This window comes from Pseudomonas sp. MWU13-3659 (assembly GCF_023757525.1).
GTDB classification, from domain to species: domain Bacteria; phylum Pseudomonadota; class Gammaproteobacteria; order Pseudomonadales; family Pseudomonadaceae; genus Aquipseudomonas; species Aquipseudomonas entomophila_E.
Window position 1 is genome coordinate 383371 of the sequence record NZ_JAMSHW010000002.1, and the last position, 54458, is coordinate 437828.

General features: G+C 63.7%; 56 protein-coding genes and 1 tRNA gene (1 of these 57 running past the window's edge). 32 read left to right on the forward strand and 25 right to left on the reverse strand.

Translation table 11 applies throughout. The features are described from left to right. Positions 1-437 precede the first annotated feature (437 nt). From NGM28_RS04420 to NGM28_RS04430, 3 genes are all read left to right on the forward strand, one after another. Positions 438-647, forward strand: coding sequence for a hypothetical protein (locus NGM28_RS04420; protein ID WP_252088824.1), 210 nt, complete (start codon positions 438-440; stop codon positions 645-647). A gap of 230 nt (positions 648-877) precedes the next feature. Then, positions 878-1459, forward strand: a complete 582-nt coding sequence (locus tag NGM28_RS04425) for a hypothetical protein (RefSeq protein ID WP_252088825.1) — start codon at positions 878-880, stop codon at positions 1457-1459. A 197-nt stretch (positions 1460-1656) separates the two neighbouring features. After that, on the forward strand, positions 1657-2853 hold the full coding sequence (locus tag NGM28_RS04430; RefSeq protein WP_252088826.1) for an IS256 family transposase: 1197 nt from the start codon (positions 1657-1659) through the stop codon (positions 2851-2853). Positions 2854-3221: 368 nt separating this feature from the next. Here NGM28_RS04430 and NGM28_RS04435 read toward each other — a convergent pair whose 3' ends face one another. Then, positions 3222-3875 (reverse strand): Arc family DNA-binding protein, encoded by a 654-nt coding sequence (locus NGM28_RS04435; RefSeq protein ID WP_252088827.1) that lies wholly within the window; start codon positions 3873-3875, stop codon positions 3222-3224. A gap of 82 nt (positions 3876-3957) precedes the next feature. Then, positions 3958-4620, reverse strand: a complete 663-nt coding sequence (locus tag NGM28_RS04440; RefSeq protein ID WP_252088920.1) for an SOS response-associated peptidase — start codon at positions 4618-4620, stop codon at positions 3958-3960. A gap of 396 nt (positions 4621-5016) precedes the next feature. Between NGM28_RS04440 and NGM28_RS04445 the strand changes: the two genes are divergently transcribed. Next, on the forward strand, positions 5017-5205 hold the full coding sequence (locus tag NGM28_RS04445; protein WP_240063502.1) for a hypothetical protein: 189 nt from the start codon (positions 5017-5019) through the stop codon (positions 5203-5205). A gap of 27 nt (positions 5206-5232) precedes the next feature. On the opposite strand, the gene NGM28_RS04450 is transcribed toward NGM28_RS04445, so the two are convergent. The 3 genes from NGM28_RS04450 to NGM28_RS04460 form a co-directional block, all read right to left on the reverse strand. Further along, positions 5233-5646, reverse strand: coding sequence for a DoxX family protein (locus NGM28_RS04450; RefSeq protein WP_252088828.1), 414 nt, complete (start codon positions 5644-5646; stop codon positions 5233-5235). A gap of 101 nt (positions 5647-5747) precedes the next feature. Next, positions 5748-5832, reverse strand: a tRNA-Leu gene (locus tag NGM28_RS04455). A 92-nt stretch (positions 5833-5924) separates the two neighbouring features. Then, positions 5925-6137: a hypothetical protein gene (locus tag NGM28_RS04460; RefSeq protein WP_240063504.1), complete on the reverse strand. Its 213-nt coding sequence runs from the start codon at positions 6135-6137 to the stop codon at positions 5925-5927. Positions 6138-6240: 103 nt separating this feature from the next. Between NGM28_RS04460 and NGM28_RS04465 the strand changes: the two genes are divergently transcribed. The 4 genes from NGM28_RS04465 (at position 6241) to NGM28_RS04480 (ending at position 9598) form a co-directional block, all read left to right on the forward strand. After that, positions 6241-6531, forward strand: coding sequence for a hypothetical protein (locus NGM28_RS04465; RefSeq protein WP_252088829.1), 291 nt, complete (start codon positions 6241-6243; stop codon positions 6529-6531). A gap of 79 nt (positions 6532-6610) precedes the next feature. After that, positions 6611-7771, forward strand: a complete 1161-nt coding sequence (locus tag NGM28_RS04470) for a two-component system sensor histidine kinase NtrB (protein ID WP_502943822.1) — start codon at positions 6611-6613, stop codon at positions 7769-7771. A gap of 6 nt (positions 7772-7777) precedes the next feature. Then, a complete protein-coding gene (locus NGM28_RS04475; protein WP_252088830.1) occupies positions 7778-9223 on the forward strand; it encodes an ATPase domain-containing protein in 1446 nt (481 codons plus the stop codon). A gap of 12 nt (positions 9224-9235) precedes the next feature. Further along, positions 9236-9598: a response regulator gene (locus NGM28_RS04480; protein ID WP_252088831.1), complete on the forward strand. Its 363-nt coding sequence runs from the start codon at positions 9236-9238 to the stop codon at positions 9596-9598. Between the two features lie 74 nt (positions 9599-9672). Here the strand turns inward: NGM28_RS04480 and csrA are convergent, their stop codons facing one another. The 8 genes from csrA to NGM28_RS04520 form a co-directional block, all read right to left on the reverse strand. After that, positions 9673-9870: a carbon storage regulator CsrA gene (gene csrA / locus NGM28_RS04485; protein ID WP_011533497.1), complete on the reverse strand. Its 198-nt coding sequence runs from the start codon at positions 9868-9870 to the stop codon at positions 9673-9675. 263 nt (positions 9871-10133) lie between these two features. Next, positions 10134-11144, reverse strand: a complete 1011-nt coding sequence (locus tag NGM28_RS04490; protein WP_252088832.1) for a DNA topoisomerase IB — start codon at positions 11142-11144, stop codon at positions 10134-10136. 56 nt (positions 11145-11200) lie between these two features. Then, positions 11201-12292 (reverse strand): molybdenum ABC transporter ATP-binding protein, encoded by a 1092-nt coding sequence (modC, locus tag NGM28_RS04495; protein ID WP_240063509.1) that lies wholly within the window; start codon positions 12290-12292, stop codon positions 11201-11203. A gap of 1 nt (position 12293) precedes the next feature. Beyond that, on the reverse strand, positions 12294-12974 hold the full coding sequence (gene modB, locus NGM28_RS04500; protein ID WP_252088833.1) for a molybdate ABC transporter permease subunit: 681 nt from the start codon (positions 12972-12974) through the stop codon (positions 12294-12296). Then, complete coding sequence (gene modA / locus NGM28_RS04505; RefSeq protein ID WP_240063510.1) at positions 12974-13732, reverse strand: molybdate ABC transporter substrate-binding protein; 759 nt, start codon at positions 13730-13732, stop codon at positions 12974-12976. The genes modB and modA overlap by 1 nt, the downstream gene beginning before the upstream one ends. Positions 13733-13828: 96 nt before the next feature. Continuing rightward, positions 13829-14902, reverse strand: a complete 1074-nt coding sequence (locus tag NGM28_RS04510; protein WP_252088834.1) for an NAD(P)H-dependent flavin oxidoreductase — start codon at positions 14900-14902, stop codon at positions 13829-13831. A 35-nt stretch (positions 14903-14937) separates the two neighbouring features. After that, complete coding sequence (locus NGM28_RS04515; protein ID WP_011533503.1) at positions 14938-15108, reverse strand: hypothetical protein; 171 nt, start codon at positions 15106-15108, stop codon at positions 14938-14940. Between the two features lie 6 nt (positions 15109-15114). Continuing rightward, positions 15115-15417 (reverse strand): DUF1883 domain-containing protein, encoded by a 303-nt coding sequence (locus NGM28_RS04520; RefSeq protein ID WP_008090281.1) that lies wholly within the window; start codon positions 15415-15417, stop codon positions 15115-15117. 162 nt (positions 15418-15579) lie between these two features. On the opposite strand from NGM28_RS04520, the gene NGM28_RS04525 reads away from it, so the two are divergent. From NGM28_RS04525 to NGM28_RS04560, 8 genes are all read left to right on the forward strand, one after another. Further along, positions 15580-15939, forward strand: a complete 360-nt coding sequence (locus NGM28_RS04525; protein WP_252088835.1) for a hypothetical protein — start codon at positions 15580-15582, stop codon at positions 15937-15939. 145 nt (positions 15940-16084) lie between these two features. After that, positions 16085-16735 (forward strand): c-type cytochrome, encoded by a 651-nt coding sequence (locus NGM28_RS04530; RefSeq protein WP_252088836.1) that lies wholly within the window; start codon positions 16085-16087, stop codon positions 16733-16735. Beyond that, entirely contained in the window at positions 16732-17646 is a 915-nt protein-coding gene (locus tag NGM28_RS04535) for a c-type cytochrome (protein WP_240063514.1), read from the forward strand. Before NGM28_RS04530 ends, NGM28_RS04535 begins: the two co-directional genes overlap by 4 nt. Positions 17647-17886: 240 nt before the next feature. After that, complete coding sequence (galU, locus tag NGM28_RS04540; RefSeq protein WP_240063515.1) at positions 17887-18726, forward strand: UTP--glucose-1-phosphate uridylyltransferase GalU; 840 nt, start codon at positions 17887-17889, stop codon at positions 18724-18726. A gap of 98 nt (positions 18727-18824) precedes the next feature. Next, positions 18825-20180 carry a glutathione-disulfide reductase gene (gene gorA / locus NGM28_RS04545; protein WP_252088837.1) on the forward strand — a complete coding sequence of 452 codons (1356 nt, stop codon included), beginning with the start codon at positions 18825-18827 and terminating at the stop codon, positions 20178-20180. Between the two features lie 310 nt (positions 20181-20490). Then, positions 20491-21054 carry an alkyl hydroperoxide reductase subunit C gene (ahpC, locus tag NGM28_RS04550; protein ID WP_011533509.1) on the forward strand — a complete coding sequence of 188 codons (564 nt, stop codon included), beginning with the start codon at positions 20491-20493 and terminating at the stop codon, positions 21052-21054. 124 nt (positions 21055-21178) lie between these two features. Continuing rightward, complete coding sequence (gene ahpF, locus NGM28_RS04555; protein ID WP_252088838.1) at positions 21179-22741, forward strand: alkyl hydroperoxide reductase subunit F; 1563 nt, start codon at positions 21179-21181, stop codon at positions 22739-22741. A gap of 201 nt (positions 22742-22942) precedes the next feature. Continuing rightward, positions 22943-23134, forward strand: coding sequence for a hypothetical protein (locus NGM28_RS04560; protein ID WP_252088839.1), 192 nt, complete (start codon positions 22943-22945; stop codon positions 23132-23134). Position 23135: 1 nt separating this feature from the next. Here NGM28_RS04560 and NGM28_RS04565 read toward each other — a convergent pair whose 3' ends face one another. The 3 genes from NGM28_RS04565 to NGM28_RS04575 form a co-directional block, all read right to left on the reverse strand. Next, positions 23136-23783, reverse strand: coding sequence for a YceH family protein (locus NGM28_RS04565; RefSeq protein WP_252088840.1), 648 nt, complete (start codon positions 23781-23783; stop codon positions 23136-23138). Positions 23784-23911: 128 nt separating this feature from the next. After that, positions 23912-25123 carry a serine/threonine transporter SstT gene (gene sstT / locus NGM28_RS04570; protein WP_240063520.1) on the reverse strand — a complete coding sequence of 404 codons (1212 nt, stop codon included), beginning with the start codon at positions 25121-25123 and terminating at the stop codon, positions 23912-23914. A 93-nt stretch (positions 25124-25216) separates the two neighbouring features. Next, on the reverse strand, positions 25217-26524 hold the full coding sequence (locus NGM28_RS04575) for a hypothetical protein (RefSeq protein ID WP_240063521.1): 1308 nt from the start codon (positions 26522-26524) through the stop codon (positions 25217-25219). Between the two features lie 223 nt (positions 26525-26747). On the opposite strand from NGM28_RS04575, the gene NGM28_RS04580 reads away from it, so the two are divergent. Next, positions 26748-27962 (forward strand): sugar transporter, encoded by a 1215-nt coding sequence (locus NGM28_RS04580; RefSeq protein ID WP_252088841.1) that lies wholly within the window; start codon positions 26748-26750, stop codon positions 27960-27962. A gap of 113 nt (positions 27963-28075) precedes the next feature. Here NGM28_RS04580 and NGM28_RS04585 read toward each other — a convergent pair whose 3' ends face one another. Next, positions 28076-28660 (reverse strand): LysE family translocator, encoded by a 585-nt coding sequence (locus tag NGM28_RS04585; protein WP_240063523.1) that lies wholly within the window; start codon positions 28658-28660, stop codon positions 28076-28078. 49 nt (positions 28661-28709) lie between these two features. Next, positions 28710-29540: an AraC family transcriptional regulator gene (locus NGM28_RS04590; protein ID WP_252088842.1), complete on the reverse strand. Its 831-nt coding sequence runs from the start codon at positions 29538-29540 to the stop codon at positions 28710-28712. A gap of 182 nt (positions 29541-29722) precedes the next feature. Here NGM28_RS04590 and NGM28_RS04595 point away from each other — a divergent pair, with 182 nt between their 5' ends. Next, positions 29723-30175 (forward strand): hypothetical protein, encoded by a 453-nt coding sequence (locus NGM28_RS04595; RefSeq protein ID WP_252088843.1) that lies wholly within the window; start codon positions 29723-29725, stop codon positions 30173-30175. A gap of 65 nt (positions 30176-30240) precedes the next feature. On the opposite strand, the gene NGM28_RS04600 is transcribed toward NGM28_RS04595, so the two are convergent. The 3 genes from NGM28_RS04600 to NGM28_RS04610 form a co-directional block, all read right to left on the reverse strand. Continuing rightward, positions 30241-32808 carry an HD domain-containing protein gene (locus tag NGM28_RS04600; protein ID WP_252088844.1) on the reverse strand — a complete coding sequence of 856 codons (2568 nt, stop codon included), beginning with the start codon at positions 32806-32808 and terminating at the stop codon, positions 30241-30243. A gap of 90 nt (positions 32809-32898) precedes the next feature. Beyond that, positions 32899-33513: a LysE family translocator gene (locus tag NGM28_RS04605; RefSeq protein ID WP_252088845.1), complete on the reverse strand. Its 615-nt coding sequence runs from the start codon at positions 33511-33513 to the stop codon at positions 32899-32901. Between the two features lie 34 nt (positions 33514-33547). Further along, a complete protein-coding gene (locus NGM28_RS04610) occupies positions 33548-34468 on the reverse strand; it encodes a LysR family transcriptional regulator (RefSeq protein WP_252088846.1) in 921 nt (306 codons plus the stop codon). A 104-nt stretch (positions 34469-34572) separates the two neighbouring features. On the opposite strand from NGM28_RS04610, the gene nfsB reads away from it, so the two are divergent. The 3 genes from nfsB (at position 34573) to NGM28_RS04625 (ending at position 38225) form a co-directional block, all read left to right on the forward strand. Then, on the forward strand, positions 34573-35226 hold the full coding sequence (gene nfsB, locus NGM28_RS04615; RefSeq protein WP_240063529.1) for an oxygen-insensitive NAD(P)H nitroreductase: 654 nt from the start codon (positions 34573-34575) through the stop codon (positions 35224-35226). A 256-nt stretch (positions 35227-35482) separates the two neighbouring features. Next, positions 35483-35983 (forward strand): GNAT family N-acetyltransferase, encoded by a 501-nt coding sequence (locus NGM28_RS04620; RefSeq protein ID WP_240063530.1) that lies wholly within the window; start codon positions 35483-35485, stop codon positions 35981-35983. A gap of 130 nt (positions 35984-36113) precedes the next feature. Then, positions 36114-38225, forward strand: coding sequence for a sensor domain-containing protein (locus tag NGM28_RS04625; protein WP_252088847.1), 2112 nt, complete (start codon positions 36114-36116; stop codon positions 38223-38225). 148 nt (positions 38226-38373) lie between these two features. Here the strand turns inward: NGM28_RS04625 and NGM28_RS04630 are convergent, their stop codons facing one another. From NGM28_RS04630 to mexE, 3 genes are read right to left on the reverse strand one after another with little or no spacing between them, the layout of a single operon-like run. Next, positions 38374-39789, reverse strand: a complete 1416-nt coding sequence (locus NGM28_RS04630; protein ID WP_240063532.1) for an efflux transporter outer membrane subunit — start codon at positions 39787-39789, stop codon at positions 38374-38376. Further along, positions 39786-42965: an efflux RND transporter permease subunit gene (locus tag NGM28_RS04635; protein WP_252088848.1), complete on the reverse strand. Its 3180-nt coding sequence runs from the start codon at positions 42963-42965 to the stop codon at positions 39786-39788. Before NGM28_RS04635 ends, NGM28_RS04630 begins: the two co-directional genes overlap by 4 nt. 12 nt (positions 42966-42977) lie before the next feature. Next, positions 42978-44219: a multidrug efflux RND transporter periplasmic adaptor subunit MexE gene (gene mexE, locus NGM28_RS04640; protein WP_252088849.1), complete on the reverse strand. Its 1242-nt coding sequence runs from the start codon at positions 44217-44219 to the stop codon at positions 42978-42980. 585 nt (positions 44220-44804) lie between these two features. Between mexE and NGM28_RS04645 the strand changes: the two genes are divergently transcribed. The 4 genes from NGM28_RS04645 (at position 44805) to NGM28_RS04660 (ending at position 46679) form a co-directional block, all read left to right on the forward strand. Further along, positions 44805-45101, forward strand: coding sequence for a DUF6881 domain-containing protein (locus NGM28_RS04645; protein WP_240063535.1), 297 nt, complete (start codon positions 44805-44807; stop codon positions 45099-45101). 85 nt (positions 45102-45186) lie between these two features. Further along, entirely contained in the window at positions 45187-45774 is a 588-nt protein-coding gene (locus tag NGM28_RS04650; protein WP_252088850.1) for a hypothetical protein, read from the forward strand. Positions 45775-45803: 29 nt separating this feature from the next. After that, the gene (locus tag NGM28_RS04655) at positions 45804-46157 is read left to right on the forward strand and encodes a DUF7716 domain-containing protein (RefSeq protein ID WP_252088851.1); all 354 of its coding nucleotides are present in this window, start codon (positions 45804-45806) and stop codon (positions 46155-46157) included. Between the two features lie 12 nt (positions 46158-46169). Beyond that, on the forward strand, positions 46170-46679 hold the full coding sequence (locus tag NGM28_RS04660; RefSeq protein WP_252088852.1) for a hypothetical protein: 510 nt from the start codon (positions 46170-46172) through the stop codon (positions 46677-46679). Between the two features lie 219 nt (positions 46680-46898). Here the strand turns inward: NGM28_RS04660 and gspI are convergent, their stop codons facing one another. Continuing rightward, positions 46899-47264 (reverse strand): type II secretion system minor pseudopilin GspI, encoded by a 366-nt coding sequence (gspI, locus tag NGM28_RS04665; protein ID WP_252088853.1) that lies wholly within the window; start codon positions 47262-47264, stop codon positions 46899-46901. A gap of 147 nt (positions 47265-47411) precedes the next feature. On the opposite strand from gspI, the gene gspG reads away from it, so the two are divergent. The 7 genes in view from gspG to gspF are tightly spaced (at most 6 nt apart) and all read left to right on the forward strand, a layout consistent with a single transcriptional unit that may run on beyond the window. Continuing rightward, positions 47412-47858, forward strand: coding sequence for a type II secretion system major pseudopilin GspG (gene gspG, locus NGM28_RS04670; protein ID WP_240063540.1), 447 nt, complete (start codon positions 47412-47414; stop codon positions 47856-47858). A 6-nt stretch (positions 47859-47864) separates the two neighbouring features. Further along, entirely contained in the window at positions 47865-48815 is a 951-nt protein-coding gene (gene gspK / locus NGM28_RS04675; RefSeq protein ID WP_252088854.1) for a type II secretion system minor pseudopilin GspK, read from the forward strand. Continuing rightward, positions 48812-49750: a type II secretion system protein GspL gene (gspL, locus tag NGM28_RS04680; protein WP_252088855.1), complete on the forward strand. Its 939-nt coding sequence runs from the start codon at positions 48812-48814 to the stop codon at positions 49748-49750. Before gspK ends, gspL begins: the two co-directional genes overlap by 4 nt. Beyond that, a complete protein-coding gene (locus NGM28_RS04685; RefSeq protein WP_252088856.1) occupies positions 49740-50246 on the forward strand; it encodes a type II secretion system protein M in 507 nt (168 codons plus the stop codon). The genes gspL and NGM28_RS04685 overlap by 11 nt, the downstream gene beginning before the upstream one ends. Beyond that, positions 50243-52606, forward strand: coding sequence for a type II secretion system secretin GspD (gspD, locus tag NGM28_RS04690; protein ID WP_252088857.1), 2364 nt, complete (start codon positions 50243-50245; stop codon positions 52604-52606). The genes NGM28_RS04685 and gspD overlap by 4 nt, the downstream gene beginning before the upstream one ends. Beyond that, the gene (gene gspE, locus NGM28_RS04695; protein ID WP_252088858.1) at positions 52603-54024 is read left to right on the forward strand and encodes a type II secretion system ATPase GspE; all 1422 of its coding nucleotides are present in this window, start codon (positions 52603-52605) and stop codon (positions 54022-54024) included. Before gspD ends, gspE begins: the two co-directional genes overlap by 4 nt. Next, positions 54024-54458: the 5' portion of a type II secretion system inner membrane protein GspF gene (gspF, locus tag NGM28_RS04700; RefSeq protein ID WP_252088859.1), read on the forward strand. Its footprint extends 771 nt past the window's final position; the window shows 435 of its 1206 coding nt (coding positions 1-435); its start codon is at positions 54024-54026; its stop codon lies beyond the right edge, outside the window. The genes gspE and gspF overlap by 1 nt, the downstream gene beginning before the upstream one ends.

Here is a 54458-nt window from a genome sequence, read left to right on the forward strand (position 1 = left end):
AAATCAGTTCCAAAACTTGAATGGCGACCCTTGTAGAATGCGGCTTGCAGCTGGCCAATTTTTATTTTGTTTTGGAACTGATATTGTTGTGCAGGCCGCATTGGCGGGCAATTCCTAGATCGGATTGCAAATCCGTCTACGCCGGTTCGATTCCGACCTCGGCCTCCACCATTCGAAAGCCCCGCAGATCTAGGTCTGCGGGGTTTTTCTTTGTGGGTCAGAAAAGCCGATCATTTCCGCATAATCAGGCATCGTTTCCGCATCAGCGCATTACTTGGTGGGGCTGACCACTTCACCCACCCGGCGATAGACGCGCTTCGTGATGTCCTCCTTCGAGTGTCCAAGCAGCCGGCTGGCTACGTTTGGGACAAATCTGGGACAGCGACGCGAATTGCGCGACCGACAAACGGTCGGCAGAATCCGCAGCATGGCTACTTTTGAGTAGCGCCCAGGCGGCGCATGGCGGGCAAAAATCCGCCGCAAGGGACACCCGCGAGGAAGCGCTGGTCGCCGCCAGGGAAGAGCTGGAGCCAACCGAGCGCAGCGAACTGGAGGCAGAGTCCGCTGGTGCACTGCCGAACGTGCGCGACGTACGCACCGAGCTGGCAGGCGTGCAGCGCATCCTGGATGATCTGGACAGTACCTAGCCGAGAGATCGGCGCGCGAAGAGATCGACCGGCTGATTGCCGATCACGACGCAACGCTTCCGCCGCCACCGCGTGCCAAACCTCAACTGAAGACCGAAACAGTTCAGCCGAAACCTGCATCGCAACCAGCGAAAAGCGGATCAAATCCGGCAGAAACTTCATCGGGGCAAACGAAAGTCGAATCGACCAAGGGCAAACCGAAGGTCAGCCAGGACCCGCAAGAGCTTCAAATGCTGCGTGATGCAGTGGCGCGGAATCCGGAAGCGGTGGTGAATACCGGCTATGATGCCGACGGCAAACCAACAACTGCCCGCGCTTATGAGGTTCTGGCCGAGATCGAAGCCGAGCACCAGGTTGGGACAAAGGATGCGCAGTCGTTCATAGCTGCGGTTACATGCATGCCGAGGGGTAAAGCGATGATTGTCCGTTTCTTCTGGCGCCGCTGGCGCCCACCTGAACTGGCTCCTGAGCAACGACTTAACGTATCTCTCAATGTCGCTGAAAATGGTGTCGCCTATTACGTTTTGAGGTTCCTTTGCATTCCTACAGAAAGAAACCGCAAGGAAGGTATTGGATGGCAGCAGTTCTTTGATTACTGGGGCTCCGGTATCGGCATGGCTCTATTTTCACTCATAGGGCTGGCAATAGCAGCGGCAGACTTGCGCAACGAGCTTATCAACGTAGTTGGGCTTTGTGGGGGGCTCATGATCCCTACGACTGTGGTTTATTTCTTAAGTGTGCTTGTTGTTGCTTTCAGATATTCCGCCTGGCTGAAAGCCCTTCGCCAGCTGAGTGTCCCTACCGCTAAATAATCGGGAAACCGTCTATCCCCAAGCCATAGGCTTGCTCCATTCCCCAAGGAGCAAGCCCATGCGACCCGAATGCATCAGGGAGGTCGAGCAGGCCATCGGCCGCCCCGTTCAAGAAGTCCGAGGCCCAGGCCATCGAGGACAAGATCAGCTTCCACATCCGTGACCTCGCCCGCACTGACCCGACCCGGTTCAGCTCGATGACCAAGCCCACTATCGCACTGACCGAGTTGGTTGAGAAAGGGGCAGACGCTGATCTGCTCAAGCAAATGATCCAGTTTGTTGCCCAGCGCATGATGGAGTTCGATGTCGAAGGCCTGTGCGGCGCGGGCTTCGATGTCAAAAGCCCCGACCGGATGAACAGCCGTAACGGCTACCGGGATCGCCTCTGGCAAACTCGCGCTGGCGACGTTGAATTGAAGATCCCGAAGCTGCGCCAAGGCAGCTACTTTCCTGGCTTTCTCGAGCCTCGACGGACCGCCGAGAAGGCGATGGCAGCGGTGATCCAGGAAGCCTACATCCAAGGCGTTTCAACGCGTTCGGTGGACGATCTGGTCAAAGCCATGGGCATGACCGGCATCTCCAAAAGCCAAATGTCACGGCTGGCTGGTGAGGTCGATGAGCGCGTTCACGCCTTCCTTGACCGACCGCTTGAAGGCGACTGGCCCTATCTCTGGATAGATGCCACCTACGTCAAAGTGCGGGAGGCCGGGCGCATCGTCTCGGTCGCCGTCATAATCGCTGTGGCCGTGAACACCGACGGTGGCCGTGAAGTCCTGGGCATGCGGGTTGGCTCGTCAGAAGCCGAGCCGTTCTGGACGGACTTCCTGCGAAGCCTGATGCGACGTGGTTTGCGTGGAGTGAAGTTGGTCATATCCGATGCCCACGAAGGCCTCAAGGCAGCAGTTTCCAAGGTCTTCAACGCGACCTGGCAGCGCTGCCGCGTGCATTTCATGCGTAACGCCATGGCCCATGTCGGCAAGGGCCAGCGCACCATGGTGGCGGCGCTCCTGCGCACGGTTTTCGCCCAGGACAGCCGCACCGAATGCCACCAACAGTGGCGCCTGGTTGCCGATCAGCTGCGCGAGAAGTACCCCAAGATCGCAACGCTCATGGACGGCTGCGAGGATGAAGTGCTGGCGCACATGGCGTTTCCCAAGGCGCACCGACAGCAGTTGCACAGCACCAATCCGCTGGAACGGCTCAACGCCGAAATCAAACGTCGCACCGATGTCTTGGGCATCTTTCCCAACGATCCTGCCATCACACGGCTGGTAGGCGCGATGCTGTTGGAGCAGAACGACGAGTGGTGCCTGCAACGACGCTATATGCAGTTGGAGGCATTCGAGGCGGTCAGCGATAATCCACAGGCCAAGCTGTCGGCCGTGATCAACTAAACGGCAAACTCAGTGGCCAGAGCCATGATGAGTTACACCACTTCCTGGGACACGATCCTTGGCCGAGCTCTAGATAGACACTGGAGCAGGAGGACGCAGTCCAAGAAGCATCTCATCGTGCGTTTCCCTTGTGGCTGAGTACAACATGAATTGCTCAAGTAGGATTTTCTTCATGCTCCTAAATGAGGCAAGGTGCCTAGGGTCGACCGATATTGTCACGGTCCTACCGCTCTGAGTGTCATGCACTTCCAAGTGGTAACGACGAATCAACCCGTCGTCTCGCTTGGTGACTTCGAGGCATTTGAAAGTGAGGGTGGGCTCTAGCACTTTATGCTCCGAGGATAGCTACGGCACAGGCTGCCTTTTGTTCAACGACCTGATTTGCTGAAATATTCATTGAGCTGTTCATCGGTGAAATCAATAGGCTTCTCAAGGAATAGGTTCAGGAAACGCGTAATAGTGGCTCGAGTCAGTACCTCACGTGGTTGATCTGCGAGATACGACACAGCCTCATTTGGCGCCCACTTCGATGTTTTCTTTACCTTCTGAGTGATGAAGGATGTGGCTCCTTCGAGAAGCCCGATCCTATCAAGATTCTCAATGAGATCTTCGACTTCGACTTCGCGCGCACGACGTTCAATAGTGAGGAGAGTGTGGTCCGCAAGCAGCATAAATCCATCTATATGCAGCACGACGGTCAGCGCTGACCGGTTGTATTCGCCATTTCTCACAGCAAGCCAAACCTCAGAGATCCGGCCGGAATTTCGAATCAGATAGAGGAGGTCCTTGAGTGCTCCGTAAGTACTGCTTTCATCGCGGATGCGGTGAGGGCTCTGGATGCCAAGGATGGGCAAAGCTGTGTTCAGGCAAAGGCTTTTATAGGCTAAAGGCGTGGGGTTGTCTTCCAGGCGGGCAAGGATTTCAGCCGTAGCGGATCGCTTGTTCTCGTTCGCTGCCGCAACAATTTTGTCCTTTAGGGCTTCGGGAAGACGGAGATTGAACTGCGGGTCGGTACGACTCATTCGGCGTTTCTCGAGGGTGTCTGCATGTGTATCACAAATATATACCGGTGATATATCTGTGAGCAATCACCCGCATGTCCTGCTAGATCGGCCTGATCAGTTCGCTTCCCTGGTTCCTCGCATTCCCGATGGCCGCTGCCACCCGATACCATTCGAACGTTTCGGCAGGCTCTCCGAGTTCGAGCACCAGTTGCTCGGCCTGCTCACTGGGTGTTGCTGGAGTCAGCCAATCACGGGCTAGGGCCGGAGCCAGCACCACGGGGCGTCGGTCGTGCACATCGACCATGCCGCCCAGTGCGTCGGCGGTGATGATCACGAAGCCGTCATGTTCAGTGCCGGTGAATTGGCCGATTGAGGCACACAGGGCAGGGTGTCCGTCCCGGCGTCTGATGAAATAAGGCTGTTTTCTGGGGGCGCCCTCATCAACCCATTCGAACCACCCGTCCACGGGGGTGATTGCACGGTGCGGCCAGATCGCCCGAAAGAACGGGCCGTGCGCGACTTTTTCGGCCCTGGCGTTGATCGGCGGTGCACGGTCGGTTGCCCAATGGGGGCGCCATCCCCATCTGACCAGGTCCGCCCTGGGGCCTGCGTGGTCCAGCCGAAGCACGGCCACCGGTGTCGAAGGGGCAATGTTGTAGCGCTCTAGCGGCAGGTTACCGACCGTGTTTCGCCAGGCGCCTTCCATGTTCAAGGTGTCGGCGAACTCATGCAGGCCGCGGTACTGTGAAAGTCTTCCGCACATGGGGCTTACCTCCGCACCTTGAGCATAGTTGCCGGTGCGGTAGTCAGTTGCTGGCCTGCAAGCACTGCCCCAAAAAAGAAAACCCGCCGAAAGGGCGGGTTGAACAGAACGTATCGAAGCCAAGTCAGTCTGCCTTCACGAATGTCAGTGTTTCGTGAAAACCTGTTGGCACGGGCTCCGGTAACCGTTACTGAATTTTTCATCGATCATGTGTATAGCGCCGCAGCGGCGGAAACACACAAGAAAAAAGCCCGCCATCGAGGGCGGGCAAGAACGTTTCTGAAGGGAGAGCCACTAACCTGCGCCATGCCGGTTAAGCCAGGGTTAAGCCCGCCGAGGATTGACCGGGTGATGTGCTCGGCTTATACAGGCGTGCTGTTGTTACCGGAGACTGTGATGCACGACGAAGACGATTTGCCCGAACCCGAGCACGACCACCTGCTCGATCCTGAATTCCACGATGATTTCGACCCTGAGGCCGACGCCTATGGCGCGTTGGACGAGGTAGAGGAGGACGAAGAAGTGCTGGATGACTTCGACGACGAGGAAGACCACCCAGCCTGGCATGACGACTGCGACGATTGACGCCGCAGTCGCCGCGCAACGACCTGCTCAGCGCTTATCGAGTGAGAAGCGGCCAGGGCCGCTGACGGCAAGCACAAGCAGGCCACCGATGATGCTCAGGTTCTTCAGGAACTGGGTCATGTTGGCGCTGCGCTCAGGGTCGACCATGTTCCAGAACGGATGGCCGAGCAGTGCGGTGCCGAGTACGAACAAGGCGAGCAACAGAGCCAGAGGCCGGGTGTAGAACCCCAGGATCAGCAGGATACCGACCAGGAATTCCATGATGACCGCGATCGCTGCAGCCAGCATGGGGGCGGGCGCGCCCAGTGACGTCATATAGGCGACTGTCCCTTCGAACCCGGTGAGCTTGCTCCATCCGGAGAGCACGAACAAGATCACCAGCAGGAGGCGGGCTAGTAGCAGGATGAAGTCGCGTTGACCGTCGAGCAGTGTGTAGCGCATGGCAGCATTCCAGTGGCCGGGGACAAGTTCCACTGTAGCAGGCGGGTGGTTATTGGGCGGGTATGAAAAAGGCGCCGCAAGGGCGCCTTTTCGAAAGAAGATGGTGCGAGTGGCGGGACTCGAACCCGCAAGGCTCACGCCGACAGATTTTAAGTCTGCTGTGTATACCAATTCCACCACACTCGCACGCTTGACTGTCGCGCTTCATAAGCAGAAGGGCCTGACAATCAAGGGCGCTTTATAACCCATTGTTATAGAAGCGTCAACCAGCGCGAGGTTCAGGCGTCGATGGCGTTGGCGATTTCGCGCATCTCGCACGCCGTGTCACGCAGGCCCTCCACATGCCCGTTCATGGCCTGTGCATCAGCCCTGTGGATCGAGTGGCGAAGGAACAGGGCGTGGCCATCCAGTGCCTCGCACAGCTCGTCAAGTTCCGTGGCCGTGCGCATCAGGTCATCCTGCAGGCCTTGCATGCGAAGGTTCGAATTCATGTCGCTTCCTTGTCGGTTCGAGGCGGGCGCAACTATAGGTCAATTGACAGGATGCTTCCATTGCGCCACCTTTTGCTCATTGGATCCAATAGAGCGTACCGCCATGCCTTCGTCTTCCTCCGACCCCAGTACTGTGCGTGGGCGCATCGTGCGTCCACGCCTGTTCTGGCGTCTGCTGTTCATTCAGGTCTGTCTGCTGGGGGCTTTTCTATATGTCGGCCTCATGTGCCTGGGCGGTTACCTGGTGATGCTGGCGATCGACGAACAGCACCCTGATCCACAGCGGTTCATGGCCTTGTGCGGTGGGGCGCTGATTCTCCTGGTGGGTTTGTGGCTGCTGAAAGTGGCGATGCCGAGGCGCCTGGTGCCGTCGATGTTCGAGCGCGAGGGTTGACGATCGTCGCATGCGGCCCGGTGCCTGCGGGACTTTTGACTACGCTCAATATGTCCTTTCGCGGTCTTGTGGAGCTCGCATGGTTTCAGTGGACCAGCCCGGCCAATCCAACATGCCCGAAGCGCGCTATGAACAGTTGGTTCAGGCGGTGGTCGACTATGCCATCTACATGCTCGACCCGTCGGGCCATGTGGTGTCATGGAATGCAGGGGCACAGCGGATCAAGGGTTACCGTGCGGACGAAGTGATCGGCAAGCATTTTTCCCTGTTCTTCACCCTCCAGGATTGCGCCGATGGGCGCCCTGAGCGTTTGTTGCGCCAGGCGCTGGAGCAGGGGGTGGCGCAGGATGAAGGCTGGCGGGTGCGCAAGGATGGCACGCAGTTCTGGGCCCTTGCCGCGCTGGATGTAATCCGCGACGATCAAGGGCAAGTCATCGGCCTGGCCAAGATTACCCGGGATATCACCGACCGCCGCGATTCGGCCTTGCAGCTGGATGCAATGCGCGCACAACTGTTCCAGGCGCAGAAGCTCGAGGCGCTTGGACAATTGACCGGGGGATTGGCACACGACTTCAACAATCTGCTGACCATCATTCTCAGCTCGGCGCGTCTGGCGGTGAACAGTCAGGACCCAGCCCGTACCCGGCGCCTGCTCGATCATATCCTCGATGCCGGACAGCGGGGCACGCAACTGACCCAGCAATTGCTCAGTTTTGCCCGTCATCGTCAACTGAGCGTGACGTTTATCGCGCCAGCCGACGTGGTGCAGGCAACGCGTGGCCTGTTGGAGCACGCCTTGCCACGGGATATCGAGTTGCGCGAGCAGGTCGAGCCCGGTTTGCCTTTGATCGAGGTCGATGCAGGGCAGTTGCAGATGGTCCTGCTCAACTTGATGTTCAACGCTCGTGACGCTATCCAGGGGGCGGGAACAATTCGCCTGGTGGTGGAATGTGTACAGTTGGCCGGTGAAGTCGAGGCGTTGCAGGGGCGCTTCGTGCGCTTCGCCATATACGATGATGGCCAGGGAATCGAGCCAGGCGTATTACCGCGGATCTTCGAACCCTTCTTCACCACCAAGGCCTTCGGCAAGGGCACGGGTCTCGGACTCAGCCAGGTCTATGGTTTCGCGAAGCAGAGCAATGGCGCGATCAGCGTGGACAGTCGCCCAGGCGAGGGGACTTGCATGAGTCTTTACTTACCGGCCATCCCATTGGCCGATGATCTCGAGCCTGACAGGTAGATAGCCATGGTAGAACAACTCAAGCGCCTGCCCACCGATATCCCCGGGCTCGACGCCTTGCTCAAGGGCGGGTTGGTGGCTGGCGCCTCGTACATCGTCCAGGGTCATCCGGGCTCGGGCAAGACCATCCTTGCCAACCAGCTCGCCTGCAATCATGTCCGCGCCGGTGGTCGGGTACTGGTGGCCACCTTGCTCAGCGAGTCCCACGAGCGGTTGTTCCAGTACCTGTCGACGCTGGCCTTCTTCGATCCCTCCCAGGTCGGCGACGCCATTCAGTTCGTCAGTGCCTTCGATACGTTGGAACAGGACGGCCTGGACGCGGTGGTGCGGTTGTTGCGTCAGGAAATCGCCCGGCAGCAGGCCAGTCTCCTGATCGTCGATGGCCTGCTCAATGCCCGTTCGCGAGCGGAGACCAGCCTGGACACCAAGAAATTCGTTTCCGAATTGCAGGGGCATGCCGCATTCGCCGGCTGCACCGTGTTGCTGCTCACCAGTGCGCGCCTGGAGGAGGGCAGCCCCGAGCACACCATGGTCGACGGCGTGATCGAGCTCGGTGAGCACTTGGTCGGCAGCACTGCCGTGCGCCATGTCCAACTGCGCAAGACCCGTGGCAGCGGGGCATTGTCCGGACGTCATGAGTGCCTGATCGACGAGGATGGCCTGCAGATCTACCCGAGGCTGGAATCGCTCTACAGCCATCCCGGCGGGGAAGGTGGGCATACCGTGAACCAGGTGAGCACAGGCGTCCATGACCTGGACAGGATGCTTGGCGGTGGTCTTGCCGAAGGCTCCGTGAGCCTGCTGATGGGGCCGTCCGGTGTCGGCAAGACAGCCTTGGGTGTCGCCTTTCTCGCTGCATCGAGCAAGGCGTCGCCTGGGCTGCATTTCGGGTTTTACGAAACGCCGACGCGTCTGCGCCTGAAAGCTGCGGCGCTGGGTTATGAGTTGGCCGGGCTGGAGCGCGACGAAGCGGTGCGGTTGAGCTGGCAGCCGACAACCGAAGGGCTGCTCGACCAGGTCGGTGAGCGTTTGTTGCGGCAAACCCGGGAGATGGGCGCGCGGCGCGTTGTGATCGACAGCCTTGGCGCCTTTGGACGCCTGGCACTGGACCCGGCACGCCTGAATGCTTTTTTCCGTGCCTTGACCGGTGAACTGCGCTCACGTGGTATCACCGTACTGCTGACCTGGGAGATGAGGGATATCTTCGGTTCGGAGATCACCGCCCCGGCCCCGGACCTGTCCAGCATCGTCGACAACCTGATGCTGCTGCGCTTCGCCGAGCTTGAGGCCCGCCTGCACCGCGTCCTGTCGATCGTCAAGGTGCGCGACAGCGACCATGACCCGGCCCTGCAGGCGCTGCACCTGGGCCCCCATGGCATCAGCCTGGGGCGGGTGTTCGACGGTGCCAGCGGTGTGCTCAGTGGTACGGCGATCCCTCAGGGAGATCGCTGATGGGATAGCGCGATGAACACCATCCTGATCGTCGACGACGAGTACCTGATAGCCGATATCCTGGGCTTTGCCCTGGAAGACGAAGGTTTTCTGGTGGAAAAGGCCAGTAACGGGCGCAAGGCCCTGGATGCGCTGAAGGAGAAACGGGTAGACCTGGTCATCACCGACTACATGATGCCGGTGCAAAATGGCCTGGAACTGGCGCAGGCAATTCGCGAAGAACTGCAACTGCCAGACCTGCCGGTGATTCTCATGAGCGGCGCCCAGGCCAGCCTGGGGCGCGATTGCCCGAAGAAGCTGTTCGCGGCGGTATTCGACAAGCCATTCGACATGGACAGGATGATCGCCAAGGTGCGCGAACTGCTGGGCACCTGAGGCGCGAGGTGGGCTCCCCCGCGTGGGCGGGCAGTCGATCAGACGCGTCCGTGCGGCTTGATACCTGGGTATTGTCAGTGGTGCTCGTCACCTTTCTCCGGGGCTGGGCTACCGGCCTGGATACGCTTGAAAATCTCTTCACGGTGCACTTGGACATCTTTGGGTGCATCGATGCCGATCCTCACTTGCATCCCCTTGACGCCCAGAATGGTGACTTTGATGTCATCGTTGATGACGATACTTTCGCCAACCTTGCGGGTGAGTATCAGCATGTAGTTCTCCTTGGTGGTGTAGAAAACCGCGGGGCCTGTGCCCAACGGGTGGGAGCTTGTCCCTCTTCCTTCTCATTAAAGACGCTTTCGGCGGATAGTAATTCCCTGGCAGACAAATTCTGTTGCCAGTCTTCAGGTGCAGGGGCCGATGAAAATCGTGTGACCCTCATCGGCGAAGGTGCTCGGTGGCAAGGATAGGGTGCTTGGCTCCATATGGGAAATTTCTGTGTTCGATGGGTTAAATAGCCAGCGTCAATCATCGTTTAGGTTTCCAGGCCCTGAAGGAAGCGCAACAGGACCACTTCCTCCCTCTCCAGGCCCTTGCGCTGGCGCACCCGAGGCAGCTTGGCCAGGTGCCCGAGCTGAAAATGCTCCAGCACGGCAGGGTGGATGTAGCAGCGCCGGCAGACTGCCGGGGTGTTTCCCAAGCGGGCGGCCACCTGGCGGACAATTGCGGCCACCTGACGCCTGGCCTCGCTGATCGGTTCCCATGCCAGCGGTTTCAACAGGTCGAGGGCCAGGCTACTGCCCGCCCAGGTGCGGTAGTCCTTGGCTGTGAAGTCGGCCCCGGTGAGTTGCTGGATGAACTGGTTGACCTCGGTCGAGCCCACGCAGTGGCGTTGCCCTTGTTCGTCGAGGTATTGGAACAATGCCTGGCCGGGGAGTTCGATGCAGCGCTTGAGTAATTCGGCCAGGCGCCTGTCCCGCAACGTGACGTCATGCTCGACCCCACGCTTGCCACGGAACTGGAAGCGCATGGTACTGCCCCGCACCCTGACGTGGCGCGTCGCCAGGGTGGTCAGCCCGTAGGAGCGATTGTCACGCAGATACTGACGGTTGCCGATGCGTATCAGCGTATTGTCGAGCAGGCTGATCACCAGCGCCATGACCTTCTCCCGCCCCAGGCCCGGGCTCGCAAGGTGTCGATCCAGCTGCTTGCGCAGGTTCGGCAGGGCTTCGGCGAAGGCCAGCATGCGTTCGTACTTGTGCTGGTCGCGCAGTTCGCGCCAGAGGGTGTGATAGCGATACTGCTTGCGCCCACGGGCGTCGCGTCCGGTGGCCTGAAGATGCCCTTGCGGATCGGCGCAGATCCAAACGTCGGTGTAGGCGGGAGGGATCACCAGTGCGGCGATGCGAGCGAGTGTTTCAGTGTCGCGAATGCGCTGGCCTTGCCTGTCGAAGTAATGAAAGCGGTCGCGCCAACGGCGCCGCGTCAGGCCGGGCTGGGTGTCATCGACATAGTGCAGTGAGGCGGGCAGCGGGCAGTCAGGCATCCTGGCGATCCTGGCGTGGGTCATGCTGCAATGGACAACCGCAGCATGGGCATTGCTCAACCCAGCAAAGCCACCGACTTGATCTGCGCCCACAATACTTGGCCGGCCTGGACGCCCAATTGCTCGGCTGAGTAGCGGGTGATCCGTGCCAGCAGCGGGTTGCCGGTGGCATCCAGGCTGACCAGCACATGGGCCGGATTGTCGGCGGGGCGGCATTCGCGTACGCGGACCGGCAAGCGGTTGAGGATGCTCGAGGCAGCGTCGGCGTTCAGCGCCAGGCTCACGTCGCGCGCCTGTACCTTGAGCCGCAGGGTGCTGCCGACATGCAGGTCGGGATGGGCGATACGCAGCAGTTGCCCATCGCTGCCGGGCAGGCGCAGGTCGAACAATCCGTAATGCGGATCATGGCCGACCACCACGCCTTCGAGCACGACGCCGGCGTCCTCGCCCTGGGCCAGCGACAGGTCGAGGCGGGCCAGGGTCTGGCCGATGGGGCCACTGGCCACGGCCTTGCCCTGTTCCAGCAGCACCAGGTGGTCGGCCAGGCGCGCCACTTCGTCCTGGGCATGACTGACGTAGATCAGCGGGATGTCCAGCTCGTCGTGAAGGCGTTCGAGGTAGGGCAGGATCTCGCGTTTGCGCGCGCTGTCCAGGGCCGCCAGGGGTTCGTCCATCAGCAGCAGGCGAGGGCTGCTGAGCAGCGCCCGGGCAATGCCGACACGCTGGGCCTCGCCACCGGACAGCGTTGCCGGCTTGCGTTCGAGCAAGTGACCGATACCGAGCAGTTGGCAGGCCTGCGCCTGGTTGATCTTGCGCTCGGCGGGGGCGATGCGGCGCCAGCCGAATTCCAGGTTGGCGCGTACCGACAGGTGCGGGAACAGGCTGGCTTCCTGGAATACATAGCCCACTGGGCGTTTGTGCGGGGCGAGGAAAAGACCGCGTGCGCTGTCTTCCCAGACCTCGCCGTTGACCTCGATGTAGGCGCTGGCGGCACGTTCGAGCCCGGCCAGGCAGCGCAGGCAGGAGGTCTTGCCCGAGCCCGAGTGGCCGAAGAGGGCGCTGATGCCACGGCCAGGCAGGCGCAGGTCGACATCCAGGGTGAAATCGTTGCGGGCCAGTTTCAGGCGCGCCTGTATCGCTTTCGTCATTTCAGCTCCAGCCCGCCTTGCCGCGGCGGCCAGCATAGAGCATCAGCAGCACCAGGAAGGAGAACACCAGCATGGCCCCTGCCAGCCAGTGGGCCTGGGCGTATTCCATGGCCTCGACATGATCGAAGATCTGCACCGAGACCACGCGGGTCTTGTCGGGGATGTTGCCACCGATCATCAGCACCACGCCGAATTCGCCCACGGTGTGGGCGAAGCCGAGGATGCTGGCGGTGATGAAGCCAGGCCGGGCCAGCGGCAGCACCACGTGGACGAAGGTGTCCCAGGGGCTGGCGCGCAGTGTCGCAGCCACCTCCAGCGGACGCTGGCCGATGGCGCCGAAGGCGTTCTGCAGGGGTTGCACCACGAATGGCATGGAGTACACCACCGAGCCGATCACCAGCCCGGTGAAGCTGAACACCACACTACCCAGGCCCAGGGCCTGGGTAGTCTGGCCAATCCAGCCGCGGGGGCCGAGGGCCAGCAGCAGATAGAAACCGATCACTGTCGGTGGCAGCACCAAGGGCAGGGCCACCACCGCGCCGATCGGCCCGCGCAGCCAGGAGCGGGTGCGGGCCAGCCACCAGGCGATGGGCGTGCCCACCACCAGGAGGATGGCCGTGGTCAGGCTGGCCAGCTTGATGGTCAGCCAGATCGCCCCCAGGTCACTGGCGTCGAGCGGCATCAGATTTCATAGCCGTAGGATTTGATCACCGCGGCGGCTTTCGGGCCCTTGAGGTAGTCGACCAGTGCCTTGGCGGCCGGGTTGTCCTTGCCCTTGTTGAGGATGACCGCGTCCTGACGGATCGGGTCATGCAGTTCGGACGGGACGATCCAGGCCGAGCCATTCTCGATCTTGCCGTCCTTGTAGACCTGCGACAGGGCGACGAAGCCCAGTTCGGCGTTGCCGGTGGAGACGAACTGGAAGGCTTGGGTGATGTTCTGGCCTTCGACAATCTTGGCCTTGGTGGCCTCGGTCAGTTTGAGCTTGTCCAGCACCTGGGTGGCGGCCAGGCCATAGGGGGCCGCCTTGGGGTTGGCGATGGACAGGTGCTTGAATTCGTTCTTCTTCAGAACTTCGCCTTTGGCATCGACGTAGCCCGGCTTGGCCGACCACAGTGCCAGGGTGCCGACGGCGTAGGTGAAGCGCGAACCCTCGACGATCTCCTTCTCCTGCTCGAGTTTGGCGGGGGTGGTGTCGTCGGCGGCGAGGAATACCTCGAACGGCGCGCCGTTCTTGATCTGTGCGTAGAACTGGCCGGTGGCGCCATAGGCGGCGACCAGCTTGTGGCCGGTGTCTTTCTCGAAGTCCTTGGCGATGGCCTGGATCGGCGCGGTGAAGTTGGCCGCCACGGCGACCTGCACTTCATCGGCCAGGGCGTTGTTGACGGAAACCAGGGTGGCCAGGGCACTGATGGCCAGGTGGGACAGGCGAATACGCATGCAGACGGCTCCTAATGGACGACGGATTATCGTTATGTCGTGGAATATATAGCGATAAACCATCCGTCGGGAAGAGGGCGGCACTTAAAAACTTGATCAGAAAGTCAGTTTTTTCAATGCGTTGTCCGCGATGTCCCGGGTCAGCTCGCCTGCTGGCATGTGCCGCCCAAGGCGCAGGGCCTGGCCGGACCACAGGTTGCTGAAGTCGGCATTGCCCTGCGCATCGGTGATTGCCCGCAATGGCATCAGCGCGCCGCCTGCCAGGGGGAAGCGTGGGGCGAGGGTGTTCATTGGCCCCAGTTCGCGCATGAGGCGGTTGTTGATGCCCCGCGCGGGGCGTCCGGTAAACAGGTTGGTCAGCGCTGTATCGCTGGCGGGAGCCGTGTCCAGGGCACGACGGTGGGCCGCGGAGACTTTCGCTTCCGGGCAGAACAGGTAGGCGGTGCCGATCTGCACGGCCGAGGCCCCCAGTGCGAGGGCGGCGACCAGGCCGCGGTGGTCGCCGATCCCGCCAGCGGCGATCACGGGCACCTGCACGGCATCGACGATCTGCGGCACCAGGGCGAAGGTGCCGATCTGGCTGGTGATGTCTTCGCTGAGGAACATGCCGCGATGGCCGCCGGCTTCATAGCCCATGGCGATGATCGCGTCGCATCCCTGCTGCTCCAGCCAGCGGGCTTCCTCGACCGTGGTGGCGCTGGACAGTACCTTGGCGCCCGTGGCCTTGACCCGTTGCAGCAGGTCGGCCGAAGGCAGGCCAAAGTGAAAGCTGACCACTTCCGGGCGCGTCACCTCGATCAACTGGCAGCTCCGTTCGTCGAAGGGCGCCCGGTTGGACACCGGTGTCGGCGCCTCGAAGTCTGCCCCGAGCTCTTGGTAATAGGGCTTGAGTGCCTGTTTCCAGCGCGCGTCGCGTTCAGGGTCGGGCACAGGTGGCTGGTGGCAGAAGAAGTTCAGGTTGAGGGGCCCCTGGCAGGCGGCGCGGAACGCCTCGATCTCGCCATGCACCTGTTCGATCGTGAGCATGGCGCACGGCAGGGCGCCCAGGCCGCCGGCTTTGCCCACGGCGATGGCCATGGCAGCGCCACTGGCGCCGGCCATGGGCGCCTGGAGGATGGGCACCTCGATGCCCAGCAGGTCGAGGATGCGGCGGTCTTGCCAGGTGCTCATGGGCGACTCCTTTCGTGCGGCGGGATCGGACGTGGTTACAGCGCCTTGCTCACCTGGATGTCGCTGATCTTGTCGGCATCGTCGCCGTGGATCTTGCGCAGGGCTTCCCGGGCTTGCTCGAGGGAAGCATCCGGCATCTGGGCGAAGTCCCAACGGCGCTCGCCGTCGAGTTTGTACTTGATCACATACTTGATGGTCTGGGTCATGCGGTCTTATCCGAGTTTCGACGACGAGCGGCGAATGATCTTGATCTTGTGGGTGAGCGTCGGCTTGCGTGTTACCGAGATCGGCCGCGTGGTCACGGTGTCGATGGTGATGTTCCAGAAACCGGTGCTGGGTACGGTGATCTTGGCTGGGAAGCGTTCGAAGTGGCCGCCGTGGTAAGTGTGCCGGCCGCCGTTCTTGAAGCTACGGAAGTTGGCGTCGTTCATCAGGCGGATGTTGCAGCGCTGGGAGCACTCGATGACGACGATGTCGTCCTCGTTCAGGTGCTCGCGCTGGTGTACGAATTTCATGGGGTGCTCCGCAAGGATTGGTTCAGCAAAGGCGAACAATATCACGATGTGAGGGTACACTTGCGCCCGGGCCGGCCGGGCCAGGGAGATTTCTGCCAGAGCAGGGAGCAAATCCGCCCGGATGTGGTCAGAGGATGACTTTCGATGGTGGAGATGGCGTGGATGAAGTGGATGGTAGCGGCAGCGGCGCTGGCGTTGGGTGGTTGTGTCAGCGTGGCGGAACTGGAGCAGTCGCACGCGACCCTGGATGTGATCTCCGGCAAGACGCCGCGCGAGTATGCCGATTGCGTCAAGCACAAGCTTGCGGATACGCGGGACCCGCTGCAGGAAGAGAGGACCGGCGATTCGCTGCGTCTGCTCGTGCCGCAGAAAGTGTCTGCGGGGGTCGGCCCTGCCGCACTGGTGGATATCGACAAGCGGGGTAGTGGTAGCGCCATCAAGGTCTATGAGCGCTTGAACAACTTCCCGCTGCGCCTGGGTGATGTGCGCACGGCAACGACCGAGTGCATCTCGGGTTCTTGATCCAGCTCAGCAAATGAGCGATTAACCAGCGGATTGTCCGTTTCCTGCCCGGCGACGCGTTGTCGCATGCCGGGGAATAGGCCTAGTATTTCTGGGCTTATATCGAATAAGCCTAAGCTTATAACAAGGAAATGGAGCCTCCGTGATGAAACCCTTGAGCCGTGTCGTGATCAGCAGTCTGCTGGTCCTGGCCTGGCCCTCGGCGCATGCTGCCGATGGCCAGAAAATCTTCAATCAGGGCGGACAGAACCCCGCCGCCATGGCCTGCCTGGGTTGCCATGGCGCCGACGGCAAGGGTATTGCCGCCGCTGGTTTTCCCCGACTCGCCGGCTTGCCTGCCGGCTATCTCGCCAAGCAACTGCACGATTTTCGCAACGCCAGCCGCAAGCAGGCGGTGATGGAGCCGTTGGCCAAGGCGCTGGATGATGCCGAAATCGAAGCGGTGAGCGCTTACCTGAGCTCGCTCCCGGCTGACGCAGCCCCCGATCAGCGCCGCCAGCAGATCGCTACCGATCCGGTCACACGCTTGGCCCTGTACGGCGACTGGAGCCGCCAGATCCCCGGTTGCGTGCAGTGCCACGGGCCTGGTGGCAGTGGTGTCGGCGAGCACTTTCCACCCTTGGCCGGGCAGCCGGCCGGTTACCTGGTGGCGCAGCTCAATGCCTGGCGCGACGGCAGCCGCAGCAACGACCCCAACCAGTTGATGGTCAACGTCGCCAAGGCGATGACCGACGCCGAGGTCAAGGCGGTCGCCGAGTACTTCGCCCATCCCGCCGGCCAGGAGGCCAAGCCATGAAAGCCGTGATTCCAGCCCTGCTGTTGTTGGCCGTGGGTGGTACCCAGGCGGCGCCGATCGCCATGGAAGACCAATCCCAGCTCAAGGTGCCTGGCGCCCAGGCCGCGCCGCAGTTCGTGCCACCAAGCGAAGACGCGATCCCGGACAATGCCTTCGGCAAGATGGTCCGCCAGGGGCACGCGCTGTTCGTCGATACCCGGCGCCTGATGCCCGAGGCCGTGGGCAATGGCCTGAACTGCAGCAATTGCCACCTCGATCAAGGGCGTTTGCCCCATTCTGCGCCGCTGTGGGGCGCCTATCCGATGTATCCGGCGTATCGCAAGAAGAACGACAAGGTCAATACGTTCGCCGAACGTATCCAGGGCTGCTTCCAGTTCAGCATGAACGGCAAGCCGCCGGCGGCCGACAGCCCGCAGATGACCGCGCTCAGTGTCTACGCCTATTGGCTTTCGACCCAGGCGCCGACCGGGGTGGAGATTGCTGGCCGGGGCTACCCCGAGGTGCCCAGGCCTGAAGGCGGGTATGACTTCAAGCGTGGCCAGCAGGTCTTCCAGGCGCAATGCGCGATCTGCCATGGCAGCAATGGTGAAGGCCAGAAGGTCGCCGGCGAGTACGTGATGCCGCCGCTGTGGGGCAAGGACTCCTATAACTGGGGGGCCGGCATGCACCGGATCAACACTTCCGCTTCCTACATCAAGTACAACATGCCCCTGGGCAAGCCCGGCAGCCTGAGCGACCAGCAGGCCTGGGACGTGGCGGCCTGGATCAATCGCCACGAGCGGCCGCAGGATCCGCGGTTGGTGGAGGGCTCGATCGAGAAGACCCGGCTGAAGTTCCATGCCAACGATGGGGTCAACCTTTATGGGCAGACGGTCGATGGGGTGCTGATCGGGCAGGGGACCGGGGGCTGACAGCAGGTTGCCTGTGATGAAAATGTAATCGCTGGGAGCGGGTAAACCCGCTCCCACGGAACCCGGCGATGCGCCTGCGCAACCGTTCGGCGCAGGCAATATTTACGATCCCCCGGAACTATCTACACTTGGATATCTCTATCATGGCATCGGCCAAGCGCGGGTGGGGCATTGTAAGGTGACCGCCGCCTGATTAGACTGCGCCGAATTTCGTACGCAAAGCCCTTGTTAAGGACGTTTATGATCAAAAAATGCTTGTTCCCGGCAGCCGGTTACGGCACTCGTTTCCTGCCCGCTACCAAAGCCATGCCCAAGGAAATGCTGCCGGTGGTCAACAAGCCACTGATCCAGTATGGCGTTGAAGAGGCACTGGACGCCGGTCTGAACGAGATCTCCATCGTCACTGGCCGTGGCAAGCGTGCCCTGGAAGACCACTTCGACATCAGCTACGAGCTGGAAAACCAGATCAAAGGCACCGACAAGGAAAAATACCTGGTCGGCATTCGTCGCCTGCTGAATGAGTGCTCGTTCGCCTACACCCGCCAGACCGAGATGAAGGGCCTGGGCCATGCCATCCTCACCGGCCGCCCGCTGATCGGCGACGAGCCGTTCGCCGTGGTGCTGGCGGATGACCTGTGTGTCAACCTCGAAGGTGACGGCGTGCTCGCGCAGATGGTCGCGCTGTACAAGAAGTACCGCTGCTCGATCGTCGCCATCCAGGAAGTCGATCCGCAGGAAACCAACAAGTACGGCGTCATCGCCGGTGAAGAGATCAAGGACGGCATTTTCCGTGTCGACTCCATGGTCGAGAAACCGAAGCCGGAAGACGCACCGTCCAACCTGGCCATCATCGGCCGCTACATCCTGACCCCGGACATCTTCGAAAAGATCGAACAGACCGAACCCGGCAAGGGCGGCGAAATCCAGATCACCGATGCGCTGATGAAGCAGGCGGCAGAAGGCAACGTGATCGCCTACAAGTTCAAGGGCAAGCGTTTCGACTGCGGTGGCGCCGAAGGTTACATCGAGGCGACCAACTTCTGCTTCGAGAACTTCTACAAGACTGGCAAGGCTTACTGATCGAGCCTGGCAGGTCACGAAGCCACCCCTCGGGGTGGCTTTTTTGTTTGTGGCGGTCATCGGCGCTATGCTGGGCGCCCGCCAAGGAGACTGAATACATGGCCTACGATTTTGATCTGTTCGTGATTGGCGCCGGTTCCGGCGGTGTGCGCGCGGCGCGCTTCGCTGCCGGCTTTGGCGCCAAGGTGGCAGTGGCCGAGAGCCGCTACCTGGGGGGCACCTGCGTCAACGTCGGTTGCGTACCGAAGAAGTTGCTGGTGTACGGCGCCCATGTCGCCGATGAGCTGGAGCAGGCTGCAGGCTTCGGCTGGACCCTGGAAGAGGGGCACTTCGACTGGGGCACGCTGATCGCGAACAAGAACCGCGAGATCGAGCGCCTCAACGGTATCTACCGCAACCTGCTGGTCAACAGCGGCGTCACCCTGCTGCAGGGGCATGCGCGCATGACCGGCGCCCACGAAGTAGAGGTGGACGGCCAGCGCTACAGCACCGAGCACATTCTCATCGCCACCGGCGGCTGGCCGCAGGTGCCGGACATTCCGGGCAAGGAACTGGCGATCACCTCCAACGAAGCCTTCTACCTCAAGGATTTGCCACGCCGTGTGCTGGTGGTGGGCGGTGGCTACATCGCCGTGGAGTTCGCCGGCATCTTCCAGGGCCTGGGCGCCGACACCACGCTGCTGTATCGCGGTGACCTGTTCCTGCGCGGTTTCGACGGTTCGGTGCGCACGCACCTGAAGGAAGAGCTGGAGAAGCGCGGGCTGGACCTGCAGTTCAACGCCGATATCCAGCGCATCGACAAGCTCGATGACGGCAGCCTGAAGGCAACGCTCAAGGATGGCCGCGAGTTGGTCGCGGACTGCGTGTTCTACGCCACCGGCCGCCGGCCGATGCTGGACAACCTGGGCCTTGAGAACACCGGTGTCGAGCTCGACGAGCGCGGTTTCATCCGCGTCGACGAGCAGTACCAGACCACCGAACCGTCGGTGCTGGCCATTGGTGATGTGATCGGCCGCGTGCAGCTCACGCCAGTGGCCCTGGCCGAAGGCATGGCCGTGGCGCGCAGGTTGTTCAAGCCGGAGCAGTATCGCCCGGTGGACTACCAGAACATTCCCACCGCGGTGTTCAGCCAGCCACCGATCGGTACGGTGGGCCTGACCGAGGAGCAGGCGCTCAAGGCCGGGCACAAGGTGCAGATCTACGAGAGCCGTTTCCGGGCGATGAAGCTGACCCTCACCGACATCCAGGAAAAGACCCTGATGAAGCTGGTGGTGGATGCCGAGACCGACAAGGTGCTGGGTTGCCACATGGTCGGGCCCGATGCGGGTGAGATCATCCAGGGGCTGGGAGTCGCACTGAAGGCCGGTGCCACCAAGCTGCAGTTCGACGAGACCATCGGCGTGCATCCGACCGCCGCGGAAGAGTTCGTCACAATGCGTACCGTGACCCGCTGAGCCTGCTGTTCGCCGGCAAGCCGGCTCCTACCTGGTCCAACCAGCGTTTCACCGCAACCCGTAGGCGCCAGCTTTGCTGGCGAACACCGGCAAGGCCGGCTCCTACACGGTGCGCGCGAATGTAGGAGCCGGCTTGCCGGCGAACCAGATACCGCGCAATCCTTTGCTCAGCCCAATCCCTTCTATTAATTATCCCCGCTTATAGCCAAAACCAATCACCAGCATGAGCTTTGCCAATGAGCCTTCTTCGGGACCAGCGGTTAGGATTCTCTCCGTCAACTGATTCCAACCCCATGAAGGAGCGTCTCTCATGCCGATCATCAACAGCCAGGTCAAACCGTTCAACGCCACCGCCTACCACAACGGCGAGTTCGTCCAGGTCAGCGAAGCCGACCTGAAAGGCAAGTGGTCCGTCGTGTTCTTCTACCCAGCCGACTTCACCTTCGTCTGCCCGACCGAACTGGGCGACCTCGCCGACAACTACGCCGAGTTCCAGAAGCTGGGCGTGGAAATCTACGGCGTGTCCACCGACACCCACTTCACCCACAAAGCCTGGCACGACACTTCGGACACCATTGGCAAGATCAAGTACCCGCTGATCGGTGACCCAACCCACGTCATCTCGCGCAACTTCGACGTGCTGATCGAAGAAGCCGGCCTGGCCGATCGCGGTACCTTCGTGATCAACCCGGAAGGCCAGATCAAGATCGTCGAAATCAACGACGGTGGTGTGGGCCGTGACGCCAGCGAACTGCTGCGCAAAGTGAAGGCTGCCCAGTACGTTGCCGCTCACCCAGGCGAAGTCTGCCCGGCCAAGTGGAAAGAAGGCGAAGCCACCCTGGCGCCATCGCTGGACCTGGTCGGCAAGATCTAAGACCGTGAGCCAGTCGTGGGCGGTGAGCAGCCGCCAAAGCTGAAGCACTGACCGCCCCGTCAAACGCCCGGGCGACCTCGCCTGGGCGTTTTTGTATCCGAGTTTTGAAAAAGGAATCGCCCGTATGTTGGACGCCACGCTTAAATCGCAACTGAAAACCTACCTGGAGCGGGTCACCCAGCCGATCGAGATCGTTGCCTCCCTCGACGACGGCGCGAAGTCCCGCGAATTGCACGACCTGCTGGTGGAAATCGCCGGCCTGTCGAACCTGATCACCTTCAGCGCGGATGGCAGCGACGCCCGTCGTCCTTCGTTCTCGCTCAATCGCCCTGGGAGCGATATCAGCCTGCGTTTCGCCGGCATCCCCATGGGCCACGAATTCACCTCCCTGGTGTTGGCACTGCTGCAGGTCGGCGGCCACCCATCCAAGGCCAGCGCCGAAGTGATCGAGCAGATCCAGGGGCTGCAAGGTGAGTTCACCTTTGAAACCTACTTCTCCCTGTCGTGCCAGAACTGCCCGGATGTGGTCCAGGCGCTGAACCTGATGGCGGTGCTCAACCCCAATGTGCGCCATGTGGCCATCGACGGCGCGCTGTTCCAGGATGAAGTCGAAGCCCGCAAGGTCATGGCGGTACCGAGCATCTACCTGAACGGCGAAGTGTTCGGCCAGGGCCGCATGGGCCTGGAGGAGATCCTCGGCAAGATCGACACCAGTGCCGGTGCGCGCCAGGCCGAGAAGATCAACGCCAAGGATGCTTTCGATGTGCTGGTGGTCGGCGGTGGTCCCGCTGGCGCCGCAGCGGCGATCTACGCCGCGCGCAAAGGCATCCGTACCGGTGTCGCCGCCGAGCGCTTCGGTGGCCAGGTGCTCGACACCCTGGCGATCGAGAACTTCATCTCGGTGCAGGAGACCGAGGGGCCGAAGCTGGCCACGGCCCTGGAAGAGCACGTCAAGCAGTACGACGTCGACATCATGAACCTGCAGCGCGGCGACGCACTGATCCCGGCCACCGATGGCGGCCTGCATGAAGTACGCCTGGCCGGCGGCGCCTCGCTCAAGGCCAAGACCGTGATCCTGGCCACCGGTGCCCGCTGGCGCGAAATGAACGTGCCGGGCGAGCAGGAATACCGCGCCCGTGGCGTGGCCTACTGCCCGCACTGCGACGGCCCGCTGTTCAAAGGCAAGCGCGTGGCGGTGATCGGCGGCGGCAACTCCGGCGTGGAAGCGGCCATCGACCTGGCGGGTATCGTCGCCCAGGTGACCCTGATCGAGTTCGACAGCCAGCTGCGCGCCGATGCCGTGCTGCAACGCAAGCTGCACAGCCTGCCGAACGTCAAGGTGATCACCAGTGCGCTGACGACTGAAGTGGTCGGCAATGGCGAGAAGGTCACCGGGCTGCGCTACAAGGACCGTACCAGCGACACGCTGCACGACCTGGCGCTTGAAGGCATCTTCGTGCAGATTGGCCTGCTGCCGAACACCGATTGGCTCAAGGGCACGGTCGAGCTGTCGCCGCGCGGCGAGATCATCGTCGATGCCAGGGGCGCGACCAGTATCCCAGGCGTATTCGCGGCGGGTGACGTGACCACCGTGCCGTACAAGCAGATCGTCATCGCGGTGGGCGAGGGCGCCAAGGCTTCGCTGGCGGCGTTCGATCACCTGATCCGCACCTCTGCGCCTGCCTGAGTCTGGTTGCCGGTTGGAGAAGCGCCGCCCTTTCGCGAGAAAGGGCGGCGTTTTTTGTTGGATTGGCTGGCCCTTTCGCCGGCAAGGCCGACTCCTGCAGGGACCGCGCAAACCTTGTAGGAGCCGGCCTTGCCGGCGAAGGGGCCAGTGCAGGCTGAAGGCTGTCTATGATTAACCCGGACATCTTCAGGATCTACCCCAATGACACCGATCAGCCGCGAACCCTGGTGGCTCGTGCCACCCCAACCCGGGCAGCAAGAGCAGGACCTGCACTGGGGCTACCTGGAAATCTACGCCGACGGCCGCACGGTGTTCGTCGACCAGCGCCCCAGTGAAAAGGAGCTGGCCGAGCGCAAGAGTTGCCGCAACTTCCCCGAGGCAGAACAGTCCTGACTCAACCTTCCAGCTGGGCCAGGCGAGCCTCCAGCGCGGCGATACGTGCCTCCAGCGCCTCGATGCGCTCTTCCGACACACTCCCGCCAGCACTGCGCCCGCCACCTTCCTGCTGGCGTGCGGCAAGGATCTCCTCGATCTGCGCCGGGTCGCCCAAAGCGTGGGTATAGCGATCCTCGCGCTGCCCGGCCTGGCGCGGCAGGTGCAGGGCCAGGCCGCGGGAGATCAGGCGCTCCAACTGGTGCTGAACCTGGTCGACATCCTCGAAGTCATGCAGGCGATTGCTGCGGGTCAGCAGTTCGCTGAGGGTTTGCGGGCCGCGCAGGAACATCAGCCCCATCAGCACCAGTTGCGCCGGCACCAGTTCCAGGGCCTTGTCGACCCGCTGCTCCCAGCGGTCGGCGCGGCTGCCCATCTGCAGGCGGGTCATCTCCTGGCCCTCGAGCGCGCGCAGGGCCTGGCCGACCTGGCCGGGGGAGAGGTTCATCACAGGTTCGCGGCTGGTTTTCTGGTTGCAGGCCAGGACCAGGGCGTTGAGGGTCAGGGGGTAGGTTTCCGGGCTGGTGGCCTGCTTCTCGATCAGCGAACCGAGCACGCGGATCTCGATGCTGCTGAAGCGGCCTTCGCCGGTGGTTTGGAGTTCTGACATGGCCCTGTCTCGTTGCGAGGAAAAGGCCACTAGCCTAGGTAAAGTACCCGGCTTAAGCAATCGGTGTGGCGGTTCGCCGGCAAGGCCGGCTCCTACAGGGAGACGGCCTTGCCGGCGAAAGGGCCCGGTCAGGCGCTACGTTGCTCCATGGCCTGGCAGGCGGCCGCGGTGAACAGCACATCGGTGGAGGAGTTCAACGCGGTCTCGGCCGAATCCTGCAGCACACCGATGATGAAACCGACCGCCACCACCTGCATGGCAATCTCGCTGGGGATGCCGAACAGGCTGCACGCCAACGGGATCAGCAGCAGCGAACCACCGGCCACGCCGGACGCGCCACACGCGCAGATGGCCGCCACCACGCTGAGCAGCACGGCGGTGGGCAGGTCGACCGGGATGCCGAGTGTATGCACGGCGGCCAGGGTCAGCACGGTGATGGTGATCGCCGCGCCGGCCATGTTGATGGTCGCGCCCAGCGGGATCGATACCGAGTAGGTGTCTTCGTGCAGGCCGAGCTTCTGCGACAGCGCCAGGTTGACCGGGATGTTGGCTGCCGAGCTGCGGGTGAAGAACGCGGTGATGCCGCTTTCACGCAGGCACATCAACACCAGCGGGTACGGGTTGCGACGGATCTTCCAGAATACGATCAGCGGGTTCATCACCAGCGCCACGAACAGCATGCAGCCGATCAGCACAGCCAGCAGGTGCAGGTAGCCCAGCAGCGCGTCGAGGCCCGACTGCGCCAGGGTGGCGCTGACCAGGCCGAAGATGCCCAGCGGGGCGAAGCGGATGACCACGCGCACGATCAGGGTGACGCCGTTGGACAGGTCCTCGACCACGCCGCGGGTGGTGTCGCTGGCGTGGCGCAGGGCCACGCCCAGGCCGATGGCCCAGGTCAGGATGCCGATGAAGTTGGCGTTGAGCAGCGCATTGATCGGGTTGTCTACCGCGCTGAGCAGCAGGTTCTGCAGCACCTCGCCAATACCGCCCGGCGCGCTGAGCGATGCTTCGCTGGTGCTCAGCACCAGGTTCGATGGGAACAGCATGCTGGCGGCCACGGCCACCACCGCTGCGGCGAAGGTACCCAGCAGGTAGAGCCAGAGGATCGGACGGATGTGGGTTTCCTGGCCGTGGCGGTGGTTGGCGATCGAGGCCATCACCAGGATGAACACCAGCACCGGCGCCACGGCCTTCAGCGCGGTGACGAACACCTTGCCGAGAAACGCCAGGTCGCGGGCCACGGCCGGGGCGAACAGGGCGAGGGCGATACCGGCCAGCAGGCCGATGCAGATCTGCGTCACCAGGCCGGTGCGGTTGATCAGGCGAAGAACGGGGGTCATGTGCAGCACGGTCTCGGTTTTTGAAAAAGGGCGCGACTTTACCATAGACCTTGGTCGGGCTGTTCTGACGCTTGTCATGTCAGGCAACGGCCGCTACCACGCCAGCGGCCTGTCGAAGCCTTTCCAGCACAGCCAGCGGCGGATCTCCCCATGCTCGCCGGTGCCGATCTGCCAGGCGGGGCGGCCCTGGCCCAGGGCGATGAGCGAAATGATGCCGGCCTGGCTGGCCGCCACCAGGGTGCGGCCGTCCTGGCTGATGTCCATGGCGCTGATGGTCGAGCCGAGGTAGTGCTGCCAGTGTTCTTGGCCGTCCTCGCCGAAGGCGCGTATATAGCCCTGGGCGTCACCGACGATGTACTCACCCTCACGGGCCACGCCGGCATGCAGCGGTGCGCCTTGTTGCAGCAGTGGCGCTTCGTTGTGGACGTCGGTGCCCAGGCCCGGCAGGTCCGCCACGCGCACGCCGACGGTCGTGCCATGACAGCAGCGGCGGGCATTGAGCATCAACTGGTCGCCCCGATGGTTGAACAAGGCGAAATGGGGAGACTCGTCGCCTGGGCTGACTTCGGCAAGTTGGCGCAGTTGCCCGTCGAGCACCAGGTGGCGGCCACACTGCTCGCCGAGCGCGATCAAGCGGCCATCCGGCGACAGCGCGGCGTGCTCCATTTCCAGCATCAGGGGAACGTCGTCCGGGTCGGTGCCGTTGCGCAGCGCCTCGAGGATCTCGCTTTCCCGTGGCAACAGGCGGGTCGCCCCCTGGGCCGCCAGGAGAAAGATACCGTCGCTGCTGACCAGCAATACACGCTGGCCGTCGGGGAAGGGCAGCAGCGCGGTCGGCGTCGGTGGCAAATCGAGTGGGTCGAACGGGTAGCCCTTGGGTAGCCCCTCCAGCCCATGGGGCCACGCCAGCCGCGCAACCAGGGGGCCGCCCCAACCATCGGTGACACGCACGCCCTCGCTGTTGGCCAGTGCGTAGTAGCGCCGCTGTGGACAACGGCCGAAGTGTTCGACGCCGATCACCGGCGTGATGGTGTAGCCATCGATATGCAGCACCTGGCCCCTGTCCCAGGGCCGGCCGACCCGCACCAGCAGACTGCCGTCGTCGAGCATCAACAGGTGGCCGATGCCTTGGGCCTGCTTTTCCAGCAAAGGCATCAGCGGCAGGTGCGCTGGCGGCCAGGCCTCACGGAACAGCGCGCGCTGCTGTGCGTCCGTGCCGGGCCGGTTGATCGCCTGCAAGGCACAACGCCAGGCGTCGAGCAGGTGCGCGGTGTCGGGTGCCAGGGGCTCGTCGAGCGTGTCCCAGCCTTGCGCACGGCCCTGCGCCACATAAGCGTTGATCGCTTCGGCATAGGTGACTACGGCTTTGCGCCACTGCTGCTGGGGGTGTTGCTTGTCCATGGTCGGATCGAACTCCTTGTTCCGCGAGGCTGACCGGGTGCGTGCCACAAAAGGGTGCACGAATGCGCGCATGGTACTCCGTCCGCGCCCATGGTTGTGAGGGCCAGGCGGGATGCGTACCATGCCGACATCCTTCCAATAACAAAACGTGCGTCAGCCGCCTGTGTGCCAGGTGATCGGCGTGCGTTCCCTTGCCTTGTCCGCGGAGTAAAGACTTCATCACATGAATGGCCCCGTCCCCTCGAACCTGCCCCCCACCGCCGGCAACGGCAGCTGGCTGAGCGTCATCGCCCTGGCGCTGGCGGCGTTCATCTTCAACACCACCGAGTTCGTGCCGGTGGCGCTGCTCAGTGATATCGGCCGCAGCTTCGACATGACCACCGCCCAGGTCGGCCTGATGCTGACCATCTATGCCTGGGTCGTGGCGCTGGCGTCGTTGCCGATGATGCTGATGACCCGCAACATCGAACGCCGCCGCCTGCTGCTGTTCGTGTTCGTGGTGTTCATCCTCAGCCACATGATGTCGTGGCTATCGCAAAGCTTCGCCATGCTGCTGGTCAGCCGTATCGGCATTGCCCTGGCCCACGCCGTGTTCTGGGCCATCACCGCGTCGCTTGCGGTGCGGGTGGCGCCGCCCGGGCAACAGGCCAAGGCGCTGGGGCTGCTGGCCACCGGCACCACCCTGGCGATGGTCATGGGCATCCCGCTGGGCCGAGTGGTGGGCGAGGCACTGGGCTGGCGCATCACCTTCCTGTGCATCGCCGGGGTGGCGCTGGCGACCATGCTCTGCCTGATGAAGTCGCTGCCGCTGCTGCCCAGCCAGAACTCCGGCTCCCTGCGCAGCCTGCCGGTCCTGTTCAAGCGCCCGGCCCTGGTGATCACCTACTTGCTGGTGACGTTGGTGATCACCGCGCAGTTCACCGCCTACAGCTACATCGAGCCGTTCGCCTTGCATGTGGCGCAGATCGGTGGCGAGCGCACCACCTTGCTGTTGCTGTTGTTCGGTGGCGCCGGGGTATTCGGCTCGCTGCTGTTCAGCCGTTACAGCGAACGTTTCCCGCACGGCTTCCTGGTGATGGCCATCGCTGCACTGGCGGCCTGCCTGCTGCTGTTGCTGCCGCTGTCGGGCAACTTCTACCTGTTCGCCGGGCTGAGCATGGTCTGGGGCGTTGCGATCCTGAGCTTCGGCCTGGCGCTGCAATCGAAGACGCTCAAGCTCGCTTCGGATGCCACCGACGTGGCCATGGCGCTGTTCTCCGGCATCTACAACATCGGTATCGGCGGTGGCGCGCTGCTGGGCAGCATTGTCAGCAGCCAGCTGGGCGTGGCCGATATCGGCCTGGTCGGCGGCGGTGTCGCGGTTGTGGGGCTGGTGCTGGCGCTGGCCAGTGCCCGGCGCTTTCGCGAGGCCTTGGGCGGGATGGTTCACCAGGGGTGAGCCGTCATTCGCCGGTGTGGCGGTTCGCCGGCAAGCCGGCTCCTACCGGTATCGTGTGGCAGGCATGTCACGTAGGAGCCAGCCTTGCTGGCGAACCAGGCCACCACGGTCTGTCAGATCAACAACGCCGACCATGCCGACACCAGCAGCAACCCGGCCAGCCCCTGATTGAACCCGCGCAGCCTTCGCGGCGAACGCAGCCAGCGCGCGCTGCCCACGCCCAGCAGTGCCCAGGCGGTCATGCTCGGCAGGGCGATCAGCAGGAACACCAGCGCCAGCCAGCCCATCGACAGGGCTGGCGTGGCGAACAGGCCGACCATCGCCACCGCCGTCACCCACACCTTGGGGTTGACCAGTTGCAGCGTCGCCGCGCCCAGTGGCGACAGGCCGGCATCCTTGCCAGCCTGCAAGGGCGCACCGGCAGCGCGCAGCAGGCGCCAGGCCATCCAGCTCAGCCACAAGGCTCCCACCCAGCTCATGGCGTGCTGCACCCTCGGGTAGCGCAGCAACAGCTCGCCCAGGCCCAACCCCACCAACAGCATCACCGCCGAGGCGGCGCAGCAGGCGGCCAGGATCGGCCCCAGGCTGGCGCGCAAGCCACGTTGGGCGCCATGGGCCAGGATCAGCAGGTTGGTCGGCCCCGGGCTGATGCTGGCGGCGAGGGCGAAGAGGATGAAGGGCAACAACGTGTGCGACATGGTCAAGGCTCCGAGTGATCGAGACGCCATGCTCGCTGTTGCCGGGTGTTCAGTCTGGAAGTTTTGAGCAGCGCTTGCGGTAGTCGGCCGGCGTGAGCCGGTAGGCGCGGCGGAACCAGCGGCCCAGGTGGCTCTGGTCGGCAAAGCCCAGCAGGCTGGCCACCGCCGCGGGTGTCTCGCCATGGGACAACAGGCGCCGCGCCCGGGCCAGGCGCAACTGGATCAGATAGGCGTGCGGCGCCAGGCCGAAGGCGGCCTTGAAGGCGCGGGTGAGGCGGAAACGGTCAGTGGCGCAGACACGCGCCAGGTCGTCCAGGCCGATGTCCTGGTCGAGGTGGGCGTGCAGGTAGTCGCGGGCCAGTTGCGCGGTCAACGGCAGGCGTGGGTCCGGGTCCAGGCGCTGGCGCCATTGCAGGTGGCCGGTGAGGCAGGCCAGCAGGTCGTCGAGGGCGGTCTGGCGGACGATGCGCAGCTCCCCATGATGCACCGCCGTGAACGCGCGGGCGGTGGCGCCGGCCAGGCGCGCGTCGCGGTGCAGCAGGGCGGCGAAGCTGGGCAGGGCGCCGGAAGGAGCATGCTCGAACAGCGCGCGCAGTTCGGTTTCCAGCCAGTTGGCGTCCAGGTAGAGGGTGGAGTAGGTGAAGCCATCGTCCGTTGGCGCATGGCCGTCGTGCAGGTCGCCGGGCTCCAGCACGAACACCTGCCCGGGCGTGCTCTGGTGGCGCGCCCGGCGGCAGTTGAACTGCTGCACGCCTTGCTCGGTAACGCCGACCAGGAAGCTGTCGTGCCAATGTGGGTCGTAGGCGTGGCCGGTGAAATGGGCGCGGACCGACTCGATGCCGGTGTCGGCGTCCTGTCTGAGGTCGATCCAGTTGTTCATGGGGCGAGGGCCGTTTTGGGGTGTGGATGACCACTTTACGCAAACCATGGTGTGGCGTCTGGAACAAATGTGCAGGGGTGGGTGACGCAAGATTGGGATGGTGATGGCAAAACCGAGTCACTATAGTGGCGGCGGGCCAGATTCTGCTGGCCTTGGGATGATGGATTCGAATGGAGTGGATTGTGAGTCTGGAAGAAAATTTCAAGATCGAGAAGTACAAGTACATTCTCGCGCGCAAGCAGGCCTTGAACGAGGTGACCTTCAAGATCGTGGCGGTGTACCAGGCGCTGATACTGGCTTTGTTTGCCGGGCAGTACGCGGTGTACACGTCGGCTGGCAAGGGCACGCTGACGCCGGCGTTGGCGTTACAGTCGACTTACGTGCTGTTTGCCCTGTTCGTGATGGTTTCGGTACTGATCCTGGCGCTGTTGGTGGGTGGAGTGTTCTCGTGGATGAGCTATCGCCAGGATGAATCGGAAATCGAGCTTGCTGTGACAGGGGTGCCCAAGAGACCGATAGCGCTGGCCGATTTGTGGCGGTGGTATGAGACGTATCTGGTGCTGTTTGTGTTGGTGTTCAGCGGGGGCGGGATTTGGGGGTACATGAAGTTTATTCTACCCGTGTTTAATGGTTGATCCTGAGTGTAAGCGAATGAAGGAGCTGCAGAGGATCTGCAGCTCTATTGGATGATACATGCAGATCAAGGATTTTGTCGTTGGTAAATATAGCAATGTCGCATAATTTCGTTTTCAGCGACGGTGGCTACGGCGAAAATTTCTTTGTTGTCGGTTTTTGAGAACTTTCCCCAGGCTTCCGTTAGAGCTGCTTCGATATTTTTAAGTGCATTGTTTGAATTGGAGGGTGTGTCATTTTTTAGTCTGCCTACCCAGTCAATTCTTAAGGCACTCTCGATGATGAGCAGTTCCTCTGCGTATGTCGCATGCTGGTTAAAGTCCCTAGGGTGAACGTCGTCGTCCTTTTCATGGTTCACTATGCCGTCGTATACAGCTACAGTATCAAGTCTCTGGAGGCGCCGTGTTAAGTCATCGTAGCTCAACATGCCTTCGGTTGATCGCGCGATTATCAATTGAGACTTATCAATGCCAAGAAAGCCTAGTGTTGAATTTAGTTCAAGGTCGTCCGCATACTGTTCAAGTACTTCAGGGGCATGTAGGTTGAGCCATGTTTGGAACTCTCCTGTAGTGCACTCCGGGGTTGCGATAACTCGAGCCAAGTCATCTTGCTGATGCGTATGCATGATTCCGGTTAGTCCGCGTATGTTAGAGGTTAATATTCCCCGATGTACCCCGGCGCAGCTCGTTCCAAGTATGCTGTAGTACTTGTCGGTTGCAATGCCTATGCGTCCAATGATTTCGTGCTTATGGTTTTTTATTTCATGAAGGCTTGTCGAGTAAGGTGGCTTTTTTGTTCCGTCATTGAATTCTGGGTTGATTCTGTTGAAGAGTGATGGTTCGTCGATTGTAAGCCAGTCATTGGCTTTGATTACTAATGTTTTCTTGTTTTCGATCTTGACGGTCAGGTTGACGTTCAAGGCGGGTGCCAATTTTGCACACACCTCTGGAAGCGTCATCAGGACAGCTTCCGGGTAAGTTATTTGGCTGGTTAGAAGTTTTTTTAGTCGATTTTTTCCTAGCAGTACGGAGACTCGAGATCCGTGTCGCTTTAGCTTCTCTTGGTCGGTTGGGGGTCTTAATGTTGGGCGCAGGTTTAATGTGTCGGAAAACTCTAACATCCATTGTGAGTTTTCATTTTCTTTTGGTTCGTAGCGTCGAGTGGTCAATGTGACTCGAGAACCAAGCATGAATACTGCAAAGAAGCCTATTCCGAACTTTCCAACTGCTTCAAAGTCAGTAGATATAAGCTGTTCCCATTCCCCCCGAAGTTCTTCGCTTTTCCATAATGACTTGCCAAAATCAAGCAAGATTTCTGTCAGCACATAACGGCTCATACCAATGCCATTGTCAGTGACATGGAGCCAGTCGCCTTCCTCGGTTGGTTCGAGCCATACCTCGATCTCGCCTTCATCCGCCTCGAGTCCGCCCAGGCTTCTGCAGGCGTTGATTGCATCCCTGGCGTTCTGGATCAGTTCCCTCAACGCCGCGGAAGGGTCATCACCATAGAGTTGGTGACCACCGAACCTCTCGACAATCTGGTTGATATTGCTGATCTTCACGCTAGTGTCGACGGGGTGCCAGCCAACGGTGGGCACGTTGTGCGAAAAGCTCTCGGTATCATGCACATTGGCCACCGACCTGACCGCGAACAAATCTCGCTTGTGGTCCAACAACAGCCGTTCGCTCGCCCGAAGTTCACTGTCGATCATCTTCGCGGCGTCATAGGCCAGCCACCAGGCTTCTTTCTCCGTGGCAGGGAAGGGGGATGCCGACAGTCGCAGTTCCTTGCGTTGTGGGTCTGGGTCCCGTGTCGGCCGGTTGAGCCGACTCTGGAACTTCCAGTGCTGCAACGATGCCCCCATGGGTTTTCGAAGGGCCTGCAGGAATCGAGGCGCACGCTGTGCATCGATGTGGGCGGCATCAGCGGTCCTGAGAATCAACGCGAGCTTCAGTACATCCACCTGCCATGGGGCAGGGTGCAGCAGGGCAATCGGCTGAACGGTCTGGCGCCCCAGCAGTTCCAACTGGTGAGGGTGGTGCCAATGGCTTTCCGCGAGCTGACCGATGGTATCGCCGTAAGCGCTGCGCAGCTCATCGTGCTGAAGCAGGAACATGGGCGTGCTTTCCCCCGGCACGCACCAACTGGCAAAGGCCAGTTTGCGTGCCTGCTTGGGATGCTGTGCCCGCAGCACGTCGAACAGTACTTGCTTGAAAGGTTCGCTCTCGCGCGACAGTGATTCAGGGTCCACCTTGTGCAAGTTGCAGAAGGTATTCCACTCAGGCAGCCCCATCACTTCTTCGATACCGCCGGGGAATGCTGCAACGCAATGGGCGGCGTCATGCAGGAGAAAAGCGCCCCCGAGCACGAAGGCCTCTGCCGGGTTGAGCGGATAATCAGGGCCGGTGATTTCCGCTGCAACCCACCACAACGCATCGATATGCGTGATGTCATGCACGGTCAGGCCCTTCATGTCCTGGCCTATATGGCTGCAAAGGGTGGCAACGCGGGAGCGGAAATCCGCATAGGCCTTGGCCAGCGTACCTCGATGCTCATCCAGGCCATCTTCTCTCTGCCTGAACGCTTCTTTCCATAGAGGGGACTGCTGATAGATCTCCGTGTGCTGCGCTTGCATGAGGTGGCTTCTTCCTACCTGTTGGTCGAGGCCCGAGTATAGGAAGGTGGATGGCACATTGTCAGTACGCGAGGAAGCGCTTCTGGTGCTCTAGCGCTGGGCGAACGCCAGGTTGATCCCCAACCCGGCGAACGACGCGGCAAAGCCCCGGCGCAACCACGCCTGAACGGCGGGCGACTCGATCACCGCGCGGCGGAACAGGTGGGCGAGCAGGCCGTAGAGCACGAACACCACGAAGGTCATGGCCATGAACACGGCGCTCAGCCCAAGCATCTGCAGGGTGGCGGAGCCGGCGCGGGGGTCGATGAACTGTGGCAGGAAGGCCAGGAAGAACAGGGTCAGCTTGGGGTTGAGGATATTCAACTGGCAGGCCTTGAGCATCAGCTGGCCAGCCGAGGCGGGCGTGGCCTTCGCATCCACGACGAAGGCCGCACGGTCGCGCCAGGTGGCATAGGCCAGGTACAGCAGGTAGGCGACACCCGCGAACTTCAACCCCTGGAACGCCAGGGCACTGGCATGCAGCAGCGCCGACAGGCCCAGCACCGAGGCCAGCAGGTGCGGGACGATGCCCAGGGTGCAGCCCAGGGCGGTCCACAGGCAGGCCCGGCGCCCGGCCACCAGGGCGCTGGAGACGGTGAGGATGACGCCGCTGCCGGGGATCAGCACGATGATCAGGGCAGTGACGAGGAATTCCAGGCTCGGCATCGGTGACAGCTCCTTGCAGTCGGGGGTGGATGCACTATACGCCGGGTACCGGTGGCTGCAACACGTCCTCCGGGCGTAGCGCGGCGAAGCGTTCGCGCAGCCATTGGTGCAGTTGCGCCACGGCGGGAGTCAGCTGCTTGCGGTGCGGGCAGACCAGCGTCACGGGGGTGAGTTCGCCGGGGTGCTCGGGCAGCAGCACCTCCAGCTCGCCAGCGGCGACGTTGGCGAACACATCCAGCCACGACTTGTAGACGATGCCTTCGCCCTCCAGCGCCCAGCGCCGGACTACGTCGGCGTCGTCGCTGAACAACGGCCCGCGCACAGGCACGGTCTTGTGGCCCAGGCGCCATTTGTCGTAGACCCGGCTCTGTTGCAGGTAGAGCAGGCAATCGTGCTGCTGCAGCTCTTCAGGCGTGCGCGGGCGGCCATGGCGCGCCAGGTAGTCGGGCGAGGCCACCACCACTCGGCGGTTCCAGGGTGCCAGGGGCAGGGCGATGTAGTTGGCGTCTTCGTTGAGGCCGTAACGGATGGCGACGTCCACCGGGTCGCGGTACAGGTCGGCCATCTGGTCGGAGAGAAAGAAGCGCAGGTTCAGGCCCGGGTGTTCGCGGCGAAAGGCGCTGAGCCAGGGGCGCAGCAGGTTGCGGCCCATGTCCGAGGGCGCGGCGATCTGCAGCACGCCGCGCAGGCTGCTGTGGTCGCCGTGCAGGTCCTCGCGGCCCTGGCGCAACGTATCCAGCACGCGCTGGGCGGTGGGCAGGTACAACTCGCCCTCGGCGGTCAGGCGCAGGCTGCGGGTGGTGCGGGCGAACAGGCGCACGTCCAGTTCGCGCTCCAGGCGCTTGATGGCCGCTGCCACCTGGCCGGGCAGCAGGTCGGCCTCGTGGGCGGCGGCGGTGAAGCTGCCCAGGGCGCTGGCACGGGCGAACAGTTCCAGGTCGGTGATGCGCAGCATTTTCACTCCAGGGATGAAAGTGTTGCTGCATTGTGCGGGTTTTTCTTTGCAGCCGGGAAGATAAGATTCGCCTCAATCACGATCCCACCGAGGAGTTACCGTCCATGGACACCGTTGCCCTGGCCAAGCGCCGTTACACCACCAAAGCCTACGACGCCAGCCGCAAGATCCCCCAGGCCACCATCGACGCGCTGCTCGAGCAACTGCGCCACAGCCCGTCCTCGGTCAACTCGCAGCCCTGGCACTTCGTGGTCGCCGACAGCGACGAAGGCAAGGCGCGCCTGGCCAAGAGCACCGAGGTGGGCTTTGCCTACAACACGCCGAAGATCCTCAACGCCTCCCACGTGATCGTGTTCGCCGCCCGCACCGACATGACCGAGGCGCACCTGAACGGCCTGCTCGAGCAGGAAGCCAAGGACGGGCGCTTCCGTAGCGATGAGGCCAAGGCCGGGCAGGACCAGAGCCGCCGGTTCTATGTGAACCTGCATCGCCATGACTACAAGGACCTGCAGCACTGGATGGAGAAGCAGACCTACCTGGCCCTGGGTACCGCGCTGCTGGGCGCCGCCGCCTATGGTCTGGATGCCACACCGATCGAAGGCTTCGACGCCAAGGTGATGGACGCCGAGCTGGGCCTGCGCGAGCGTGGCCTGACCAGCGTGGTGGTGCTGAGCCTGGGCTACCGCAGTGAGGAAGATTTCAATGCCGGGCTGGGCAAGTCGCGGCTGCCGGTGGACAAGGTGTTTACCTTCCTCTGATTATGCTGCGACTGTCAGGTCGAGTGCCGCCCGGAGGGCGTATCGCGGATAAATCCGCTCCTACAGGTTTGTCTCGGGTAGGAGCGGATTCATCCGCGATGCGCCGCGTGAGCGGCGCCCGATCTTGAGAGCGCTGCAAGGCTATCGCCCGGCACCTGCCCTCCATTACGCAATCCCTACCGGAAAGTGCTGGCTGTAAAACCCCTGGGGCACAGGTAGACTCGCGCCTCCCTCCAGCCCCCAGCGAGCCAGCCGCATGGATGCCACCCTCGAACTGCTCCAGACCGCCCCCGAACAGGCCGGCCTGGTGCGCAACCTCTACCAGTTCTATGCCTACGAGTCTTCCGACTGGGAGCACGAGGACGTGGAAGTCGACGGGCGTTTCTACATCCACGAGCCGCACTTCGAGCGTTACTGGCAATCCCCCGGCTGGAGCGCCACGCTGGTGCTGGTCGATGGCTTCATCGCCGGCTTCGTCCTGGTCGAACGCAGCGAGTTGCCAGGGATCGACGCCTTCGAACTGGCCGACCTGTTCATCCTCAAGAAATACCGTCGCCTGGGCATTGGCCGCGCAGTCGCCCGGCAGTTCCTCTGCGAAGGCGATGCCGATTGGCTGCTGCGCTGGCATGGCGCCGATGCCGTGGCGACGCAATTCTGCCGGGCGCTGTTGGCCGACCTGCCCCGCGCCACGCGGGAAATTGCCCTGGACGATGAACCGGAGCTGTTCAATTACCTGGTGACGCCACGGCGGCACTGACGGCTCCCTGCATTTTGTGACAGGCTTCACAAAATCCCCTCAGGCGGCATAATGCCAGCACTGTGCGGTTCCGTTCGCCAGAGGCCCGGAAGCGCTCCACTCGTGCCCGTCGCAGGTTCAGGGAAACCCCATGTCGCTAGCCACAAGTCCCGACGTCATGTACCGGCTGTTGATCCAGAGCGTGGTGGACTACGCCATCTACCTGCTCACCCCCGAAGGTTTCGTCGCCAACTGGAACCCCGGCGCGCAGCGGGCCAAGGGGTATCACGCCGAGGAAGTCGTCGGCCAGCACTACTCGCTGTTCTACCGCGAAGATGAACGGGCCGCGGGAATGCCGGAGAAGAACCTGGAGCAGGCCCGCAACACCGGCCGTTTCGAGGAGCAAGGCTGGCGCCTGCGCAAGGACGGCTCGGCGTTTCACGCCCATGTGCTGATCGAGGCCGTGCGTGACGACCACGGGCAACTGATCGGATTCGCCAAGATCACCCGCGACATCAGCGAGCGCCGCCGGCATGAGCAGGAGTTGCTGCAAGCCAAGGAACTCGCCGAGCAGTACAGCCAGGAAATGGCCAAGTTGTCGCAGTTTCTCGATTCGGTGATCACTCACATTCCCGCCAGTGTGATCGTCCAGGACCTGCACAGCCAACAGATCCTGCTGGCCAACCAGCAGGCCGAGCGCCTGTTCGGCGGCGAGGGTGTGAGCCTGGTCGGCAAGCAGCCGGGCGAGTGCATGGCGCCCACGGCAGCTGACTACCTTGAACAGCACCTGGCCCGTGGCGCGCGCAGTGCCAAGGGCTTTGCCGCCGAGACCCGGGTCGATACCGCCAGAGGCCCGCGCACCTTGCGCAGCCGCGCCATGCTCTGCCAGAACCCGGGGCAGGGTGACTACGTGCTGTTCGTGGCCGAGGACGCCACCGAGGAACTGGCCGCCCATGCCCAGATCCACCACATGGCGCACCACGACGCCCTGACCGGGCTGCCCAACCGCACGCTGTTCCATGAGCGGCTCAAGCAGGCGCTGCTGCGCGGCGAGGACGACGGCAAGCTGACCGCCGCCCTGTGCCTGGACCTGGACAACTTCAAGAACATCAACGACACCCAGGGCCACGCCTTCGGCGACAAGCTCCTGCGCGCCCTGGGCAAGCGCCTGCGCCGCGAGCTGCGTGAGCACGACACCCTGGCCCGGCTGGGCGGCGACGAGTTCGCCGTGGTGCTGGCCGGCCTCGACAGCCGCGAGGCCGCGCGCACCACCGCCCAGCGCCTGATCGAGGCGATCTGCCCGCCGTTTCATATCGAGGGGCACCAGTTCAGCGTGGGGGTGAGCATCGGTGTCGCCACCGCCCCGGACGACCACGACCAGGCCGAGCAGTTGCTCGGCTATGCCGACATGGCCCTGTACGAAGCCAAGCGCAACGGGCGCAACCGCTTCGAGTGCTTCCATGTCGAACTCGACGTTGCCGCCCGCCAGCGCCGGCTGGTCGAGACCGACCTGCGCACCGCCCTGCACCTGGGGCAACTGGAGCTGCACTACCAGCCTGTGGTCGACCAGCAGAGCAACAGCGTCACCGGCTACGAGGCGCTGCTGCGCTGGCAGCACCCGACGCGGGGCATGATCATGCCCATGGACTTCATCCCCATTGCCGAGGAAACCGGGCTGATCCACGAGATCGGCGCCCGTGCGCTGAACCTGGCCTGCCAGGAAGCGGCCAGCTGGGGCACCGAGCAGACGGTGTCGGTCAACCTGTCGGCGGTGCAGTTCAAGAACGCCGGGCTGGTGCACAGCGTGGCCCTGGCGCTGGCTGATTCAGGGTTGCCGGCGACACGGCTGGAGCTGGAGATCACCGAGTCGGTGTTGCTGGGCAACAGCGAAGAGAACGTGCGCACCTTGCGTGCGCTGAAGGACCTGGGGGTGTCGATCTCCCTCGACGATTTCGGCACTGGGTATTCGTCGCTGGGCTACCTGCGCTCGTTCCCGTTCGACCGGATCAAGATCGACAAGTCGTTCGTGCACGACATGTGCGAGAGCCGCGAGGCGATGTCGATCGTGCGCGCCATCACCGAACTGTCCAACAGCCTGATGATCAAGACCACCGCCGAGGGCGTGGAGTCGGCGGAGCAGATGCAGCGGTTGATGGCCGAGGGGTGCTCGCATTTCCAGGGTTACCTGTATGGGCGGCCGGCGCCGGCCAGCGAGCGGTTGCGGCAGGTGGGGGTGGTGGAGTGCGGGGCGACGGATTTGTAGGAGCGGCTTCAGCCGCGATGCGCCGCGCGGGCGGCGCTCGGTTTCATGGTCGCTGCAATTGCCATAAAAAAGCCCCGACGACCAAGGCCATCGGGGCAAACGGTTGGGGGAGGAACCAACCAAAGGAGTCTTCAGATCAGGGAAGCGCTCAACGCGCGCTGGCCACCACCTCCGGCTGCCAGCCGCCGCCCAGGGCCTTGTAGATCGCCACGATGCCGCTGTACAGCTCGACCTCGCCCTGGGCCTGGGCGTCCTCGGCGCTCAGCCGCTCGCGCTCGGCGTCCAGCAGCACCAGGTAATCCACCGTCCCTTCGCGATAGCGGATCGAGGCCAGCTCGGCCGCCTTGCGGCTGGCCTCGCTCTGGCGCATCAGCGCCAGCAGGCGCTGCTGGCGCTTGCCGTAATCGCTGAAGGCATTGGCGGACTCTTCCAACGCCAGCAGCACCTGCTGCTCATAGTTGGCCAGGGCGCCGTCGGCGTCGGCCTTGGCCCCGCGCAGGCGGGCGCGCACACTGCCCAGGTCGAACGCTGCCCAGGTGATGCTCGGCCCCAGCGCCCAGGCGTTGGACGCCGCCGAGCCGATCTGCGAGCCGCGCGCGGCGGTGAAACCAAGGAAGCCACTCAGGCTGACCCGCGGGAACAGGTCGGCGGTGGCCACGCCCACGTTGGCCGTGGCCGCCGCCAGCTGGCGCTCGGCGCTGCGGATGTCCGGGCGGCGGCGCAGCAGCTCGCCCGGGTCGCCCACCGGCAGGGCCTTGGCGATGGCCGGCAGGGCCTTGGGCGACAGATCCACGGTCATGGCGTCCGGGCGCTGGCCGAGCAGGGTGGCGATGCGGTTCTTCGCCCGCACCTGCGCGGCCTGCAATTGCGGCACGGTGGCTTCGACACCCGCCAGGCGGGCGTCGGCGCGCACCACGTCGAGTTCGTTGCCGACCCCGGTGTCGCGCAGGGTCACGGTGATGTCCCGCGACTGCTGCTGGGTCTTGAGGTTGGCCACGGCGATCTGCTCGCGCAACTGGGCGCCGCGCAGTTGGCCGTAGGCGTCGACCAGTTCGGCGATCAGGCTGACCTGCAGTTGTTGCAGGTCGGCTTCGGCAGCGGCTTCCTGGGCTTCGCTGGCCTCGATCTGGCGCTGGATGCGACCGAACAGGTCGAGCTCCCAGGCCATGTCCAGGCCCAGGTCGTAGCGCTCGCTGTTGACCCGGCGCTCGGTCTGGCCCGGCACCTGGCCCTTGCCCAGGTCACTGCTGGCGCGGCTGGTGACCACCGGCAGCTGGTCGTTGGACACATCCTCGCGGATCGCCCGCGCCGCCTTCAGGCGGGCGAATGCCACGCGCAGGTCACGGTTGCCCTCCAGCGATGCCTGCACCAACTGGTTGAGCACCGGGTCGTCGAACTGCTTCCACCACACGCTCTCGAAGCGGCTGCGGTCGAAGGCCTTGGCCTCCAGGCCGCTGTCCAGCCTGGCCGGCGCGGTGTCCGGCGTCTTGTAGTCCGGGCCCACGGCGCAGGCCGCCAGGGCCAGGGCCAGCAAGCTCGGGGTCAGGGGTTTGAGCAACTTCATGCGTGGCTCTCCAGCGCGACGCTGCGCTCGGCCTTACGGGCCTGGCGACGCTCGACGAAACGGCGGATCAGGAAGAAGAACACCGGGGTCAGGAACAGGCCGAACACGGTCACCCCGATCATCCCCGAGAACACCGCCACACCCATGGCGTGACGCATTTCCGAGCCGGCGCCGGAGGAGAACACCAGCGGCACCACGCCCATGATGAAGGCGATCGAGGTCATCAGGATCGGCCGCAGACGCAGGCGGCAGGCTTCCAGCACGGCGGCCAGCGGGTCGAGGCCCTTGGCCTGTTCATCCTTGGCGAACTCGACGATCAGGATCGCGTTCTTGCACGCCAGGCCCACCAATACGATCAAGCCGATCTGGGTGAAGATGTTGTTGTCGCCACCGGAGACGATCACCCCGGTGATGGCCGACAGCAAGGTCATCGGCACGATCAGGATCACCGCCAGCGGCAGGCTCCAGCTCTCGTACTGGGCGGCCAGCACCAGGAACGCCAGCAGCACGCAGAGCGGGAACACGAACAGCGCGGTGTTGCCCGAGAGGATCTGCTGGTAGGTCAGGTCGGTCCACTCGAAGGTCATGCCGTTGGGCAGTTCCTCCTTGAGCAGCTTCTCGATCGCCGCCTCAGCCTGGCCGGAGCTGTAGCCGGGGGCTGCGGCACCGTTGATTTCGGCAGTGATGAAGCCGTTGTAGTGCATGACACGGTCAGGCCCGGAGGTGTCGCTGACCTTGAGGAAGGTCGCCAGCGGGATCATCTCGCCCAGGTTGTTGCGCACCTTCAACTGGCCGATCTGCTCGGCGTCGAGGCGGAACTGCTGCTCGGCCTGGACGTTGACCTGGTAGGTGCGGCCAAAGCGGTTGAAGTCGTTGGTGTACAGCGAGCCCAGGTAGACCTGCAGGGTGTCGAAGATGTCATTGATCGCCACGCCATGGGTCTTGGCCTTTTCCCGGTCGATGGCGGCATCGACCTGCGGCACGTTGACCTGGTAGCTGGTGAACAGGCCCGCCAGTTCCGGCACATTGTGGCTCTTGGCGATGATGTTCTGGGTTTCTTTGTACAGCGCTTCGTAGCCCAGGTTGCCACGGTCTTCGATCTGCAGGCGGAAGCCGCCGATGGTGCCAAGGCCTTGTACCGGCGGTGGCGGGAAGATCGCGATGTAGGCGTCCTGGATGTCGGCGAACTGGGCATTCAGCGCTGCGGCGATGGCGGCAGCTGACTGGCTCGGGTCCTTGCGCTCGTCGAACGGTTTGAGCGGGGTGAACACGATGCCGCTGTTCGGGCTGTTGGTGAAACCGTTGATCGACAGGCCCGGGAAGGCCACCGAATCGGCCACGCCCGGTTGCTTGAGGGCGATCTCGCTCATCTTCTTGATCACAGCCTCCGTACGGTCGAGGCTGGCGGCGTCAGGCAACTGGGCGAAGGCCACCAGGTACTGCTTGTCCTGGGCCGGGACGAAGCCGGTCGGGGTGGACGAGAAGCCCAGGTAAGTCAGGCCCATGAGGCCTGCATAGACGAACAGGGCGATGCCGCTGGAGCGGATGACCCGGCGCACGCCGCCGACATAGCCATGGCTGGCGCGGTCGAAGAAGCGGTTGAACGGTGCGAACAGCCAGCTGCCCAGCAGCTTTTCGAGGAACCGCGAGAAACGGTCCTTGGGCGCGTGGTGGTCCTTCAGCAGCACGGCAGCCAGGGCCGGCGACAGGGTCAGCGAGTTGAACGCCGAGATCACGGTGGAGATGGCGATGGTCAGCGCGAACTGCTTGTAGAACTGCCCGGTAAGCCCCGAGATGAACGCGGCGGGCACGAACACGGCGCACAGTACCAGGGCGGTGGCGATGATCGGGCCGGTCACTTCGCTCATGGCCTTCTGCGTCGCTTCCAGCGGTTTCAGGCCAAGCCCGATGTTCCGTTCGACGTTCTCCACCACGACGATGGCGTCGTCCACCACGATACCGATGGCCAGCACCAACCCGAACAACGACAGCGCGTTGAGCGAGAAGCCGAACAGGTGCATCACCGCGAAGGTACCGATCAGCGACACCGGTACGGCCATCAGCGGGATGATCGAGGCGCGCCAGGTTTGCAGGAACAGGATCACCACCAGCACGACCAGGATCAGCGCTTCGAACAGGGTGTGCACCACCGCTTCGATGGAGCCACGGACGAACACGGTCGGGTCATAGACGATGCTGTAGTCCATGCCCTCCGGGAAGTCTTTCTTCAGCTCGGCCATCTTCGCCCGCACTTCGTCGGAGATCTCGATGGCGTTGGAGCCCGGGCGCTGGAAGATCGGGATGGCCACGGCCGGCTGGTTGTTCAGCAGCGAACGCAGGGCGTACTGGCTGGAGCCGAGCTCGACCCGGGCGATGTCCTTCAGGCGCGTGATTTCGCCGTTGGCGCCGGCCCGGATGATGATGTTCTCGAACTCTTCCTCGTTGACCAGGCGGCCCTGGGTGTTGATCGACAGCTGGAAGCTGGTCGAACCCGGGGCGGGTGGTGCACCCAGTTGGCCGGCGGCGACCTGGCGGTTCTGCTCGCGAATGGCGGCTACCACGTCGCTGGCGGTGAGGTTGCGCGAGGCGGTCTTGTTCGGGTCGAGCCACACGCGCAGCGAGTAGTCACCCATGCCGAACAGTTGCACGTCGCCAACGCCGCCCAGGCGCGCCAGCTCATCCTTGATATTCAGGATGGCGTAGTTGGACAGGTAGAGCATGTCGTAGCGGTTGTCCGGCGAGGTCAGGTGCACGACCATGGTCAGGTCGGGCGAGGCCTTGTCGACGGTGATTCCGATACGGGTGACTTCCTCCGGCAGCTTGGGCTGGGTGCGGGTCACGCGGTTCTGCACCTGCACCTGGGCGTTGTCCAGGTCGGTGCCCAGGGCGAAGGTGATGGTCAAGGTCAGCTTGCCGTCGGCGGTGGACTGCGAGGACATGTACAGCATGTTCTCGACACCGGTGATGGCTTGCTCCAGCGGCGCGGCGACGGTTTCGCCGATCACCTTGGGGTTGGCGCCGGGGAAGTTGGCGCGCACCACCACGGTGGGTGGCACCACTTCGGGGTATTCGCTGATCGGCAGCTGGAACAGCGAGATGGAACCCGCGATCAGCAGCACCAGCGACAGCACCGCGGCGAAGATCGGCCGGGTAATGAAGAATTTCGAAAAGTTCATCGGTATCGTCCCTTAACCGCGCGGCGCCTGGGCGCTGGCGACTTTTTCGTTGGTGCCGGCAACCTTCGGCGCTGGGGTGCTGGCCTCCAGGGCCTGGCGCTGTTGGGCGAGGGCGGCGAGGGTCTGTTCGCTGGCCATCGGGGTTTCCTCAGGCGTGACCGGTGAGCCAGGGCGCACGCGCTGCAGGCCCTTGACCACGATGCGGTCGTCCTTGGCCAGGCCGCTGCGCACGATGCGCAGGCCTTCAAGCTTCGGCCCCAGTTCCACGGCGCGGTAGGCAGCCTTGTTGTCCTTGTCCATCACCAGCACGAACTTCTTGCCAAGGTCAGTGCCGACCGCTTCGTCGTTGATCAGCACGGCGTCGTACTGGGCGCTGCCGACCAGCTTCAGGCGCGCGTACAGGCCCGGGGTGAACTGGCCGTCGCGGTTGTCGAACACGGCGCGGCCACGGATGGTGCCGGTGCGCGGGTTGACCTGGTTGTCGACGAAGTTCATCTGGCCCAGGTGCGGGTTGCCGGTTTCGTTGGTCAGGCCCAGGTACACCGGGGTGCTCTGGCCGCGCTGGCCGTCGCGGGCGAGCTGGCTGTACTTGAGGTACACGCGCTCGTCGGCGTCGAAGTAGGCGTACACCTTGTCGGTGGAGACCACGCTGGTCAGCGGGGTGACGTCTGCAGTGACGATGTTGCCGGCGGTGAACTGGGCGCGGCTGACGCGGCCGCTGATGGGCGCGGTGACGCGGGTGAAGCTCAGGTTCAGGCGGGCCAGGTCGAGCTGCGCCTGGATCGCATCGACCCCGGCGCGGGCCTCGGCGGCGGCGCTGGTGCGCGACTCGGCCAGTTCCGCGGAGATCGCGTTGCTGTCGCGCAGGCGCTGGCCACGGCTGGCTTCGTTGGCGCTGCGCACGGCGGTGGCCTTGGCTTGTTGCAGCTGGGCTTCGAGGCGGCGGACTTCAGCCTGGAACGGGCGTGGGTCGATCTGGAACAGCAGGTCGCCTTTCTTGACCTGGGCGCCTTCGGTGAAGGCCACCTGGTCGATCTGGCCGGAGACCCGCGGGCGCACCTCGACGGTTTCCGGCGCCTCAAGGCGGCCGGTGAACTCGTCCCATTCATTGATCGGCTGTTCGATCACCTTGGCTACGCTGACCTTGGGCGCGGCGGGAGCCTGCACGGCGTCGGGGGTGCGACCGCAAGCGCTGAGCACCACCACTGCCAGGGCAGCGAGCGGGAAGCGCAAGGGTTTGAGTGAGTGATCCATGGAGAACTCCGCCAATGTATTAGTAGTGGGCGGAGTGTGAGTGTGTTGCGTTTGAGGAACGAATCGAACGGAGCGAAGGTTATTATCACGCGCAATGATATGAGCGGTGGTGGCATCGATGATGACGTATGATCCGCGCTGTCCGCCACTGGCCCGGCTGTGCCGGTGTTCGCCAGCAAGGCTGGCTCCTACGCGATTGCGGCAACGCCGGTGCCAAGCACCCATTTCGATGCCCAAGGCCACACCGTGAACCCTATTGCTCGACCCCCTCCAACTGGGACTGGTGATGGTGGTGCTCCGGCGAGTGTGGCGAGAGGGCTGATGGGGGCGTAATCTGCAGCGGGCCTTTCTCCGGCAACGCCGGTTCCTACAAGTACAACGCGGGCCACCTGTAGGAGCCGGCCTTGCCGGCGAGCACTGGTGAAGCCGGTGCCATGGATACCACGCTGAGCCAAAGCCTCACCCCCAGAGTGATTGTGAGATTTGGGTCTGAACACGTTGTTGCTGGGTTGCGGCCAGCGAACACACCTTGGTCTGGCACTGGGGCAGGCTTAAAGGCGCGGGGAGCGGAAGAGGGCAGCATTCATGAGGTTTCTCAAGGTTAAGTGGAATCATGCGCATGCCGATGAGCCGCACCTGATATTCCAAGAGGTGGACGGTGACTCCTGGGAGACCAGGAAGGTCGAGTTATTCAAAGGCGGGGCAGTGTGTGGTTATGCATCCAGGGCGGCAGATGTGGGCGATTCGATTCTGAGTGACCAACCCATCCCGAGCATTGAGGCAATCAATGCGTCTAGCGAGTTCGATGCAGAACCCATCACACAAGAGGAATTTGAACGGGTCTGGATAGGGGCAATCAATGCTCGAGGGATGCAAGCGTGATGACGGGTAGAGAACGCGTCTTTGCGTGGGTTGAAATCTGCGTTCAACCATTTGCCGAGGGGGCGTCGACCTTGGGGTGGACGCGATGAAGCGACTGGGGTTCAAGGCAACCCTGGCCGATCTTGCCGAGCCCCATGCGGGTGGCGGCTGTTTACTGCCTGATGATCTGCACTGGCCCGTGGACTGCAAAGGTGCCCCACAGCTCCACCTGATGACGATTCCCACCGCCTGGGTTGAAGAGGGCAGTGAGGGTTGGTTGTCGTTCTTTACGCCCTACGATCGGGAAGACACTTACCTGCACTGGGAAACGCTCACAAGCGAAGCGGGTAATGCCTCAGTCGTGCTCCTTCACGATAACAGCGGTACCGCTAGCAGTGGCGGCCATGACGCACTTTCGCCCGCGCGCACGATCCAGTTGGAACTCACGGACGAACCTGAACCCTGCCCGCACTACACGTCTCGCGTGAGCCAGTACATTGCCTGGCTGCAGGACCGCGAGCAGATTGAAGGGCACGTATGCCGGATGATGGTCAATGGCGATGATTTCGATGTGGGGCTTGCCGGGGCGCCGGGGGTCTTCTCCGATGGCGTGGTCTATGTGTTCTTGAGTACTGACTTGCACACGCAATGCAGGCCAGGCGCGTGCGGCCTGCTGACGTTCCAGTTTTCGTGATCGGGTTTGATGGATGACAAGGGGTTGCCATGAGCGGTTTTGAGCTCAACAGAATCTACCGGATCGAGGAAGTTGTTCAGTGGGTAAGGAACAGGGAAGACAGGCAGCATACCTACGCGCTCTACAGTGAGCGGGACGCGGATGAACTGACGCAGGGGATGAGGGTGCTTGTGGGGGAAACCCCCTCCTTTGACGAGGACGACAATGAAGTCATGCCGCTAGTTGTGCAGACCCTTGGGTTTGAGTTCTGCTACGCGTGCGATCAATTCCAGGATGTCATCGACCTGGCCTTGTCGCAGGACGCAAGGGTGAGCACGCCCACGTTGATCGAATGCTTGAACCACTACGCCACCTATGACGATTTTCTGGACGTTTCTTCTTGAATGGGAGTGTGCATGGCGGTCGCTGAAAGCAGCCCCTTCAAGGTCCTCTTCGAAGCCATGCAGGCGGCACAAGGGCCGAAGGTCAGAAAGACGCTGTACGTGTTGTCCCGGGCGTTTGATGATGCGTCCTGCGAGTTGGATACACCGCAGCTTGCCGTCGACTTTGTCGTTGCCGTGTTCGCTTCGTGCACATTGTGTGACAAACCAGGCATGAGCCACCTGGTGGCGCAGGTGGGGTGGGAGTTTCATCGCTATGATGACGCGCAGAAGCAGCAGATCTATCGTGTGCTATGCGACACCTACTCCCACTACCAGAACGGAGAGTTCTGCTGGCGGGTGTGCGAGTTGGTCGCGCGCCAGTACACGTCACGGCAGGCCATGGACTTCTTCAAACGCCAATCCAAGGCAGCGACTGGTGAGGGGCGACAGGGGATCAATGCGGGCCTTCAGGTCATGGCTAGAAATGAACAGCACAATCGGAGCATGTTGGCGCAGATTCAACAGCTCAAAAGTCGTTGCTAGAGATATGCCACGGTAGATGGGTTACAGATCGAGCGCCGCCCGCGCGGCGCATCGCGGATGAATCCGCTCCTACATCGGTTGCAACGTGCCGCACCTGTGAGGCCATGGTTGCCAGCCTTGGCGCATGGCCTGAACAAGGCGAACCCGACCTGTAGGAGCGGATTCATCCGCGATGCGCCGCGGGCGGCGCTCGCTTTGCGCACCACCACAAAAAACCGCTCAGCCTTCCGTCACCATCACCGTCTGCAACCGCGCCAACGCCCCCCCCTCTCGCTCCCGCTCAAACACCTGCACCGACACCTCCAGCCCCCCACCCACCAAGCGCACCGCCCGCTGCTCACAGCGCAACCGCAACCGCCCCTGGTCACACTCGAACTGTCGCACCCCAGGCTTGGGGTTGCCCTCCAACCGCGCCTCGGCCAGCCGCCCCTGGGCCGCCAGCAGCGCCAGCGACTTGTCCCGCAGCAGCCCATTCCCCTGGGTCATCAGCCCGGTCGCGCGCACGGCAGCGGCCATGGCCACCGCGACGATGGTCAGGGCCACCAGCACTTCAATCAAGGTGAAACCCGCCTGACGGTTGCGCACGGGCTGAGCTCCGGGCAAGGGAAAGCCGCACTGTAGAGCGCCTGGGTGACGGTTTGACGACGCCGACTCCCGAGCTTTTTCAATATCCGTGACATACCGGCTTGCCACAATCGGCCCCCGACTCGAACTCACGCAAGGAATGCCGAGATGCAGATCGCCCGTCGCAGCGCCAGAGGCCGCCGTTTCCGCCAGCAGGGCTTCACCCTGATCGAGATCATGGTGGTGGTGGTGATCCTCGGGATTCTCGCGGCGATGGTGGTGCCCAAGGTGCTCGACCGCCCCGACCAGGCCCGCGCCACGGCGGCGCGCCAGGACATCGCCGGGTTGATGCAGGCACTCAAGCTCTATCGCCTGGACAACGGCGGCTACCCGAACCAGAACCAGGGCTTGAAGGTACTGGTGGAAAAACCGGCCCAGGCCAAGGACGGCCAATGGCGCGCCTACCTTGACCGCCTGCCCAACGACCCGTGGGGGCGCCCGTACCAGTACCTGAACCCCGGCGCCAATGGCGAGATCGATGTGTTCTCCCTCGGCGCCGACGGCCAGGCCGGTGGCGACGGGGTGAACGCCGACCTCGGCTCCTGGCAATTGTGACCGGCCATGGCGCGCCAGGACGGCATGGCGGTGATCAGCGCCTTGCTGATCGCCGCAGTGGTGGCGGTGATTGCCACCGGGATGATCGAGCGCCAGGGCCTGCAGACCCGGCAGGTGGAGAACCGCCAGCTGGCGGTGCAGGGGCAGTGGGCGTTGCAGGGGGGGCTGCAACTGAGCCGGCAACTGCTGGCCGAGCAACGCCAGCGCGATCCGCTGGTGCGCGCCGGTCAGCCGTGGACGCGGCCATTGCCGGACATGGCGGCGGGCAATGTGCTATTTGGCGGCCAATTGGAGGACGAGCAGGGCAAGTTCAACCTGCGCAACCTGATGGTCGATGGCCGGGTCGACCCTGAGGCGCTGGCGACCTTCCAGCGGCTGTGCGCGCTGATCGGTGTCGATGCGCGGCTGGCCTCGGCCATCAGCGAGCGGGTGATCGACAGCTATCCCCGGCAACCGGCCACCCCGGTGGCGCCGCAACAGGCGGGTTTCGACAGCGGCCGTCTGACGTCGCCCGCCGGTGCCAGTGCACCACTGCCGGCCAGGCAGCCGATGATGGGCAGCCTCGATGCCCTGGCATCGCTCAAGGGCATGAACACGCAATCCCTCCAGCGCCTGCGCCGGTTCGTCACGGTGTTGCCGGCGCTCACCTGGATCAATGGCAACACCGCCAGCGCCGAGGTGCTCGCCGCCCAGGTGCCGGGGCTGTCGCTGCAACAGGCCGTCGCGCTGGTGGCCGAGCGCGATGGCGGACGCTGGTTCGTCAACCGTGGCGACTTCGTCAACCGCCTGCGCATGCCGCAACTGGCGCAGGCCAATGTGCGGGTGGGGATCAACAGCGACTGGTTCCGCCTGCACGGCCAGGCGCGCCAGGGGCAGCGGGTGCTGCGCATGCAGGCGCTGCTGCGCCAGCGCGAAGGGCGGCTGCCGGATGTGGTCTGGACACGGGTGGGCGCATGAACACGCTACTGGACGTTCAACTGCCGCCGTTGGCTGAGCTCGGGCCAGCGTCGAGCCTCGACTATCGCCTGAGCGATCGCCAGGGCCACACCTTGGGCACGGGCAACGCCGAGCGCGCGCAACTGCTGCGCGAAGCCAAGGGCGCCGGCTGGCGCCTGCACCTGCACGAGGATGACAGCCTGGCCCTGGCCGTCGCCTTGCCGCCACTCACGGGCAAGCGCTTGAGCGCGGCGGTGCGCTGTGCGGTGCAGGGGCTGGTGCTGGGTGATATCGGGCAGGTTCATGTGGCTCACGGGCCGCGCCAGGGCGATGGGCAAGTGGCGGTGGCCTGGCTTGGGCTGCCGCAAATGGCTCACTTGCAGGATTGGTTGCAGGCCGCACGGATCAGGCCGCAGGGTGTGTTCACGCAGCCTGCACAGGATCGGCCGGTGGTGGACCTGGGCGGTGGCTTGCAGGGGCCGGCCCACACCTTGGATGTGGGACGGGCCGTGGCCGTGTGGAGTGTGGCGGCGCTGGTCTGGTGCCTCGGTTTGAACCTGCATGCCATGCAGTTGGCCAGCGAAGGCGAACAATTGCGGGCGCGCATGGTGACCCAGGTACGCACGGCGTTCCCGCACTTGCCGGTGGTACTCAACCCGTTGCAACAAGCGCGTCAGCAGTTGCAGAGCGGGCAGGGCGCCACGGGTACCGGGCTGGTCGCTCTGCTCGATGGCGCAGGCAAGGCCATGCCGTTTCTTGCCGGCAATGTCGCGGCGCTGGACTACGCCGACGGCGAGCTGCGCATCACGCCCTTTTCCGATGGGCGCAAGGCGCCCGCCGACACGGCTTGGCAGGCGCAGCTCGCCGCCCAGGGCATCGAGGCCAGCGCGGGCGAACAAGGCTGGACACTGCGCGTTGGCAGCGCCGCGAACGAGGCCCTGGCCCATGTCGATTAAGGTGCGCATCAACGGACTGCGCGGGCAGGCGCGGCAGCGTTGGCAGGCCTTGGCCCCACGCGAGCGGCGTGCCGTGGCGCTGGCCGCCGCTGTGCTGGGCAGCTTCTTCTGCTGGCAAGTACTGGTGGCGCCGGCGCTTGCCCGTATCGAGCACTGGAACACTGAAACCCCCAAGCTGCGCAGCCAGGCCCAGGCCCTGGACGCCTTGCTCGGGCAACGCCCGGCCGACCTTGCCGGCGCCCTGACCCAGAGCCTGGACGAGGCCGGCTTGCGGACGCATTCACAACTCGACGCCGAGGGCGACGGCTGGCACCTGGCCTGGCGGCAGGCCCCGGCCGAACCGGCCATGGCCTGGTTGCAGCACATTCCCCCGCGCCTGGGGCTCACTGTCGGCCAACTGAGCTTGCGCCGCGACCCGGGTGCCGGTAATGGCCCGGTGACGTTTTCTGGAACCCTTCGCATGGATCAGGCGCACGGCGCTAAGGACCCTTCATGACGTGCACTGGATCGCCACGTATTCTTTCTCGGGCACTGCCGTTCGCACCCCTGGCCTTGGCCCTGGTGCTCGGCGCCTGCGCCAACGCGCCGTCAGCGCACAAACCCCTGGCCAGCAGCGAACTCGGCCAGCCCCTGGCCCAGGTCGACAGCACCACGACCGCGCTGGACCTGCACACCCAGGCCGGCACCGGGGCACGCCAGGCCGTGCGCCAGGTGCCGCCGCGGGTCGGCCAGCGCCATAGCCGTGGTGCGCCAGCGCCTGCGGCCGGCAACCCGCTGGGCGATCAGCCGGTGCAGTTGAACTTCGTCGATGCCGATATCCAGGCGGTGGTGCGCGGCCTGTCGCGGGCCACGGGCCGGCAGTTCCTGGTCGATCCGCGGGTCAAAGGTCAATTGACCCTGGTCTCCGAGGGAGAGGTGCCGGCCAGCAAGGCCTATGGCATGTTGCTGGCGGCGCTGCGCATGCAAGGTTTCAGCGTCGTCGATGTCAACGGCGTGGCCCAGGTGGTGCCCCAGGCCGACGCCAAGCTGCTGGGTGGCGCGTTGGTGAGCGGCGACCGCGACGCGGGCAACGGCATGGTCACCCGCACCTTCCGCTTGCAGTACGAGAACGCGGTCAACCTGATCCCCGTGCTGCGCCCGATCGTCTCGCCGGACAATCCGATCAACGCCTACCCCGGCAACAACACGATCGTGGTCACCGACTACGCCGAAAACCTCGAGCGGGTGGCGCAGATCCTCGACCGCGTCGACATCCCCAGCGCCCTCGACACCGACGTGGTGGCGATCCAAAACGGTATTGCCAGCGATATCGCCAGCATGGTCGGCGAGCTGCTCGACAACCAGGGCGCCGACCCGACGCAGAAGATCAGCGTGCTCGGTGATCCGCGCTCGAACAGCGTGGTGATCCGCTCGTCCAGCCCCGAGCGCACCCAACTGGCGCGCGACCTGATCTACAAGCTCGACAACGCCCAGAACAGCACCGGCAATCTGCACGTGGTGTACCTGCGCAACGCCCAGGCCGACAAGCTGGCCCAGAGCCTGCGTGGGCTGCTCACTGGCGAGAGCGACAACGCCACCAGTGACGGCGCCCGGGCGCTGCTCAGCGGGGGCGGCATGCTGACGGGGGGGAGCAACAAGAGCGGCAGCGCCAGCAACAGCGGCACGCAGCAGAGCGCCAGCGGCAACACCGGCAGCCTCAGCCGAGGCAATGGCCAAGCGAGCGCAACCACCCCCAATGGCTACGGCAATGGCACCCAGCAGGGCGACCAGGGCATCGCGTTTTCCGCCGGTGGCGCGACCATCCAGGCCGACAAGACCACCAACACGCTGCTGATCTCGGCGCCCGAGCCGCTGTACCGCAGCCTGCGCGAGGTCATCGACCAGCTTGACCAGCGCCGCGCCCAGGTGGTGGTGGAGAGCCTGATCGTCGAGGTCGGCGAGGACGATGCCAACGAATTCGGCATCCAGTGGCAGGCCGGCAACCTGGGCAAGAACGGCCTGTTCGGCGGCGCCAACCTGGGTGGCAGCGGCCTGGTCAAGGGGCCCACCAGCATCGATGTGCTGCCGCCGGGGCTGTCGGTGGGGGTGGTCGATGGCACGGTGAAGATCCCCGGCATCGGCGAGGTGCTCAACCTCAAGGTGCTGGCCCGGGCACTCAAGAGCAAGGGCGGCAGCAACGTGCTGTCGACGCCCAACCTGCTGACCCTGGACAACGAGGCGGCGAGCATCTTCGTCGGCCAGACGATTCCTTTCGTCAGCGGCCAGTACGTCACCGACGGCGGTGGCAACAGCAACAACCCGTTCCAGACCATCCAGCGCGAGGAGGTCGGCTTGCGCCTGAACGTGCGCCCGCAGATCTCCGAGGGCGGCACGGTCAAGCTCGATGTCTACCAGGAGGTCAGCAGCGTCGACCAGCGCGCTTCCAGCGCGGCCGGCACGGTGACCAACAAACGCGCCATCGACACCAGCATCCTGCTCGATGACGGCCAGATCATGGTGCTGGGTGGCCTGCTGCAGGACGGCTACACCCAGAGCAATGAGGGCATCCCGTGGCTGTCGAGCCTGCCGGGGGTGGGCGCGCTGTTTCGCAGCGAGCGCCGGGCCAGCAACAAGACCAACCTGATGGTGTTCCTGCGGCCCTACATCGTGCGCGACGCCAATGCCGGGCGCAGCATCACCCGCAACCGCTACGACTTCATCCGCCGCGCCCAGGGCGACCTGAAGCCCGAGCACTCGTGGGCGCTGCCGGACATGGACATGCCGTTGCTGCCGCCGGTGGAGCAGGGGGTGCCCGATCAAGGGCGTGCGCCCCGTGCGTCAATTCGTGCGGTGCCGGTGGACGAGGTCGCCCGGTGAGTCGCCTGCCGTATGCCTGGGCCAAGGCCCAGCGCCTGGTGTTGCAGGCCAGCGGCGAGGAGGGCGCGCGTCTGGCGCGTTGCCCGTCGAGCCCAGGGTGGGCGGTAGCCGAGGTGCGTCGGCGTTTTGGCCAGGTGCCGGTCGAGACGCTCAGCGACGCGCAGATGGACGCGCTGCTGGTCAGCGCTTACGCCGACACCGGCAGCGCTGCGGCGGTGGTGGGGGCGGCGGAGAACGAGGTCGACCTTGACCGGCTGTTGCAGGACATGCCCGAGGTCACCGACCTGCTCGAAGCCCAGGACGACGCGCCGGTGATCCGCATGATCAACGCCTTGCTCACCCAGGCCGCGCGCGACCAGGCCAGCGATATCCATATCGAGCCGTTCGAGAGCCACTGCCTGGTGCGCTACCGGGTCGACGGCACCCTGCGCGACGTGGTCTCGCCACGCAAGGCGCTGCACGGGGCGCTGGTGTCGCGGATCAAGATCATGGCGCAGTTGGACATCGCCGAGAAACGCCTGCCCCAGGATGGCCGCATCGCCCTGCGGGTGGCGGGGCGGCCGATCGATATCCGTGTGTCCACCGTGCCCACCGGGCATGGCGAGCGGGTGGTGATGCGCCTGCTCGACAAGCAGGCCGGGCGCCTGCGCCTGGAGGCGCTGGGCATGGACGCGGCGCTGCTGGCGCGGCTCGACCAGCTGATTCGCCAGCCCCATGGCATCGTCCTGGTCACCGGCCCCACCGGCTCGGGCAAGACCACCAGCCTGTACGCCGCCCTGGCGCGGCTGGATGCCAGCGTCAGCAACATCCTCACCGTCGAGGACCCGGTGGAGTACGACCTGCCGGGGATCAGCCAGATCCAGGTCAACGCACGCATCGACATGAGTTTCGCCGTGGCCCTGCGGGCGATCCTGCGCCAGGACCCGGACGTGATCATGATCGGCGAGATCCGCGACCTGGAGACCGCGCAGATCGCCGTGCAGGCGTCGCTGACCGGGCACCTGGTGCTGGCCACCCTGCACACCAACGACGCGGTGTCGGCGGTCAACCGCCTGGTCGACATGGGCGTGGAGCCGTTCCTGCTGGCCTCGGCACTGCTCGGGGTGCTGGCCCAGCGCCTGGTGCGCCGGCTGTGCCCGCATTGCCGGGAGCCCGACCCGGCGATGCCGGGGCAGTACCGCGCGGTCGGCTGCGCCCAGTGCAACCACTGCGGCTACAGCGGGCGCACCGGCATCCACGAACTGTTCTGCGTCGACGACGCGGTGCGTAGCCTGGTGCACCAGGGTGCCGACGAACAGGCCCTGCGCGCCGCCGCCCGGCGCAATGGCATGCTCAGCCTGCGCGAGGATGGCCAGCGCTGGGTCGACGATGGCAGCACCTGCCTTGAAGAAATCCTGCGTGTCACACGGGACGCCTGATGAACCGCTATCGCTATGAAGCCGCCGACGCCCAGGGGCGCCTGGTCAATGGCCTGCTGGAGGCCGACAGCCCGGCCGCGGTGATGACCCAGTTGCGCGCCCTGGGGCTGACCGCCCTGGCGGTGGAGCCCCAGGCCGCGGCCGGGCAGGGCGGTGGCCTGCTCAGCCCGAAGCTGTCCGACGGCGACCTGGCGTGGGCCACCCGCCAACTGGCCAGCCTGCTGGCCGCCGGGCTGCCGCTGGAGGCGGCGCTGGGGGCGACCTTGGAGCAGGCCGAGCGCAAGCACATCGCCCAGGTGCTGGGCGCCGTACGGGCCGAGGTGCGTAGCGGCATGCGCCTGGCCGATGCGCTGGCCGAGCGGCCACGGGACTTTCCGGATATCTACCGCGCCCTGGTGGCGGCGGGCGAGGAGTCTGGCGACCTGGCCCGGGTG

Excerpts from the sequence above, each read along its gene's own strand:
- NGM28_RS04425 (WP_252088825.1), top strand. The coding sequence starts at position 878 with ATGCTGCGTGATGCAGTGGCGCGGAATCCGGAAGCGGTGGTGAATACC.
- NGM28_RS04430 (WP_252088826.1), top strand. The coding sequence starts at position 1,657 with ATGACCAAGCCCACTATCGCACTGACCGAGTTGGTTGAGAAAGGGGCA.
- NGM28_RS04435 (WP_252088827.1), bottom strand. The coding sequence starts at position 3,875 with ATGAGTCGTACCGACCCGCAGTTCAATCTCCGTCTTCCCGAAGCCCTA.
- NGM28_RS04440 (WP_252088920.1), bottom strand. The coding sequence starts at position 4,620 with ATGTGCGGAAGACTTTCACAGTACCGCGGCCTGCATGAGTTCGCCGAC.
- NGM28_RS04445 (WP_240063502.1), top strand. The coding sequence starts at position 5,017 with ATGCACGACGAAGACGATTTGCCCGAACCCGAGCACGACCACCTGCTC.
- NGM28_RS04450 (WP_252088828.1), bottom strand. The coding sequence starts at position 5,646 with ATGCGCTACACACTGCTCGACGGTCAACGCGACTTCATCCTGCTACTA.
- NGM28_RS04460 (WP_240063504.1), bottom strand. The coding sequence starts at position 6,137 with ATGAATTCGAACCTTCGCATGCAAGGCCTGCAGGATGACCTGATGCGC.
- NGM28_RS04465 (WP_252088829.1), top strand. The coding sequence starts at position 6,241 with ATGCCTTCGTCTTCCTCCGACCCCAGTACTGTGCGTGGGCGCATCGTG.
- NGM28_RS04470 (WP_502943822.1), top strand. The coding sequence starts at position 6,611 with ATGGTTTCAGTGGACCAGCCCGGCCAATCCAACATGCCCGAAGCGCGC.
- NGM28_RS04475 (WP_252088830.1), top strand. The coding sequence starts at position 7,778 with ATGGTAGAACAACTCAAGCGCCTGCCCACCGATATCCCCGGGCTCGAC.
- NGM28_RS04480 (WP_252088831.1), top strand. The coding sequence starts at position 9,236 with ATGAACACCATCCTGATCGTCGACGACGAGTACCTGATAGCCGATATC.
- csrA (WP_011533497.1), bottom strand. The coding sequence starts at position 9,870 with ATGCTGATACTCACCCGCAAGGTTGGCGAAAGTATCGTCATCAACGAT.
- NGM28_RS04490 (WP_252088832.1), bottom strand. The coding sequence starts at position 11,144 with ATGCCTGACTGCCCGCTGCCCGCCTCACTGCACTATGTCGATGACACC.
- modC (WP_240063509.1), bottom strand. The coding sequence starts at position 12,292 with ATGACGAAAGCGATACAGGCGCGCCTGAAACTGGCCCGCAACGATTTC.
- modB (WP_252088833.1), bottom strand. The coding sequence starts at position 12,974 with ATGCCGCTCGACGCCAGTGACCTGGGGGCGATCTGGCTGACCATCAAG.
- modA (WP_240063510.1), bottom strand. The coding sequence starts at position 13,732 with ATGCGTATTCGCCTGTCCCACCTGGCCATCAGTGCCCTGGCCACCCTG.
- NGM28_RS04510 (WP_252088834.1), bottom strand. The coding sequence starts at position 14,902 with ATGAGCACCTGGCAAGACCGCCGCATCCTCGACCTGCTGGGCATCGAG.
- NGM28_RS04515 (WP_011533503.1), bottom strand. The coding sequence starts at position 15,108 with ATGACCCAGACCATCAAGTATGTGATCAAGTACAAACTCGACGGCGAG.
- NGM28_RS04520 (WP_008090281.1), bottom strand. The coding sequence starts at position 15,417 with ATGAAATTCGTACACCAGCGCGAGCACCTGAACGAGGACGACATCGTC.
- NGM28_RS04525 (WP_252088835.1), top strand. The coding sequence starts at position 15,580 with ATGAAGTGGATGGTAGCGGCAGCGGCGCTGGCGTTGGGTGGTTGTGTC.
- NGM28_RS04530 (WP_252088836.1), top strand. The coding sequence starts at position 16,085 with ATGAAACCCTTGAGCCGTGTCGTGATCAGCAGTCTGCTGGTCCTGGCC.
- NGM28_RS04535 (WP_240063514.1), top strand. The coding sequence starts at position 16,732 with ATGAAAGCCGTGATTCCAGCCCTGCTGTTGTTGGCCGTGGGTGGTACC.
- galU (WP_240063515.1), top strand. The coding sequence starts at position 17,887 with ATGATCAAAAAATGCTTGTTCCCGGCAGCCGGTTACGGCACTCGTTTC.
- gorA (WP_252088837.1), top strand. The coding sequence starts at position 18,825 with ATGGCCTACGATTTTGATCTGTTCGTGATTGGCGCCGGTTCCGGCGGT.
- ahpC (WP_011533509.1), top strand. The coding sequence starts at position 20,491 with ATGCCGATCATCAACAGCCAGGTCAAACCGTTCAACGCCACCGCCTAC.
- ahpF (WP_252088838.1), top strand. The coding sequence starts at position 21,179 with ATGTTGGACGCCACGCTTAAATCGCAACTGAAAACCTACCTGGAGCGG.
- NGM28_RS04560 (WP_252088839.1), top strand. The coding sequence starts at position 22,943 with ATGACACCGATCAGCCGCGAACCCTGGTGGCTCGTGCCACCCCAACCC.
- NGM28_RS04565 (WP_252088840.1), bottom strand. The coding sequence starts at position 23,783 with ATGTCAGAACTCCAAACCACCGGCGAAGGCCGCTTCAGCAGCATCGAG.
- sstT (WP_240063520.1), bottom strand. The coding sequence starts at position 25,123 with ATGACCCCCGTTCTTCGCCTGATCAACCGCACCGGCCTGGTGACGCAG.
- NGM28_RS04575 (WP_240063521.1), bottom strand. The coding sequence starts at position 26,524 with ATGGACAAGCAACACCCCCAGCAGCAGTGGCGCAAAGCCGTAGTCACC.
- NGM28_RS04580 (WP_252088841.1), top strand. The coding sequence starts at position 26,748 with ATGAATGGCCCCGTCCCCTCGAACCTGCCCCCCACCGCCGGCAACGGC.
- NGM28_RS04585 (WP_240063523.1), bottom strand. The coding sequence starts at position 28,660 with ATGTCGCACACGTTGTTGCCCTTCATCCTCTTCGCCCTCGCCGCCAGC.
- NGM28_RS04590 (WP_252088842.1), bottom strand. The coding sequence starts at position 29,540 with ATGAACAACTGGATCGACCTCAGACAGGACGCCGACACCGGCATCGAG.
- NGM28_RS04600 (WP_252088844.1), bottom strand. The coding sequence starts at position 32,808 with ATGCAAGCGCAGCACACGGAGATCTATCAGCAGTCCCCTCTATGGAAA.
- NGM28_RS04605 (WP_252088845.1), bottom strand. The coding sequence starts at position 33,513 with ATGCCGAGCCTGGAATTCCTCGTCACTGCCCTGATCATCGTGCTGATC.
- NGM28_RS04610 (WP_252088846.1), bottom strand. The coding sequence starts at position 34,468 with ATGCTGCGCATCACCGACCTGGAACTGTTCGCCCGTGCCAGCGCCCTG.
- nfsB (WP_240063529.1), top strand. The coding sequence starts at position 34,573 with ATGGACACCGTTGCCCTGGCCAAGCGCCGTTACACCACCAAAGCCTAC.
- NGM28_RS04620 (WP_240063530.1), top strand. The coding sequence starts at position 35,483 with ATGGATGCCACCCTCGAACTGCTCCAGACCGCCCCCGAACAGGCCGGC.
- NGM28_RS04625 (WP_252088847.1), top strand. The coding sequence starts at position 36,114 with ATGTCGCTAGCCACAAGTCCCGACGTCATGTACCGGCTGTTGATCCAG.
- NGM28_RS04630 (WP_240063532.1), bottom strand. The coding sequence starts at position 39,789 with ATGAAGTTGCTCAAACCCCTGACCCCGAGCTTGCTGGCCCTGGCCCTG.
- NGM28_RS04635 (WP_252088848.1), bottom strand. The coding sequence starts at position 42,965 with ATGAACTTTTCGAAATTCTTCATTACCCGGCCGATCTTCGCCGCGGTG.
- mexE (WP_252088849.1), bottom strand. The coding sequence starts at position 44,219 with ATGGATCACTCACTCAAACCCTTGCGCTTCCCGCTCGCTGCCCTGGCA.
- NGM28_RS04645 (WP_240063535.1), top strand. The coding sequence starts at position 44,805 with ATGAGGTTTCTCAAGGTTAAGTGGAATCATGCGCATGCCGATGAGCCG.
- NGM28_RS04650 (WP_252088850.1), top strand. The coding sequence starts at position 45,187 with ATGAAGCGACTGGGGTTCAAGGCAACCCTGGCCGATCTTGCCGAGCCC.
- NGM28_RS04655 (WP_252088851.1), top strand. The coding sequence starts at position 45,804 with ATGAGCGGTTTTGAGCTCAACAGAATCTACCGGATCGAGGAAGTTGTT.
- NGM28_RS04660 (WP_252088852.1), top strand. The coding sequence starts at position 46,170 with ATGGCGGTCGCTGAAAGCAGCCCCTTCAAGGTCCTCTTCGAAGCCATG.
- gspG (WP_240063540.1), top strand. The coding sequence starts at position 47,412 with ATGCAGATCGCCCGTCGCAGCGCCAGAGGCCGCCGTTTCCGCCAGCAG.
- gspK (WP_252088854.1), top strand. The coding sequence starts at position 47,865 with ATGGCGCGCCAGGACGGCATGGCGGTGATCAGCGCCTTGCTGATCGCC.
- gspL (WP_252088855.1), top strand. The coding sequence starts at position 48,812 with ATGAACACGCTACTGGACGTTCAACTGCCGCCGTTGGCTGAGCTCGGG.
- NGM28_RS04685 (WP_252088856.1), top strand. The coding sequence starts at position 49,740 with ATGTCGATTAAGGTGCGCATCAACGGACTGCGCGGGCAGGCGCGGCAG.
- gspD (WP_252088857.1), top strand. The coding sequence starts at position 50,243 with ATGACGTGCACTGGATCGCCACGTATTCTTTCTCGGGCACTGCCGTTC.